General features: G+C 28.4%; 53 protein-coding genes, 4 tRNA genes and 3 rRNA genes (1 of these 60 running past the window's edge). 13 read left to right on the top strand and 47 right to left on the bottom strand.

All coding sequences use genetic code 11. The features are described from left to right. The 26 genes from uvrA to CLPUN_RS07275 all read right to left on the bottom strand — a co-directional run. Positions 1 to 1,835: the 5' portion of an excinuclease ABC subunit UvrA gene (gene uvrA, locus CLPUN_RS07400; RefSeq protein ID WP_077846667.1), read on the bottom strand. Its footprint begins 991 nt before the window's first position; 1,835 of the gene's 2,826 nt are visible here — the first part of the coding sequence; its start codon is at positions 1,833 to 1,835; its stop codon lies beyond the left edge, outside the window. A gap of 52 nt (positions 1,836 to 1,887) precedes the next feature. Next, positions 1,888 to 3,855, bottom strand: a complete 1,968-nt coding sequence (gene uvrB, locus CLPUN_RS07395) for an excinuclease ABC subunit UvrB (protein WP_077846666.1) — start codon at positions 3,853 to 3,855, stop codon at positions 1,888 to 1,890. A 184-nt stretch (positions 3,856 to 4,039) separates the two neighbouring features. Next, positions 4,040 to 5,386: a signal protein PDZ gene (locus CLPUN_RS07390; protein ID WP_077846665.1), complete on the bottom strand. Its 1,347-nt coding sequence runs from the start codon at positions 5,384 to 5,386 to the stop codon at positions 4,040 to 4,042. A gap of 11 nt (positions 5,387 to 5,397) precedes the next feature. After that, positions 5,398 to 6,681, bottom strand: coding sequence for a S41 family peptidase (locus CLPUN_RS07385; protein WP_077846664.1), 1,284 nt, complete (start codon positions 6,679 to 6,681; stop codon positions 5,398 to 5,400). A 230-nt stretch (positions 6,682 to 6,911) separates the two neighbouring features. Next, positions 6,912 to 7,793: a permease-like cell division protein FtsX gene (gene ftsX, locus CLPUN_RS07380; protein ID WP_077846663.1), complete on the bottom strand. Its 882-nt coding sequence runs from the start codon at positions 7,791 to 7,793 to the stop codon at positions 6,912 to 6,914. Then, positions 7,783 to 8,469 (bottom strand): cell division ATP-binding protein FtsE, encoded by a 687-nt coding sequence (gene ftsE, locus CLPUN_RS07375; RefSeq protein WP_077846662.1) that lies wholly within the window; start codon positions 8,467 to 8,469, stop codon positions 7,783 to 7,785. Before ftsE ends, ftsX begins: the two co-directional genes overlap by 11 nt. A gap of 386 nt (positions 8,470 to 8,855) precedes the next feature. Further along, positions 8,856 to 9,704 carry a YitT family protein gene (locus tag CLPUN_RS07370; RefSeq protein WP_077846661.1) on the bottom strand — a complete coding sequence of 283 codons (849 nt, stop codon included), beginning with the start codon at positions 9,702 to 9,704 and terminating at the stop codon, positions 8,856 to 8,858. A 564-nt stretch (positions 9,705 to 10,268) separates the two neighbouring features. Continuing rightward, positions 10,269 to 11,213: a transketolase family protein gene (locus tag CLPUN_RS07365; protein WP_077846660.1), complete on the bottom strand. Its 945-nt coding sequence runs from the start codon at positions 11,211 to 11,213 to the stop codon at positions 10,269 to 10,271. After that, entirely contained in the window at positions 11,213 to 12,034 is an 822-nt protein-coding gene (locus CLPUN_RS07360; RefSeq protein WP_077846659.1) for a transketolase, read from the bottom strand. The genes CLPUN_RS07365 and CLPUN_RS07360 overlap by 1 nt, the downstream gene beginning before the upstream one ends. A 200-nt stretch (positions 12,035 to 12,234) precedes the next feature. Then, a complete protein-coding gene (locus tag CLPUN_RS07355; protein ID WP_077846658.1) occupies positions 12,235 to 12,588 on the bottom strand; it encodes a type II toxin-antitoxin system PemK/MazF family toxin in 354 nt (117 codons plus the stop codon). A gap of 10 nt (positions 12,589 to 12,598) precedes the next feature. Continuing rightward, complete coding sequence (locus tag CLPUN_RS07350) at positions 12,599 to 12,865, bottom strand: hypothetical protein (RefSeq protein WP_077846657.1); 267 nt, start codon at positions 12,863 to 12,865, stop codon at positions 12,599 to 12,601. A gap of 239 nt (positions 12,866 to 13,104) precedes the next feature. Further along, positions 13,105 to 13,728, bottom strand: coding sequence for a germination lipoprotein GerS-related protein (locus CLPUN_RS07345; RefSeq protein ID WP_423237285.1), 624 nt, complete (start codon positions 13,726 to 13,728; stop codon positions 13,105 to 13,107). A gap of 68 nt (positions 13,729 to 13,796) precedes the next feature. Beyond that, positions 13,797 to 15,299 (bottom strand): NAD(P)H-hydrate dehydratase, encoded by a 1,503-nt coding sequence (locus CLPUN_RS07340; protein ID WP_077846655.1) that lies wholly within the window; start codon positions 15,297 to 15,299, stop codon positions 13,797 to 13,799. Further along, the gene (gene acpS, locus CLPUN_RS07335; RefSeq protein ID WP_077846654.1) at positions 15,299 to 15,670 is read right to left on the bottom strand and encodes a holo-ACP synthase; all 372 of its coding nucleotides are present in this window, start codon (positions 15,668 to 15,670) and stop codon (positions 15,299 to 15,301) included. The genes CLPUN_RS07340 and acpS overlap by 1 nt, the downstream gene beginning before the upstream one ends. 66 nt (positions 15,671 to 15,736) lie before the next feature. Beyond that, positions 15,737 to 16,066 (bottom strand): DUF6514 family protein, encoded by a 330-nt coding sequence (locus tag CLPUN_RS07330; protein WP_077846653.1) that lies wholly within the window; start codon positions 16,064 to 16,066, stop codon positions 15,737 to 15,739. Between the two features lie 769 nt (positions 16,067 to 16,835). Beyond that, positions 16,836 to 17,183, bottom strand: coding sequence for a single-stranded DNA-binding protein (locus tag CLPUN_RS07325; protein ID WP_077846652.1), 348 nt, complete (start codon positions 17,181 to 17,183; stop codon positions 16,836 to 16,838). Between the two features lie 182 nt (positions 17,184 to 17,365). Next, positions 17,366 to 18,211 (bottom strand): YihY/virulence factor BrkB family protein, encoded by an 846-nt coding sequence (locus CLPUN_RS07320; protein WP_077846651.1) that lies wholly within the window; start codon positions 18,209 to 18,211, stop codon positions 17,366 to 17,368. 329 nt (positions 18,212 to 18,540) lie between these two features. Further along, positions 18,541 to 18,774, bottom strand: coding sequence for a D-alanine--poly(phosphoribitol) ligase subunit DltC (dltC, locus tag CLPUN_RS07315; protein ID WP_077846650.1), 234 nt, complete (start codon positions 18,772 to 18,774; stop codon positions 18,541 to 18,543). Between the two features lie 12 nt (positions 18,775 to 18,786). Continuing rightward, on the bottom strand, positions 18,787 to 19,944 hold the full coding sequence (gene dltB, locus CLPUN_RS07310; RefSeq protein WP_077846649.1) for a D-alanyl-lipoteichoic acid biosynthesis protein DltB: 1,158 nt from the start codon (positions 19,942 to 19,944) through the stop codon (positions 18,787 to 18,789). Beyond that, complete coding sequence (gene dltA, locus CLPUN_RS07305) at positions 19,941 to 21,455, bottom strand: D-alanine--poly(phosphoribitol) ligase subunit DltA (protein WP_077846648.1); 1,515 nt, start codon at positions 21,453 to 21,455, stop codon at positions 19,941 to 19,943. Before dltA ends, dltB begins: the two co-directional genes overlap by 4 nt. A gap of 129 nt (positions 21,456 to 21,584) precedes the next feature. Next, positions 21,585 to 22,769: a D-alanyl-lipoteichoic acid biosynthesis protein DltD gene (gene dltD, locus CLPUN_RS07300; protein ID WP_077846647.1), complete on the bottom strand. Its 1,185-nt coding sequence runs from the start codon at positions 22,767 to 22,769 to the stop codon at positions 21,585 to 21,587. A 310-nt stretch (positions 22,770 to 23,079) separates the two neighbouring features. Beyond that, positions 23,080 to 24,396: a nucleotide sugar dehydrogenase gene (locus tag CLPUN_RS07295; protein ID WP_077846646.1), complete on the bottom strand. Its 1,317-nt coding sequence runs from the start codon at positions 24,394 to 24,396 to the stop codon at positions 23,080 to 23,082. Between the two features lie 29 nt (positions 24,397 to 24,425). Beyond that, on the bottom strand, positions 24,426 to 25,010 hold the full coding sequence (locus tag CLPUN_RS07290) for an acyltransferase (RefSeq protein WP_077846645.1): 585 nt from the start codon (positions 25,008 to 25,010) through the stop codon (positions 24,426 to 24,428). 167 nt (positions 25,011 to 25,177) lie between these two features. After that, complete coding sequence (locus CLPUN_RS07285; RefSeq protein ID WP_077846644.1) at positions 25,178 to 26,356, bottom strand: DegT/DnrJ/EryC1/StrS family aminotransferase; 1,179 nt, start codon at positions 26,354 to 26,356, stop codon at positions 25,178 to 25,180. Positions 26,357 to 26,483: 127 nt separating this feature from the next. After that, positions 26,484 to 28,769: an ATP-dependent DNA helicase gene (locus CLPUN_RS07280; protein ID WP_077846643.1), complete on the bottom strand. Its 2,286-nt coding sequence runs from the start codon at positions 28,767 to 28,769 to the stop codon at positions 26,484 to 26,486. A 177-nt stretch (positions 28,770 to 28,946) separates the two neighbouring features. After that, complete coding sequence (locus tag CLPUN_RS07275; RefSeq protein ID WP_077846642.1) at positions 28,947 to 29,537, bottom strand: DUF1836 domain-containing protein; 591 nt, start codon at positions 29,535 to 29,537, stop codon at positions 28,947 to 28,949. A gap of 551 nt (positions 29,538 to 30,088) precedes the next feature. Here CLPUN_RS07275 and CLPUN_RS07270 point away from each other — a divergent pair. Further along, positions 30,089 to 30,334 carry an AbrB/MazE/SpoVT family DNA-binding domain-containing protein gene (locus CLPUN_RS07270; protein WP_009172954.1) on the top strand — a complete coding sequence of 82 codons (246 nt, stop codon included), beginning with the start codon at positions 30,089 to 30,091 and terminating at the stop codon, positions 30,332 to 30,334. 105 nt (positions 30,335 to 30,439) lie between these two features. Here the strand turns inward: CLPUN_RS07270 and rsmI are convergent, their stop codons facing one another. From rsmI to CLPUN_RS07255, 3 genes are all read right to left on the bottom strand, one after another. Further along, positions 30,440 to 31,285 (bottom strand): 16S rRNA (cytidine(1402)-2'-O)-methyltransferase, encoded by an 846-nt coding sequence (gene rsmI, locus CLPUN_RS07265; protein WP_077846641.1) that lies wholly within the window; start codon positions 31,283 to 31,285, stop codon positions 30,440 to 30,442. A 1-nt stretch (position 31,286) separates the two neighbouring features. Beyond that, a complete protein-coding gene (locus CLPUN_RS07260) occupies positions 31,287 to 32,036 on the bottom strand; it encodes a tRNA1(Val) (adenine(37)-N6)-methyltransferase (RefSeq protein ID WP_077846640.1) in 750 nt (249 codons plus the stop codon). A gap of 193 nt (positions 32,037 to 32,229) precedes the next feature. Beyond that, positions 32,230 to 33,474 carry a C40 family peptidase gene (locus CLPUN_RS07255; RefSeq protein WP_077846639.1) on the bottom strand — a complete coding sequence of 415 codons (1,245 nt, stop codon included), beginning with the start codon at positions 33,472 to 33,474 and terminating at the stop codon, positions 32,230 to 32,232. 339 nt (positions 33,475 to 33,813) lie between these two features. On the opposite strand from CLPUN_RS07255, the gene CLPUN_RS07250 reads away from it, so the two are divergent. Both CLPUN_RS07250 and CLPUN_RS07245 read left to right on the top strand, forming a co-directional pair. Beyond that, positions 33,814 to 33,889: transfer RNA gene (locus CLPUN_RS07250), tRNA-Pro, on the top strand. 76 nt (positions 33,890 to 33,965) lie between these two features. Continuing rightward, positions 33,966 to 34,610, top strand: coding sequence for an HAD family hydrolase (locus tag CLPUN_RS07245; RefSeq protein ID WP_077846638.1), 645 nt, complete (start codon positions 33,966 to 33,968; stop codon positions 34,608 to 34,610). 381 nt (positions 34,611 to 34,991) lie between these two features. Here CLPUN_RS07245 and CLPUN_RS07240 read toward each other — a convergent pair whose 3' ends face one another. Then, positions 34,992 to 35,213 carry a hypothetical protein gene (locus tag CLPUN_RS07240; RefSeq protein ID WP_077846637.1) on the bottom strand — a complete coding sequence of 74 codons (222 nt, stop codon included), beginning with the start codon at positions 35,211 to 35,213 and terminating at the stop codon, positions 34,992 to 34,994. Positions 35,214 to 35,622: 409 nt separating this feature from the next. Between CLPUN_RS07240 and CLPUN_RS07235 the strand changes: the two genes are divergently transcribed. Then, on the top strand, positions 35,623 to 35,952 hold the full coding sequence (locus CLPUN_RS07235; protein ID WP_077846636.1) for an SH3 domain-containing protein: 330 nt from the start codon (positions 35,623 to 35,625) through the stop codon (positions 35,950 to 35,952). A gap of 163 nt (positions 35,953 to 36,115) precedes the next feature. Here the strand turns inward: CLPUN_RS07235 and CLPUN_RS07230 are convergent, their stop codons facing one another. Then, positions 36,116 to 36,862 (bottom strand): peptidylprolyl isomerase, encoded by a 747-nt coding sequence (locus tag CLPUN_RS07230; protein ID WP_077846635.1) that lies wholly within the window; start codon positions 36,860 to 36,862, stop codon positions 36,116 to 36,118. 295 nt (positions 36,863 to 37,157) lie between these two features. On the opposite strand from CLPUN_RS07230, the gene CLPUN_RS07225 reads away from it, so the two are divergent. Next, on the top strand, positions 37,158 to 37,835 hold the full coding sequence (locus tag CLPUN_RS07225) for a uracil-DNA glycosylase (protein WP_077846634.1): 678 nt from the start codon (positions 37,158 to 37,160) through the stop codon (positions 37,833 to 37,835). A gap of 19 nt (positions 37,836 to 37,854) precedes the next feature. Continuing rightward, positions 37,855 to 38,265 carry a DUF3785 family protein gene (locus CLPUN_RS07220; protein WP_077846633.1) on the top strand — a complete coding sequence of 137 codons (411 nt, stop codon included), beginning with the start codon at positions 37,855 to 37,857 and terminating at the stop codon, positions 38,263 to 38,265. 123 nt (positions 38,266 to 38,388) lie between these two features. On the opposite strand, the gene CLPUN_RS07215 is transcribed toward CLPUN_RS07220, so the two are convergent. Continuing rightward, a tRNA-Phe gene (locus tag CLPUN_RS07215) sits at positions 38,389 to 38,464 on the bottom strand. Between the two features lie 5 nt (positions 38,465 to 38,469). After that, positions 38,470 to 38,586, bottom strand: a 5S ribosomal RNA gene (gene rrf, locus CLPUN_RS07210). Between the two features lie 291 nt (positions 38,587 to 38,877). Here rrf (CLPUN_RS07210) and CLPUN_RS07205 point away from each other — a divergent pair. Then, positions 38,878 to 39,609, top strand: coding sequence for an NAD-dependent protein deacylase (locus CLPUN_RS07205; protein WP_077846632.1), 732 nt, complete (start codon positions 38,878 to 38,880; stop codon positions 39,607 to 39,609). 308 nt (positions 39,610 to 39,917) lie between these two features. On the opposite strand, the gene CLPUN_RS07200 is transcribed toward CLPUN_RS07205, so the two are convergent. The 3 genes from CLPUN_RS07200 to CLPUN_RS07190 all read right to left on the bottom strand — a co-directional run bounded on the left by CLPUN_RS07200 (position 39,918) and on the right by CLPUN_RS07190 (position 43,009). Then, complete coding sequence (locus CLPUN_RS07200; RefSeq protein WP_077846631.1) at positions 39,918 to 41,153, bottom strand: competence/damage-inducible protein A; 1,236 nt, start codon at positions 41,151 to 41,153, stop codon at positions 39,918 to 39,920. A 550-nt stretch (positions 41,154 to 41,703) separates the two neighbouring features. Continuing rightward, on the bottom strand, positions 41,704 to 42,657 hold the full coding sequence (locus CLPUN_RS07195) for an ROK family protein (protein WP_077846630.1): 954 nt from the start codon (positions 42,655 to 42,657) through the stop codon (positions 41,704 to 41,706). A 106-nt stretch (positions 42,658 to 42,763) separates the two neighbouring features. Further along, entirely contained in the window at positions 42,764 to 43,009 is a 246-nt protein-coding gene (locus CLPUN_RS07190; RefSeq protein WP_077846629.1) for a hypothetical protein, read from the bottom strand. 268 nt (positions 43,010 to 43,277) lie between these two features. Here CLPUN_RS07190 and CLPUN_RS07185 point away from each other — a divergent pair, with 268 nt between their 5' ends. Genes CLPUN_RS07185 through CLPUN_RS07170 form a run of 4 tightly spaced genes read left to right on the top strand, consistent with a single transcriptional unit; the run spans position 43,278 to position 46,000 of the window. Then, positions 43,278 to 43,961: a DUF969 domain-containing protein gene (locus tag CLPUN_RS07185; protein ID WP_423237286.1), complete on the top strand. Its 684-nt coding sequence runs from the start codon at positions 43,278 to 43,280 to the stop codon at positions 43,959 to 43,961. Positions 43,962 to 43,981: 20 nt separating this feature from the next. After that, on the top strand, positions 43,982 to 44,938 hold the full coding sequence (locus CLPUN_RS07180) for a DUF979 domain-containing protein (RefSeq protein ID WP_077846627.1): 957 nt from the start codon (positions 43,982 to 43,984) through the stop codon (positions 44,936 to 44,938). Positions 44,939 to 44,958: 20 nt separating this feature from the next. Further along, positions 44,959 to 45,573, top strand: coding sequence for a pyroglutamyl-peptidase I (gene pcp, locus CLPUN_RS07175; RefSeq protein ID WP_077846626.1), 615 nt, complete (start codon positions 44,959 to 44,961; stop codon positions 45,571 to 45,573). A 4-nt stretch (positions 45,574 to 45,577) separates the two neighbouring features. After that, positions 45,578 to 46,000, top strand: coding sequence for a gamma-glutamylcyclotransferase family protein (locus CLPUN_RS07170; RefSeq protein ID WP_077846625.1), 423 nt, complete (start codon positions 45,578 to 45,580; stop codon positions 45,998 to 46,000). 148 nt (positions 46,001 to 46,148) lie between these two features. Here the strand turns inward: CLPUN_RS07170 and CLPUN_RS07165 are convergent, their stop codons facing one another. After that, entirely contained in the window at positions 46,149 to 46,784 is a 636-nt protein-coding gene (locus CLPUN_RS07165) for a Crp/Fnr family transcriptional regulator (protein WP_207652744.1), read from the bottom strand. 256 nt (positions 46,785 to 47,040) lie between these two features. Next, positions 47,041 to 49,122, bottom strand: a complete 2,082-nt coding sequence (gene fusA / locus CLPUN_RS07160) for an elongation factor G (RefSeq protein ID WP_077846689.1) — start codon at positions 49,120 to 49,122, stop codon at positions 47,041 to 47,043. Positions 49,123 to 49,702: 580 nt separating this feature from the next. Here fusA and CLPUN_RS07155 point away from each other — a divergent pair. Together CLPUN_RS07155 and CLPUN_RS07150 are read left to right on the top strand one after the other, a co-directional pair. Further along, complete coding sequence (locus CLPUN_RS07155) at positions 49,703 to 51,184, top strand: glycosyltransferase family 39 protein (RefSeq protein ID WP_077846623.1); 1,482 nt, start codon at positions 49,703 to 49,705, stop codon at positions 51,182 to 51,184. 24 nt (positions 51,185 to 51,208) lie between these two features. After that, on the top strand, positions 51,209 to 53,074 hold the full coding sequence (locus CLPUN_RS07150) for an LTA synthase family protein (protein ID WP_077846622.1): 1,866 nt from the start codon (positions 51,209 to 51,211) through the stop codon (positions 53,072 to 53,074). 73 nt (positions 53,075 to 53,147) lie between these two features. On the opposite strand, the gene CLPUN_RS29370 is transcribed toward CLPUN_RS07150, so the two are convergent. From CLPUN_RS29370 to CLPUN_RS07105, 9 genes are all read right to left on the bottom strand, one after another. Beyond that, on the bottom strand, positions 53,148 to 54,128 hold the full coding sequence (locus tag CLPUN_RS29370; protein WP_077846621.1) for an HAD-IB family phosphatase: 981 nt from the start codon (positions 54,126 to 54,128) through the stop codon (positions 53,148 to 53,150). Between the two features lie 33 nt (positions 54,129 to 54,161). Beyond that, positions 54,162 to 55,031, bottom strand: coding sequence for a UbiA prenyltransferase family protein (locus CLPUN_RS07140; RefSeq protein WP_077846620.1), 870 nt, complete (start codon positions 55,029 to 55,031; stop codon positions 54,162 to 54,164). A 423-nt stretch (positions 55,032 to 55,454) separates the two neighbouring features. Next, positions 55,455 to 55,691, bottom strand: a complete 237-nt coding sequence (locus CLPUN_RS07135; RefSeq protein ID WP_242954070.1) for an ATP-binding protein — start codon at positions 55,689 to 55,691, stop codon at positions 55,455 to 55,457. A 30-nt stretch (positions 55,692 to 55,721) separates the two neighbouring features. Beyond that, positions 55,722 to 56,192 carry a VanZ family protein gene (locus CLPUN_RS07130; RefSeq protein ID WP_077846618.1) on the bottom strand — a complete coding sequence of 157 codons (471 nt, stop codon included), beginning with the start codon at positions 56,190 to 56,192 and terminating at the stop codon, positions 55,722 to 55,724. A 24-nt stretch (positions 56,193 to 56,216) separates the two neighbouring features. Continuing rightward, positions 56,217 to 56,654 carry a hypothetical protein gene (locus tag CLPUN_RS07125; protein WP_077846617.1) on the bottom strand — a complete coding sequence of 146 codons (438 nt, stop codon included), beginning with the start codon at positions 56,652 to 56,654 and terminating at the stop codon, positions 56,217 to 56,219. A 459-nt stretch (positions 56,655 to 57,113) separates the two neighbouring features. Next, positions 57,114 to 57,189 (bottom strand) — tRNA-Ala (locus CLPUN_RS07120). Between the two features lies 1 nt (position 57,190). Then, a tRNA-Ile gene (locus CLPUN_RS07115) sits at positions 57,191 to 57,267 on the bottom strand. A gap of 45 nt (positions 57,268 to 57,312) precedes the next feature. Next, positions 57,313 to 57,429, bottom strand: a 5S ribosomal RNA gene (gene rrf, locus CLPUN_RS07110). 133 nt (positions 57,430 to 57,562) lie between these two features. Then, positions 57,563 to 57,671, bottom strand: a 23S ribosomal RNA gene (locus CLPUN_RS07105); the annotation flags it as partial.

Here is a 57,671-nt window from a genome sequence, read left to right as displayed (position 1 = left end):
TGTCCGTTACCTTTTCTTCTTGTTTCAGGCACTTTTATTAATTTTTTCTCTGTCAAATACTGTCCTGTTAATGATTTTTCGCATGCTTTAATTTCATCAAGAGTACCAGCAACAACTACTTCTCCTCCATGTTCTCCTGCACCAGGTCCAATGTCAACAATATAATCTGCTTCTTTTATGGTATCATCATCATGTTCCACTACTATTACTGTATTTCCAACATCTCTTAAGTTTTTTAAAGTACGTATTAATCTATCATTATCTCTTTGATGCAAACCAATACTAGGTTCATCTAAAATATATAAAACACCCATAAGTGATGACCCTATTTGAGTTGCAAGTCTTATTCTTTGTGACTCTCCACCTGACAAAGTTCCTGAATTTCTGCTTAAACTTAAATAATCAAGTCCTACATCTAATAAAAATTGTAACCTATTTTTAATTTCTCTTATGATTTGTTCACTAATAATCTTATTCTTTTCCGAGAATTCTATTCCATTTATAAAATCTAATTCATCTCTTATTGACATAATTGTAAATTCATATATATTTTTTCCACCAACAGTAACTGCTAAAGCTTCATCATTTAATCTTGCTCCTTTGCACTTAGGACAGAAATCATCGCTCATATATTGTTCAATTCCACTTTTTATAACATCTGAATTAGTTTCTCTGTATCTTCTATTCAAAGAATTTATTTCTCCATCATAAGCATAATTATATATTGCCTTAACACCATCTTTTGTATACTCAATCTTAAGTTTCTTTCCGTTTGTTCCATATAAAAGTAAATCTATATGTTTTTTATCTAAATCTTTGACAGGAATATTTAAATCTAATCCATATTCTTTTTCTAACGCTTTAAGTATAGCATAAGTCCATGAATCTTCTTTAAGTCTTCCACTTCCCCAGCTAGCTACAGCACCATCCATAATGCTTAGTTCTCTATTCGGAATTACTAATTTCTGATCTATTTCAATTAAAGTTCCAAGTCCATCACAAGTATCGCATTTACCAAACGGAGCATTAAATGAAAATAATCTGGGTGCTAATTCACCAATACTTATTCCACATTCTGCACAAGCAAAATTTTCACTAAATAAAGTATCCTCTCCGCCAATAATACTTGCTATTACTAAGCCTTCTCCCATTTTCAGTGATGCTTCTATAGACTCTGTAAGTCTTCCTTCAATTCCTTCTTTTATAACAATTCTATCTATTACAGCTTCTATATTATGTTTTTTATTTTTATCTAATTTTACCTCTTCTTCAGTTAAATCATAAATTTCTCCATCGATTCTAGCTCTTACAAAACCATTTTTCTTTATATTTTCTAATATTTTTTCATGAGTTCCTTTTCTTCCTTTTATTATAGGTGATAATATTTGAAGTTTAGTTTTATCCCGATAACTCATAATCTTATCAACAATTTGATCAACAGATTGTTGGGTAATTTCCTTTCCACACTTTGGACAATGTGGAGTTCCAACTCTTGCATATAATAGTCTCAAATAATCGTAAATTTCTGTTATCGTTCCAACTGTAGATCTTGGATTTTTGCTTGTAGTCTTTTGGTCTATTGATATAGCTGGTGATAAACCTTCTATATGCTCAACATTTGGTTTATCCATTTGGCCTAAAAACTGTCTTGCATAAGACGATAAAGATTCCATATATCTTCTTTGTCCTTCTGCATACAATGTATCAAAAGCTAAAGAGGACTTACCAGAACCTGATAGTCCTGTAAATACAACTAATTTATCTCTTGGTATCTCTAAACTTATATTCTTTAAATTATTAACCTTTGCACCTTTAATTATTATTTTATCGTTCATTATAAACCCCCTGAATTTAGTTAAATTTTAATACACTTTAGGCAATCAACAGTTAACTCTTTAACTGATTTATGATGTCTCTAAGCTCAGCTGCTCGTTCAAATTGAAGATTTTTTGCTGCCAATAACATTTCATCTGTATAATCTTTGATTAACTTATCCTTTTCTTTCTTTGTAAGATTCTTGCTGCCTTCTGTCTTATACTCTTCAATTTCCTCCGAAACCTTTGTAGCTTCTATAATCTCTCTAACATCTTTAATTATAGTTGTTGGTACTATTCCATTCTTTAAATTATATTCTTTTTGTATTGTTCTCCTTCTTTCAGTTTCTTTTAAAGCTTTATCCATGGATTTTGTTATATTATCCGCATACATTATAACCTTACTTTCTGAATTTCTAGCTGCTCTTCCTATAGTTTGTATCAATGATGTCTCTGATCTTAAAAAACCTTCCTTATCAGCATCTAAAATTGCAACTAAAGCAACTTCTGGTATATCTAACCCTTCTCTTAAAAGATTTATTCCAACTAATACATCATATTCTCCAAGTCTTAAATCTCTTATAATCTTTATTCTTTCTAGGGTATCAATATCTGAATGCATGTATGTAACCTTAACTCCAAGCTCTTTGAAGTACTTAGTTAAATCCTCTGCCATCCGCTTGGTCAAAGTTGTTATTAAAGTTCTAAATCCTTTTTCTTTTACCTTATTAATTTCTCCATACAAATCATCTATTTGCCCTTTAATAGGCCTTATGATTATTTCAGGATCTAATAATCCTGTAGGTCTTATGATTTGTTCAGCAATCTCTCCTGAATGATCTATTTCATAAGCAGCTGGAGTTGCACTAACAAAAACTACTTGACTGATTTTTTTTTCAAATTCTTCAAACTTTAATGGTCTATTATCATAGGCACTTGGAAGTCTAAATCCATAGTCAACTAAGGTATTTTTTCTTGACCTATCTCCTGCATACATGGCCCTAACTTGAGGTAATGTTACATGACTCTCGTCAATAAACATTAAATAATCTTCTGGAAAATAATCTATTAAAGTCTTAGGTGGTGTTCCCGAAGCTCTTCCATCTAATATTCTTGAATAATTTTCAATGCCGCTGCAATATCCCATTTCTTTTATCATTTCAATATCAAAATTAGTTCTTTGTCTTAATCTTTGTGCTTCTAAAAGTTTATCTTGTGCGTTAAGTTCTGTAAGTCTTTCTTCCAATTCTCCTTCAATACGATTAATGGATCTTTCAATAGTTTCCCTAGAAGTTGCAAAGTGTGAAGCAGGAGTTATTGCAACATGCTTTCTTTCTCCAAGAATAGTACCTGTTAATACATCAAATTCCCTTATTCTATCAATTTCATCTCCAAAAAACTCAACTCTAATTCCCTTATTAGAGTATGATGCAGGAATTATATCTAAAGAATCTCCTCTAACTCTAAAAGTTCCTCTTGAAAAATCTATATCATTTCTTTCATATTGAATTTCTATAAGTTTTTTTATGACTTCATTTCTTTCCTTTTCCATTCCAGGTCTAAGACTTATCGTTAATTTTTTATATTCATCTGGATTACCCAATCCATATATACAGGAAACAGATGCAACTATTATTACATCTCTTCTCTCAAAAAGAGCTGAAGTAGCTGAATGTCTTAACTTATCTATTTCATCATTTATAGATGCATCTTTTTCTATAAATGTATCTGTTTGAGGTACATACGCTTCTGGTTGATAATAGTCATAATAAGATACAAAATATTCAACTATATTATCTGGAAAAAACTCTTTAAATTCTGAACATAATTGTGCTGCCAAAGTTTTATTATGAGCTAAAATTATAGTAGGTCTTTGGAGTTTTTCAATAATATTTGCCATGGTAAATGTTTTTCCAGAACCAGTTACTCCCAACAAAGTTTGCCCTCTATTATTTTTTGTTATTGAATCCACTAACTTTTCAATAGCTTGTGGCTGATCCCCTGTAGGTTTAAATTTAGAATGTATTTTGAATTCTCCCATTATACTACCTCCATCTTCGAACAGACATTCGTATTATATGTATATTTTACTTTGCTGTAACTATTAAGTCAATAAATTATATCATTTATTTTTAGTTCATATAAATTATGTTCTTTATTACCTAAAAAATAACATAATTTATTAAAGAAAAAGATGGCAAAGCCACCTTATAATTTTTATATATCTATTTTTTTCCCTCTTCATCTTGATCAATTTTATCATTCTTAGAATTATGACTCCTATTATTTTCAGAATTTTTTATTGTATCAAAAACACTTTTAAAACTATTATCTTCAATAGACACAATTTCTCCTTTATCAACACTTCTGGGTACTAATAGCATACCAAGCCTTGTATTTCTATTATGTCTAAATTGAATATCTTTTATTATTCCTCTTGAATCTTTAATTTTAAGAACTGCATTGTTTAAATTTTCTTTTATAATGGAGTACGCTTCTGCTTCCGAATTAATATTTTTATTGTTTATTGATAATAACTTACTTTCAACATTAACTCCAAATTCTTTAGCTTGAGAATTTGGTGAAATCTCTAAAATTATTAAACCCTCTTCATCACTTACAAACTTTGGCTCTCTTTTTTGTTCACTTTTTGTTTGGAGTTTTAACATAAGTTCATGAGCAAATGGCGCAAATCCTACAACCACTATTTCACCCCAAATTCCAAATCTAGCAATTTGAGCTACAAATGTTAATACAATTCCATAAATTAATATATGAATACCTGAAGATACCGCTTTTTGCCTTTTACTTCTTGTAAATGTAATTGAAGAATATCCCAAAAATGCATAAAAAGGAAATATTGAAATCACGCTACTAGCCATTAAACCAAGCCCTGAAGGTGATTTAATCAATGGCCACCAATTTGGATTCTCTATATATTCTGTCATGTAATTCATGGATGAATTATTAATAGCAACTGCAATCATTATTGCTATAGGCAATAACCAATATCTCTTCAATGCATATCCACCTAAAATCTTCCCCTCTTTATTAGTAAATATAGGCACTGCCCCTCTATCACCATCAATCATAACTAATATTCCTTCAATAATGTGAAAAACTCCAACAAAAATCATTAAGTATAAAACATCAATATCTAATATTTGATTACTTACAACTGTTGGTGCAAATTGACTTGCAAGCTTAATAAAAATACTAACAGCACCTAGAATAGCTCCCGAATAAGAAAAGCATATTAATCTTGGTTTTACAAACATTAAAAATATAGATATTATAAATAAATATGAAATTCCTGAATTCAAACTGAAAACAACACCTAGACTAGTCAGAATCAAACTTCCTATAGCTCCCCCTAAAATACCTAAAACAAGTTGAGATAGTGTAAGTTCAATAGATGAATTTACACTACCTCCTAAAATTAATTTTTGCATAGTCACTATTTTTTTATTTTTTAAATACAATATGACAGTTAAGGCAATTAATATAAATACTAATGGAGGTGCTATTATTGCACCTGCAACATTCCTTAATGTATATATTACTAAATCCATTTTATTTCCCCCTACTGCACCTTTTCTTGTATTTTTTCCATTGCTGCCTTTAACTGTTCATCTGTATTTTTATCATATGCATTTTCATCTATACCTACAGGTGTTTTAATTTCAACCTCTGGTGTTATTCCTTTTTTATGAATATTTTCACCATTTGGTGTATAATACTTAGAAATAGTTACTTTAAGTCCACCAATTTCATCACTAAATTTAAACGACTGCTGCACTATTCCTTTTCCAAAAGTAGTTTCACCTATAATTGTTGCTAATTTATAATCTCTTAATGATCCTGTAACAACTTCTGAAGCACTAGCACTGTTTCCATTAACTAATATAACCAAAGGAGTTCCTTCCGCCACTCCACCTATTGATACTGAATCATATCTATTACCATACTTATCAATAGTGTAAGTTATTATTTTATCCTTCGGTATAAACTGAGAAGCAACACCTACTGCTTCCGTTAATAATCCCCCTGGATTTTCTCTTAAATCCAAAATTATTCCCTTCATCCCCTGTGATCTCAAATCTGCAATTGTATTTTTAAAATCTTCTGTTGTATTTTCGTTCATAAAAGTTTTTATCCGAATATACCCTATATTAGAATTTATCATTGAACCTTCAACAGATTTAATTTTCACCTTTTCAGGAACTATATTAACATCAAATTCATCTACACCAACTCTTTTAATTGTTAGTTTTAATTCTGAATTTTTAGCTTCTGTAATTATAGATACAGCCTTTTGAGAATCATCTCCAGATAGCTCTATATCATTTATTTTTTTTATAACATCATTTGCTATTAATCCTGCCCTGTCAGCTGGTGAATCTTTAATTGTATCAATAATTGTTAACTCGTTATCTTTTGAAGTTATAGTAACACCTATTCCTGTAATATTACCACTGCTTTGCTTCATTAACGCAGCAAATTCATCTTTATTCATAAACATTGTATATTGATCATTCAATGAATTTGTCATTCCTTTAATAGCGCCTTCTAAAAGTTTATTGTCATCAACATCTCCATCAAATTTTTCAATCAATTTATCTCTGACTTGAAAAAGTGCTGCATATTTGCTCCTATCATTAAGTTGTTGCACTGTACTTTGAACTTGCTCTGATGGTGTTTTCACTAAAAATATACCTCTAGTTGCAGCATAATTTCCTGCACAAAACGATACAAAACTAATAATTCCCACCAAAGCAAAAATTGCTATACAAGAGATCATTGGTATTATTATTCTTTTCCTGTTTACTTTATTGTTTGCAAATATATAATTTTTTGAATCACGCACCTATAAAGACTTCCTTTCATATGGATTATACACATAACTCCAATATAATATCTTTATAGATTAAGGCACATTAAATAAAATAACAGACCAAAGATATATACTATACATTATCTTAACTATTATCTTTTTATGTGCCTTAAATGGATTATAATACTGACTTTTCTTAAATATTACATGGTGTTAGAGTTTATTTTTCTTATTACTTATTATATTGTACTTACTTTTAAAAATTATACTACTAAGAATTTTCTTAAGGCAATTATACTTGCAGTTCCACCAACTATTATTCCACCAAGCATAAATTCCCATGATAATGTTGATAAAATATAGCTTGTTGGCACAAGGCTTATAAATAAAAACTGACCAGTAGCCCATCTTACCAATGCATCATAAGCAAAATACAATACTACACATGATAATGTTGCTCCAAATAACCCTATCACCATACCTTCTATAACAAATGGCCATCTAATAAACCAATCAGTAGCACCTACAAATTTCATTATTCCAACTTCTCTTCTTCTTGAATATACAGTTAATTTTGTTGTATTCATTATTAAGAAAACTGAAACCCCTACTAATATAGCAAATAATCCAATTCCAATCACCTTAATACCATTTACTACTTTAATAATCTTGTCAACTAATTCTTGTTGTTGTCCAATTGTGTCAATCCCTTCAAAATCCTTTATCCCGTCTGTTACAGCAGCCGCGTATTCTGGCGCTTCTAGCTTAACAGTAAATGATGCCGGGAATGGATTTGTTTGAAAAGTATATCCCTGTACTAATCCCTCATTAGTTGCTTTTATATTATTATATTCTTCTTCCTTTGATTGATATATTACTTCTTTAACTCCATCAAATTCTCTTAATTTTATTTCAATTTCTCTTTGATCAATTAATTTTATATCATCTTTAAGATAAATTTTAAGTTCAACTTTATTTTGAACTGTACTAATTCCTTTGCTGATATTAGCAGCAACAAGCATAAATATTCCTAAAACAAAGAAAGTTATCAGAACAGTAATTATTGAAGCAATACTGATAGTTCTATTTCTCTTTAAACTTAAAAATGCATCTTTAATAAAATGTGTAATAGTATTAATTTTCATCTTCGTACTTACCTCTCTTTTCATCTCTGACAATTTCACCTTTTTCAATGGCTATAACTCTTTTTTTCATATAGTCAACAATTTCTTTAGCATGAGTAGCCATTAAAATAGTGGTTCCAGCTTTGTTTATATCCTCAAGTAATGACATTATTTCACGAGCTGTGTCTGGATCTAAATTACCAGTAGGTTCATCAGCTATTAATACAGATGGATTATTAACCAATGCTCTTGCTAATGAAACTCTTTGCTGCTCTCCTCCTGATAATTCATTAGGAAACATCTTATATTTATGAGATAAGCCAACCAGTGACAGAACCATTGGTACTCTTCTTCTAATATCTTTTGGTGATGCTTCTACAACCCTCATTGCAAATGCAACATTTTCATATACATTAAGATTTTGTATTAATCTAAAGTCTTGGAACACCATTCCTATCTTTCTTCTATAATAAGGAACCTGTTTTCTAGTAATCATAGATAACTCTTTCTCTCCAACTATTACCTTTCCATTAGTAGGTTCTACCTCTTTTAAAATCATCTTTATAAATGTAGATTTACCAGATCCACTTGGTCCTACTAAAAACACAAATTCTCCTGCTTCTATTTCTATGTTAATGTCTGACAATGCTTTTACATTATTATCATAAATTTTGGATATTCCTCTAAATTCGATCATACTTAAACACTCCTTCATATTCCTTATGCCTAGCCATTTTAAAACTTCCATTGTTTTAGCTCTCGTAAAAAACGCAATTCGCCTAGACTGGTACTTCATCTTATTATATTGTGACCTTAAGGCTGCCTTTATTATCTGCAAATACACATGCCCTTGTATAGTACATTGTACATATTAAAAGTAATTAGTCTTTTAAAAGTACAAATTAAACTTAATTCATCTAAAAATATAAATTTTTACTTAAAAAGTTTCACTTTAGTCGTATATCTTGCAAATAAATTGCAAAACTTACAAAGTTAATTATAACATAAGAATACTTTGTAATGTTATACAATTTTATTAAATTATGAAGCTATTGTTTACATATTAACCTTAATATTCCAAAATTAATCTATATCTTTAAATCCTTCACCTAATACTTCATGAACTTCTCCTACAGTTATAAAGGCTTGGGGATCTATCTCTTTTATAAATTTCTTTAACTTTATAAATTGATTTCTACTTATAACTGCATATAATACATCATTTTCTTGACTTGTATAAGCTCCCATTCCTTTTAAAAAAGTACATCCTCTATCTAGAGTGTATATTATGTATTTACTTATTTCATCATTCTTTCTACTTATTATAAATACACTTTTACAAACATTAAGTCCCTCTATAAGTCTATCTACTACTATACCAAGCAATATTACACTTAACATAGAATATAAACCTACATTTATTCCAAATGCTAATATACTTGCAAAAGTTATTATAAAATCTACTACTAATAGTGATTTTCCTATATCTAAATGAAAGAATTTATTTAAAATTTTAGCTAATATATCAGTTCCTCCAGTTGATGCATTTTCATTAAATACAAATGCCATACCAATTGCTGAAATTAATGTTCCAAATACAGTAGCCATCATTAAATCATTAGTTACAGCTATTGGATTAAAAAACTTTTCTATAATCCACAATATTACAGATAATCCCAAACTCGCATAAATTGTCTTAACTCCAAACCTTCCATCAATAAATGCAAATGCAACTATGAATAAAACTACATTTAGAACTAAAGTTAACATTCCAATTGACAAATTGGGCATAACTGCATTTATCACTATAGCTGCTCCTGTTACTCCACCTGCTGCAATATTATTAGGAGCATAAAAATATTCTACTGATAGTGCAACTAATATTATTCCTAATGTTATTATTACGTACTCTTTAAATTTTTCTAAATTCATATCTATCTTCCTTCCCCTTTTTTATAGTTTTTCTTTTTTTATTTTTGTTTATTCAATTAAGATAAACTGTTGGACTATGTTCTAATTTTCAATTTACACTTTACAATCGCTGCCCTTCAAGACACACTCTTACAATTTGTGTAAAAAACTCAGTTTTTTCTTAGAAATATATTTAAAAACTCCATAATTATTTTATCCCTAATTATCAATTATAACTTATACATTATCAATTATACTCTCTATTACTAAACTTTATCAATTTTTTCCTTTTTATATATGAATGAAGTTCTTAATTGTGCTTCGCACTCTTTTTATAGGTGAAATGTTCTTAATTGTGCTTCGCACTCTTTTTATAGGTGAAATGTTCTTAATTGTGCTTCGCACTCTTTTTATAGGTGAAATGTTCTTAATTGTGCTTCGCACTCTTTTTATAGGTGTATATTTTTTCACATTAAAAAATACAGGATATATAGCTATTTCATAACTCTATATCCTGTGTCCTTAATATATTCTATTATACTCACTCTTAAATTGTTTTATATCTATTTTATATTAATAATTTAATTACTTTTTTAATAAAATAGCTTTCTTACTATGCTCTACTATGGCTTCTGTTGTTAATCCATAAGCTTTTAAAAGCTCATTTGGTTTTCCACTTTCACCAAAAGTATCTTTTATTCCCACTTTCACTACAGGAATTGGATATTCTTCTGTCACAACTTCTGCAACTCCTGAACCTAAGCCACCAATTATACTATGTTCTTCTACCGTAACTATCGCACCAGTTTCCTTAGCTGCATTAATTAATAATTGTTTATCAATAGGCTTTATTGTATGTATATTTATAACTCTTGCATTAATTCCCTCTTTAGCTAATTCTTCTTTAGCTTCCAAAGCAAGCTCAACCATCATACCAGTTGATACTATAGTAACATCATTACCTTGTGCTAGTGTTACTCCTTTTCCAATTTCAAATTTATAGTTGTCATTATCATTTATAACACTAACGGCTAATCTTCCTAATCTCACATAACAAGGTCCATTATATTCTGCTACTGCAAGTATTGCAGCTTCTGTCTCTATGGCATCTGCTGGATTAATTACTATCATGTTTGGAATACTTCTCATTAATGATATATCTTCGATTGATTGATGCGTCGCTCCATCTTCTCCAACTGTTAATCCTGCATGTGTTGCACAAATCTTAACATTTAGCTTTGGATAGCATATTGAATTTCTAATTTGTTCAAAAGCTCTTCCTGCCGCAAACATTGCAAATGTGCTAGCAAATGGAATTTTTCCACAAGTTGAAAGTCCAGCTGCAACTCCCATCATGTTTGATTCTGCTATTCCCATATTTATAAATCTTTCTGGTGCTAAGGCTTTAAAATCTGCCGTTTTAGTTGATTTTGATAAATCCGCATCTAAGACTACAACATTTTCATTCAAATTCGAAAGTTTTGCTAAAGCTTTACCATAAGCTTCTCTAGTTGCTATTTTATTTCCCATTAGTTTTCTCCTCCAATTTCCTTTAATGCTTGCTCACATTGTTCTTTGCTTGGAGCTGTTCCATGCCATCCTGCTTGATTTTCCATAAATGAAACACCTTTACCTTTTATAGTATTACATATAACAGCAGTTGGCTTTCCTTTAAATTCTTTTGCTTTTGAAATTGAATTTATAATTTCATCGTAATCATGTCCATTAATTTTTAAAACATTCCATCCAAAAGCTTCAAATTTTTTATCTATTGGACCTGGATTCATTACATCTTCTATATTACCATCTATTTGTAATCCATTATTATCTATAAATGCAGTTAAATTATCTAATTTATAGTGAGCCGCTGACATAGCTGCTTCCCAGACTTGACCTTCTTCAAGTTCTCCATCTCCCATTATAGCATAAACTCTGTAATCTTTTTTATCAAGTTTTCCTGCTAAAGCCATTCCTACAGCAGCAGAAATCCCTTGACCAAGTGATCCTGTAGACATATCAATTCCTGGTAAATCATTCATATTAGGATGACCTTGTAATCTTGAATTGGTTTGCCTTAAAGTTTTTAATTCATCTATTTCTAAGTATCCCTTTCTAGCTAAAGCACTATATAATGCTGGTGCTGCATGACCCTTTGATAAAACAAATCTATCTCTATTAGGATCCTTTGGATTAGATGTGCTTATATTCATTTCTTTAAAGAATAACACAGTCATAATATCAGCTATTGATAAAGAGCCTCCTGGATGACCTGATGCTGATTCTGTCAACATAGATACTATATCTTTTCTTATTAACTTTGACATTTCTTCAAGTTCGTATTGTTTATTCATTAATAGACCCCCTATTATTAATTTGCACATTCATAGTATGTTTCATTTTTAACATACTTATTCTAACATAGAAATTTTTATTTGTATACTCTATTCATAAATGTGATATACTTTTTTCCTTTTTGCCAGCATATAGAATATTAAAACACATAAAAAGAGTAGCATAAATAAAAATTATTATTTACACTACCCTTAATTATTTAATTTAAATTTAAACTAACCAATAACGCCTTATCAACTTTTTTCATGTCAGCATCAGTCATATGTCCAATTTTTTCTTTTAATCTTCTCTTATCTAATGTTCTTATCTGTTCTAGTAAGACAACAGAATCTCTATTTAATCCATATTCTTCTGATGAAATTTCAACATGAATAGGAAGCTTAGCTTTATTTATTTGCGATGTTATTGCAGCTACAATAACTGTCGGACTATATCTATTCCCAATATCATTTTGTATTATAATAACAGGTCTTATACCTCCCTGTTCTGATCCTATGACTGGACTTAAATCCGCATAGAAAATTTCCCCTCTTTTTACCACAATGTTTGCCATTTTTAATTAATCACACTCCGCAAATCCATGCCTCATACTCATTAACATCGTCTAACATATACTCAAAACCTAATTTAGAATATTCTAAATTTATTTCAGCCATATCTTGATAACCATTTTTCATCAGCTCTTCAAAATCTGCTGAAAATCCTTCGTTAATATATTGTATTAACGAGTTCTCCATAATTCCACTACTTTTTTTAATTTTATCCTTTTTTTTAATTTGACTACTTTTTATATTTTTGTTTTTCATATTATTTAGACTAATTATTGACATAGTTTCGCCTCCATAGCAGTAAAAAGTTCTTCTTAACTATGATTATATTGCAAATTATGTCAACCTGTCAAAGGATTTAGATTACTTATTTGTCATCTTATAGATATTTATTTATTTTCGATTCCTTAATCATAAGTTTTCTTACAACTTATGTATGTACTTCATAAATTCTTTAAAACATAGTATATCATTTTTAATGTTAATGCGGGCCTTATTTCAATTTTAATAAACTTATTCTTTTAAAACAAATTATCACTTAGGCTTTTTTCTTTTTTAAAATCTTTATAAGTTATTATTATTCTTTCTTTATTATCATCATCTAAAATCTTTAATAAAACTGGAACCCCTTTATCTTTGTCTACAAAAAACTCAGCCTTATTTAAATGTTTATTATTACTATTATATGTGATATCAACTTGCAAATAAATTGAATCACTCCATTCAGTCTTAACCTCTTTAATTTCAGCATTTTCTAAACTTGATAAAATATTTTCTATAAATGCTAGTGGATAAATTGTATCTATATCCTTGTTAAGAATATATTCCCCATCACTATTTTCTTTTACCTTGATTTCGCCTCCCTTATATACTTTAACTCTCTCGTACCCATCTTTAAATTCTATCCTAGCTCCTTTATCAAAACTATAATACTGAATTGTATTTTCTTCAAATTGTGATTTTGAATTTTTAAATACATAATTTACTTTGCTGCTATATAATTTCGTATTCCTCAATTCATTAATAATACTTTCATTTGAGGGACTAATAAAATTCCTAAATAAAATAACTAATGAAATAATGAATATGGGAGCAAAAATTAGAACACCTATGATTAATTTTTTATTAAATGAAATTTTGTTCAAATTTATAATTCCTCCAAAGATTTATTACTTAATTACTACTATTTATGAAAATCCTTGAAGTTTTATGCCTAATTACAAATAATATTAATTTCTTTTGGCAATTCACCTATAATATCTCTTGCATTTACTATGTAAAATTTTTTTCCCAGCCTATCCCCTATTTTCCCATGTATATAGGCACCTAAAAGAGCTGCTTGTTCTAAGTTAACTCCTTGTGACAAAAATCCATTTATTATTCCCGTCAATGCATCTCCCATTCCTCCTGACGCCATTCTACTATTACCAGTTGGATTTATATAAACATCTTTTCCGTTTGAAATTACAGTATTGTACCCCTTTAGCAAGACAATTATTCCATATTTTCTAGCTACTTCTTTTGCTATATTAACTCTATTGTCTTCCACTTCTTCAATTGTTATGCCTAAAAATCGTGCCATTTCGGCTGGATGTGGAGTAATAATTATTCTATCCCTTAAATTATTTAATAAGAACTTATTTTTCCCTAGCAATGTTATCCCATCTGCATCAATTACAATTGGACAACTACTATTATTAACAACTTCTTCTAATAACTTTTCTTTCCTATCTCCTGTTCCAATTCCAGGTCCAAAAGCAATAGAATCAGCACTTTTTATAAGTTCTATAACATTATCCTTCCAAGTTAATGTCATAGCTTCTATTAATCTATTTCCTAGTGCTATTTGAACGTCCTCATCACATATTAATGTGGTTAACCCTGCTCCTGTTCTAACTGTACATTCTGTTGCAATAAAAGCCGCCCCTGTAAATCCCTTTCTTCCAGCTACAACTAGTGCTCTACCATAACTTCCTTTGTGACCATATACCTCTCTTTTAGGAAGTAATTGTTTATATTCATGTTCTTCTAAAATGCAAAAACCTCGTGCATTAGCCTTTTTTATACATTCTGGTATCCCTATTTTCAATATATTCATCTTTCCAATACAATTAATTGCTTTATAATTTAAAAATCCTTTTTTAACGACTTCAAATGTATAAGTAACATCAGCATGTACTGCAATTCCCCTCTCAATACCCAAATCACAGTCTAAGCCAGATGGAACATCAATTGAAACTATAAACTTTCCATAGGAATTTATATATTCTATAATTTTCTTAAACATTCCCGTCAAATCTTTGTTGAGTCCAACTCCAAAAATTCCATCTACAATAACATTATAACTTTCTAGCTCTTTAGCTAGAAACTCATTTATATCGTTTTCTGATGTTATAAACAAAAGCTCTCTTTCATTAATTAATTTTTTTAATATATTGAAATTAATTTGAAAATCCGAAGTATAATTTTTATCTGCACTTACAATATAAACTCTTACTTTTTTCCCTGCTAATATTAAATGTCTGGCTAATGCTAGAGCGTCCCCTCCATTATTCCCTTTACCACATAATATTAAAAATGACTCTCCTTTATTAACAACTTCTTTAAACATACCTATTGCAGCATTTTCCATGAGTATAACTCCTGGGATTCCTATATCTATAATGCTTTGTTTATCCATTTCCTTACACTGCTCAACTGAAAAAACTTGAAGCATTATATCACCTCCATTACTGCGTATGCTATTGCATTTTCTTGGCTATGTGAAATACTAATATGAATATTAAATTCTTTTACATCTAATAATTCATAAATTTTATCACTTAGCTTTACAATTGGTTTTCCAAGTTCATCTCTTAAAACTTCAATATCCTTTAATCCAAATCCTCTAAATCCAGTTCCAAGTGCCTTACTAATCGCCTCTTTCGCCGCAAAATTGCCAGCTACTACATTCCCTTTTAATCCTTTTGATTTAAAATATTCAATTTCATTATAAGTAAATGATTTTTCAATAAAACTACTCGTTCTATTTATTACTTTTTCTATTCTCTTAATTTCTATTATATCAGTTCCAATTCCAATAATCATAATTTATCGCCTCTCTTAATAATATGTTACCATACATTGGCGTAAATTCTTAACTATTCTTTTATATTAATTTACAACTTTTTCTTCCATTCCACTATCAAATTCATAAGCGTACTCATCTACATAACTACCTACAAGATCAATTAAATGATATGGAGATACTTTATTGGTATATAACTTAATAAGTAATTGTTTTACTTTATGTCTATGTGCTGAAATTACTTCTACGCTTTCTCTTTCCAAGTTTACATTTGCCAATCCAACATAATCTTTTCTTTCAATCTCAATTCCATATGCAGTTATTCCCCTAAAACATTTTTTTATAAGTCTGTATACATATCTATATTCAACGTCTTCACCCTTATGTATAGATGTATATTCATCAACTAAATTCATAACCCCTCAACTCCTTAAATATTTAATAATAGTAATAAACTTTCCTTTTAATACTATACTATCATATAGTGTGTCAATAAATTGTCAAAGCCTGTCCTTGATTTCATAATTCATTTTTTTTTTATTGACAATAAAACTTCTTCATTTTGCTTTTACAACATATACATACTTCAAAACCTCATAGACAAGGTATCATTTGTCGAAATTTGCGTTTTTATTATATATATTTTAGTTCAAAGTTTATTGTACTATGTAAACAAACGTTTATTTTCTCAAATAAAAAAAGAGCTAATAGCTCTTTTTTTACCTCATAATCTCTTTTTTTGTTTAACCATAATTGAAAAATATATCTCTTAGATATCGTTTACATCTTTATTATAACACATTCTTATATAAATACAACACTTTTTGTATAAATATTTTTTTATAGTATATATTTTGAATATATGCTATATTTACTTATTAAAACCTCTATTCTTAAGCTTTCTATTTTTGCTATACATTTAGTATTATTAAATGAAAATAAAATAATACAACATATTCTAGCTTTAACTTTCTTAATACTATTAGTTTAAATTATATAATCTTTATTTATCTAAAAATATATTATTAACATATTTTTAAATTACATATATTGTATATGTTGTAAAAGTTAATCTTTAATAAAATTAATTATGATAACTTAATTTTATTGAAAAATTAAAATTACAACATATATGAATATTTAAATTAAAGATTTTTATATGAAAATTTCTTTTTGCTCTTTATATTAATTTTCTAAAACTTGTTGTTGAGTTTTCTTATTTTCAATAAATTTAAAATCCTCAGCTATAACTTCTGCTATATATTTTCTATTTCCCTCTCCATCTTCATAACTTCCAGTTCTAAGTCTTCCACTTATTGTAATAAGGCTTCCTTTTCTCATATATTTAACTATAACTTCTGCCTTTTTACCAAAAACTCTAATTGGTATAAAATCTGCTTCCCTAACTCCATCTGGTAATTTAAAATTCCTTTGCACAGCAATTGTGAATTTAGTATAACTCTTATCCCCATTTTCACTATGTTTTAGTTCAGGGTCCTTAACTAATCTTCCTAATAATATTATCTTATTCATATCTTACCTCCTGAATATTTTTCCTCTAAAGTTATATCCAGTTTAGAAATTTCTATTCAATTAAAATAAAAACTAATTAAGCATATCGTTCCTGCTTCATTAATAAATTCTAATTTGTTATTCCGTTATGCCCCAAAAAACAGAATCACATACTTTAATAATTAACATATGCTTCTGTTTCGCTACTCAACTTTATTTTTAATTTCTTCTATCACAAAATTTATTTCTACTCCCAAAATAAATATTATTGATATAATAAACATCCATGTCATAAGTATGAATACAGCGCCTAAACTTCCATAAAATCTAGAATAATTATTAAAATTATCAATATAAAATGAAAAAACAAACGATATTAATATCCATCCTAAAGTACTAAATACAGATCCTGGAATTACTTCTTTCCACGTTAGTCTTTTGGCTGGTGCAAGTTTATAAATAGCTATAAATATAAATATCATAACAACAATCATGAATGCATATCTAAATATATTCCAGAGAATTATTATTAATTTGTATAATGAATAATAATTAATAATATACTCTCCAATCACATTTCCAAATACCAACATTCCTAACGCTAATATAATAATTATAGCTAATCCAAATATCCCTAGCATAGAAATAATAGATAGTTTGATAAACGATCTATCTTCTTCCAAATCATACGCCTTATTTACACTTTTTATTACAGCCTTAAATGCAGATGATGATGTCCATACCATTAAAAATATAGATACCCATAATAATCCTTTATATTGCTTATCAAATATCTCTCTAATCGTTGACTGTGTTAATTCTAATACGCTTTTAGGCAGCATAACATTTAGGTCTTTTAAGACATCACTAGAGCTTAACCTGCTAAATCCAACTAATGTCATTAAAAACACCATAAATGGAAAAAAAGATAATACTAAATAGTAAGCTAATTGAGACGATAATGCGAATACATCATCCTTCTTAATCTTAGCGATAAGACGTATAAATATATTTAATTCATGCATAAAATTGAAATTTATCTTTTTCATATAATCACCATTTCCATTATTCATATATAATTTTTAAATCAAATTTGATAAATTAAAAATATACTATATTTATAAATTCAAACTACTTATATTTAAATAATTTTACTTACTTATGCAAAATAGTATTTAATATATTTTACTCTATTTTAACATATTATATTCTCTACATAATGTATGTCTTGTATGCCTTTATCTTAAACAATTTTAAATTAAGAAAAACCATGCATAAGACGAATTTATTTATTCCTCTTATGCATGGTTTGTGATTTTATCTGAGGCTTTTGCTTTTGTACATTTTTAATCAGCCTCTTCAATATAATTTGTTAAACTTAAGATATTTTAGTTTTTAAGAATTCTACTAAATTATTTACTGTAGCCATATCGTTTCGTTCTAGGTCAGTTGGTTGTAATTTTAATCCAAAAACTTCTTCAATCTTTAGTAAGACTTCTATTATTCCTAGCGAATCAAGTAATCCTGCTTCAAATAAATCAGTGTCTTTTTCTTCTGCAATATCATCACTACCGGTTACTTCAATTAACATATCTAGTACTTTTTCTTCCATTTTTAATTCCTCCTACTTTTTAAATAAATACCCTGAAAATAACAATAAGCCAAAACATGCTATATGGAATGTTACTGCTATTTGGATATATTGAAACCATTTTTCTTTTTTATGTGCTTTATAAAATTTCGACTTACGTTGATATATATCTGTCCCAACTAGCGCTAAACCTTGGTATAATCCATACAATATATAAAACCATTCTAAACCGTGCCAAATTCCCATAACTCCCATGGTTATCATTTGACCTACATGAGATGCAATAATTCTATTTTTAAATCTTTTGTTTCTCATACTATTTAAAACAAATCTTGAGTATATATAGTCTCCAAACCACTTTGATAATGATATGTGCCATCTAGTCCAAAATTCTTTCATATCTTTACTCAAAAATGGCTTATTGAAGTTTTCTGGAGTTTTAACACCTAAGATATAACTCGTACCTACTGCAAAAGAGCTATACCCTGCAAAGTCAAAAAATAAATATAAACTGTATGAATACATATAGTTCAAAGAATTTATTAACGTTATATCTTTAGGTATTTTATCCATCCATAAGACGCTGATTAAAGCAGCTAATACAAATTTATACCCTATACCTCTTGCTATATGCTCAATTCCACGTATTAAATAATCATTTATATATTCTTTTCTTTCTATATTTTTTTCTAAGTCCTCATTAAATCTTCTTGATCTATCGATTGGTCCAGAAGTTAACACAGGGAAAAATATAAAGAAATACAATGTATCTATAAAGCTTATTTCTTTTATAGTGTTATCATATACTTCAATAATCATCTGTATGGCTTTAAAGTTAAGATATGATAATCCTATAAACCCTATTGTACTAAATCTTGTCAATGGACTTACCTTTAATATAATTATTGGTGTCACTGAAAGAAATAATATCAAGTAATATAAATATTTATTGTCTGTTTTTTTTCTAAGTATTGAATATACTTTAATTAATATTAATTCACCAGCTAAAAACATTAAAAGTAATAACATTTGTCTAGTTTTTAACCCAAATGTAAGTATTAATATTAATACTGATAAAAACATACCATAATATTTAATTTTCTTTTGTAATAAACCTAAGATAATAGAAGGTATTAGAGATATCATTAATATATATAAATAAAAATAATCTCCATATTGAGTTAATGTCATCTTAAATCCTCCATAAGTTTCTTTCTATCAATCTTCCCATTAGTATTTAGAGGAAATTGTTTTAAAATCTTAATGTTTCTAGGAATCATATATTCTGGTATAAACTCTTTTAATTCATTCTTTATTAATGTAGAATTCTTTAAATTTGATAATTCATTTTCCACATTAAGAACTACGAATGCTGTTAAATGAGAGATTTTATTTTCTTCATTAAATACTGGTAAAACTGCTACATTATTTATATTTTCAAGTTTTCTAAAGTTATTTTCTATATCTTCAATTTCAATTCTAAATCCATTTAATTTTATTTGGAAGTCTTTTCTCCCACAATAATATAATATTCCATTTTCGTAATAACCTAAATCCCCAGTCTTATATCCTTGCTTATTATCTTTAGTTTTGAAGAAGACCTTATTAGTCATTTCAGGATTATTAAGATACCCTATGCTTACACTATCTCCAATTATAACGAGTTCACCTTTTTCACCATCATTTAGTTTATTACCTTGTTCGTCTTCTATTCTTAACTCACAATTAGACATTGGATATCCTATTGGTAATTCCTTTTCATCTTCTATCATTTTTTCATCAATATCAATTACTGAAATAGCAACAGTTGCTTCTGTTGGTCCATAAGCATTTATTACTTTAGCATTGGGAAATCTTTCAATAAGTGTATTAGCAGTATTTTTAGTAAGTACTTCCCCTATAAATATAAACTTTGAAATTTTATTCATTACTTTTCCATTAAAATCATCAAACTTAGTGCATATATCAGCTAATGTAGGTGTTGAAACCCAACACTCTGTATTTGATTCAGCTAATTGATTGAACATTTCACCTAAATCCTTTAATGTGCTTTTTGCTAAACTAAATAAAGTTTTTCCATTACACAAGCCTAAATATAGTGGAACCACTGATAAATCAAATGAATATGCGGGCTGATTTAACATTACTGTTGAACTTTCATCCATATATGTATCTTTCTCAAACCAGCTAATAAAGGAATCTAAATTTCTTTTATTTATTTGAACTCCCTTAGGTTTTCCTGTACTACCAGATGTAAATAATATATAGCAATTATCTTCATCCTTAACCCAGTTTTCCTTTGTTACTGATACACCAAGATCACTGTTAAATATATCGTTTATTTCATCTAAATTTAATTTTAGTATATTATTTGAATCTATAGAATATTCAGTGCAGTTAAATATAACTTTAGGTTTAACTTCTCCTATTATTTGACTTATTCTATCTGCTGGAAAAGATATATCCAATGGTACATACGCTCTTCCTGATTTTAATGCACCCATCATTAAAGGTAAAATTTCATTTTCTTTATTACCATAAATAACAATTGGTGTTCTATCTTCTTTAAATTCTTCTAATAAGTATGTTGCTATTTTATCTGAAAAATCTTTAAGTTGTTTATAAGTTAATTCTTTATCTAAACATCTAACTGCTACTCTTTCAGTTTTTGCAAATTTATCAATACTCTCTAATATCTTCACGGCTTATTCCCCCACTACTATTAAAATTGATTATATACAAATGGCATATCACTTAATGAATAGAAAAAATACACTATCAGTGCTAATACTATGGTTACTGATAATATTATAGTTCTTTTTAAATCTCTACTATTTATTAAAGTGCTTATAAATCTCTTCACTTACTTTAAGCCACCCTTCTTTTCCTAAATGCATTACATCTACTAAGAAATCTTTTTCATAATCATAATTCCCCAAATCAAGAACATCGAAACCACTGTCATTAGCCAAACCTTTTACTGTGTTATAATATTCATCTCTTCTATCCTTTTCTAACCCTAAGTGATCATCATACCAGCCATTAACTGGAGGTAATATAATATATGGCTCCATATTAAGGTCTTTACATACACTTAGAAGGAATTTATAGTCATCCATTTCTTTTGAATTTACAAGATCCATATCCTTATATCTTCCTTTAATAGTATCCTCTACTCCTGCAATCCTATTGTTGTAGTATTCATCAGTAAGGTGAAATTTATTAGTAGATGGAATATCACTATTTTCCTTTTCAACACTATCATATTCTTCTTGCCAATTAACGATTTTAAGTTCTGCATTACTTTGTTTATCTGGCAATGCTTTTAATTTCTTATAAATTAATGCTTTATCTTTAATATTAGATAAATACTCATTAATGCCATAATAAGGCTTAAAGGCTAGCATAACCACATTTTTTAGAGGATTTTCGCTATAATATAATCTTGCATATAAAGCTTCTGGATAATATTTATTTGCACCAGTTAGAAGCTGATATACCCTCTTAGCATAATAAATCTTATTTTCTTTACTTATTTTAGGATTCTTTAAAAAATTATAAAATTGTATATCTGAAAAATTAACAACAAAGTCTCCTGCATCCATGCCATGAAAGTTCTCAAACCATTGAATTGAAACTATAAGGGCTATTCTTTGATTTTCTTTCAAATCACAGCTGCCAAGTAGAGTTGCTTGTTGTAAATCTTGCGTATACGCACGCCCAAAGCAGCTTACATTATAATCTACTCCATTAAACGGGAAAAAGTTTATAGAGTTTTGCGGGACTGATACTCCCATTTCAGATGAACCCATTAAAAATAAATCACCTTTATTGGATAATATATTTTTGATTATAACACTTCTATCCTTAGTTAAATCTCCATAATTACGGCCAATTAGTGACGGATTTTTTTGTTTAACTAAATTCACTATCTGATTATCTAAAATATTATTAATTGCTATTACACTTATAATTGCAATTAATATAGGTATTAAAAAACTAATTATCTTCTTCATTAATAGCAACCTCTTCATCTTAAATTAATACTTAAAACACATAAAAGAAAATAACTAATTAATATATTTCACTTTGTACCATAATCCTATTAATAAAACTTTCCTATAGCCCTGTTACGGCTGGATTGCATCTATTTTACCTAGCACAAAATATATCCGATATATTAACTGTTATTTTCTCAGATGCCTTAAATTATTTGAGACAACTTATTCTTAAATTAAAATGCTCTTATTTTTTTATAATGAAACTCGACTCACATACGTTCACTGAGTAAGTTCTAAAAACAAAATATAAAATTTTGATTCTTACTTATAATTTATAAATTTTTTCTCTGTTGTTAACAACATTTTTAGTTGCATTTCTTGTGTCATATACTACTTTAGCCCTAGCTACAATTTCTTCATAATCATAGCAGCTATGGTTTGTTGTTATGATTACAATATCCGAATCATCTATAACTTCAGTCCAATCTACTGAATTATAAGTCTTACCTTTATATTTAGATACCGAACAGTATGGATCATTTACCTTAAGGTCAGCACCATTCTTTTCTAATAATTCTATTACTTTAAATGCTGGTGATTCTCTATAATCATCGATATCATTTTTATATGCAACACCTAACAAAAGAACATTTGCACCATTTAAGGCTTTCTTGCTCTTATTTAAAATTTTCATTACATTATCTAATACAAAGTCAGGCATTGAGTCATTGATTTCCCCTGATGTTTCAATTAGTCTTGTATGATAATCATATTCCTTTGCCTTCCATTCTAAATAAAATGGGTCAAGTGGTATGCAGTGCCCCCCTAAACCTGGCCCTGGATAAAATGGCATAAATCCATAAGGCTTAGTTTTTGCTGCATCAATAACTTCCCATACATCTATTCCCATTCTGTTACATAAAATAGCCATTTCATTAGCCAATCCAATATTTATATTTCTAAAAGTGTTTTCTAATATTTTTTCCATTTCAGCTACAGCTGGTGATGATACTGTATGTATGTCTCCCTCTAATACATTTCTATATAATGCTGCTGCAACTTCAGTACAATCTTCTGTGCATCCTCCAACAACCTTTGGGGTATTCTTAGTGTTAAAATCTTTATTCCCTGGATCAACTCTCTCTGGTGAAAAAGCTAAGAAAAATTCTTCTCCACATTTAAGACCACTTTCTTCTAAAATCGGTCTAAGAACTTCTTCTGTTGTTCCTGGATACGTAGTACTTTCTAAAATGATAAGCATACCTTTATGCAAATATTGTGCAACACTTCTCGTTGAATCAACAACATATGATAAATCTGGCTGCTTATATAAATCTAGTGGTGTAGGAACGCAAATACAAATAGTATCTACATCTTTAACAAAACTAAAATCTGTAGTCGCTCTTAAAAGTTTAGATTCTACTATTTCTTTTAAATTTTCGTCTACTACATCGCCAATATAATTTTTTCCTTCATTAACCATGTTAACTTTCGCTTCTTGAACATCAAAACCAATAGTTTGATATCCAGCATTAGCTTTTTCTACAGCCAATGGTAATCCAACATAACCAAGTCCAACCACACCTACTTTGGCTGTTTTATTATTTATTTTATCTAATAATTGTTGTTTTAATGCTGACATGTTATACCTCCACTACTTTAGTTAATAATTTACAATTGATTGTTAACTGATTTAACATTTCCATTTTCTTTTTCATACTTTTCTCCGCAAACTTCACATGTTGCATAATCTTCTTTAAACCTTAATTTTTCTCCACACTTGCATACATATCCTAAGATACTTGCTGGATTACCTACAACTAAGGCATAATCTGGTATATGTTTAGTGACTACTGCTCCTGCACCTACTAATGCATATTTCCCTATATTGTGGCCGCATACTATAGTTGCATTTGCACCTATGGATGCACCTTTTCCAATTATAGTTTCTTTATATTCGCTTTTTCTTTCAATGAAGCTTCTTGGGTTAACCACATTTGTAAATACACATGATGGCCCTAAAAATACATCATCTTCACAAATAACACCTGTATAAACAGATACATTGTTTTGTATTTTTACACCCTTTCCAAGCTTTACACCTGGTGATACAACAACATTTTGCCCTATGTTACACTTTTCTCCAATCTCACAATTACTCATAACATGAGAAAAATGCCAAATCTTTGTTCCATCACCTATTTTAACATTATCATCTACATAACTAGACTCATGTACGAAATAATTATTATCCATAAAGTATCCTCGCCTACTATTTTATTCTTTTATACCCTCAAGGGGTACCCCGTCTGATGTTTAATCGTTCTAAGGTTCCCGTCCTTCTGATGATAACCTAAGAACGTCACGACCCTAGATAAGTTCAACTAAGTTCATCTGTAATATAAAATTCCACCTCAAAAGTTTCACTTTATACTTTCAATTATATAATTTATTTCTTCTTCTGTTAATTCTGGATAAACTGGTATTGCAAAGGTTCTGTGAGACAAATACTCTGAAACTGGCATATCTCCTTCTTTATACCCAAGATCCTTATAAACTTTTTGTAAATGTAATGGAACTGGGTAATATACACCTGTTGCCACACCTTTTTCTTTAAGCTTATTTAACATAACATCTCTATTGTCTGATTGTAATACATACTGATGATAAACTGTTTCATTATCCTTATCAACTGTAGGTATTACAACATTTGAGTCCTCAAAGTTTTCATCATATATTTTAGCTATTTCTCTTCTTCTAGCATTCCATTTATCTAAAAATGGCAATTTAACTCTTAAAATTGCGGCTTGAATAGCATCTAATCTTGAGTTAACACCAATTAAATAGTTATAATATTTTAATGGATTGTATACAGTATCGTCTCCGCCTTTAAAGGTTTCTATTTCTTCTGTTATATTATTTAATAGATTATACGCTTTTTGACCAGTTTCTCCGCTTCCATGCGTTCTTATAGCTCTTGCTATAGTTGCTATATTATCATCAGAAGTCACTATCATTCCCCCGTCACCAGCACATGAAAGATTTTTGGTTGGGAAAAATGAGAAACAAGCTGCATCACTTAATGTTCCTATCATTTTGCCTTTATATTTAGAACCTACTGCTTGGCAGGCATCTTCAATAACCTTTAAATTATGTTTTTTTGCTATTTCATTAATTTCATCCATCTTAGCGCTTTGACCAAATATATGAACTGGTATAATAGCTTTTGTATTTTTAGTTATTTTTTCTTCTATCTTAGATGGATCTATATTAAATGTTTCTTTTTCTACGTCAACAAAAACAGGTGTTGCACCAACAGCTGAAATTACCTCTGCAGATGCAAAATAAGTAAATGGTGAAGTTATTACCTCATCTCCACTTCCTATTCCTAAAGATTTTAATGCAATAACTAAAGCATCAGTTCCATTCCCTACTGATATCGCATGTTTAACCCCTATATATTCTGCAAATTCTTTTTCAAATTCTGTTACGTTCTTCCCCATAATATAACTTGCAGAAGAAAGTACTTCTTTAGTTACTCTATCTAAATCTTCAGAAATAGACTTATATTGAGCTTTTAAATCAATTAATGGAATATTCATTTTCCTCGCTCCTTAATCCTACTTTAAAATATCTTGTTTAAATTCCTTTGTTCCTTAAAACCAACATGAATATTTTAACATACTTAAATAGATAAATAAACTTTTTGTTTTACTAAGTTTAATCTTGTCAATATTTATTTATTGGGTGCCACTCATTTGGCAGTAAAACTTCATATTTATTCGTTATATATCTATCATCAATAAGCAAAATTCTTCCCGTATCAGTTTCTGTTCTTATTACTCTTCCAACCGCTTGCTGCACTTTATTTATTCCAGGAAATACATACGCATAATCATATCCATTTTGTCCATAAAAATCTTTTATTATTTCATTTTTCACTGATATCATAGGATATCCAACTCCAATTATTATACTTCCTATTAATTGTTCTCCTGGCAGATCTATACCTTCTGAAAACATTCCTCCAAGAACACAAAACATCAATAAATTGTTATTTATCTTAAAACTCCTTAAAAATTCACTTTTTTCCTCTTCCTTCATATTTGGCTTTTGTTTTATAAGTTGAAATTCATTAATATTAACTTGATTCATTTCTTCCCATAACAATTCCATATATGCATATGATGGTGAAAAAATTATATAATTTCCTATATTTTTTGAAATAAATTTTATAATTTTATTTTTCACTGATTTTAAGGTTCTTTGCCTATGTGTATATCTTATATTAATACAACTAACATACACCTTTAAATTTTCTTTTTTAAATGGTGATGGAAGCTTCAATCTATAAGTTTCATCATGTCCTCCAAGCATATATATATAGTATTTTATTGGAGATATAGTTGCTGAAAAGAAAATTACGGAATAACATTTTGACAAATATTCCTTCAAATTTTTAGCAGGATTTACACAATATAAGGTTAATCTCATATCTTGATTTTCTTTTTCCATACAAGTTATATAATTTTCGTCATACAACTGCATTGTAGATACAAATGAATTCACATCAAAATATAATTGTAGTATATCTTCATAACACTCAAATCTATTTCCTCTAACTAAAATTTCTTCACTTTCCTTTAAATAAAGTTGTAAATGCTTATTTAACTCCTTAGGCTCCTCTTTTTCACACAACCATTGAACATCTTTATGATCACATTCATTTCTAATATCAATAAAATAATTATTAATTTTTCCTAATAAATTATGTATTTTATTTAATTTACCTTTAGTTAGTTTTTTGCATTGCAATATTTGACTTTTACATAAGGATGCTGAATACATACTTCTTGCTCTATCTATCAAATTATGTGCTTCATCAATTAAAACTATGTTGCCAGCGCTTTCTAATAATCTCCCTAGGGATGCCCTCGGATCAAAAACATAATTATAATCACCTATAATTCCATCGCAATAAAGACTTATATCTAAAGAAAGTTCAAAGGGACATACTTTATAACTTTCAGCATATTTCTGCAATATTTCCGAGGAAATTCTTTCTTCATGCTCAATAATATATGTTATAGCATCTTTCACCTTACCATAATAGTCCTGTGCATATATACATTTTTCTGGATTACAATCAAAGGATTCATTAATACATATTTTTTCTTTTGCTGTAATTGTAATATTCTTAAAACTAAGGCCTTCATGCCTTAATTTCTCAAACGTATCTTCTGCCACTTCTCTATTTATAGTCTTTGCTGTTAAGTACACTATTCTCTCCCCAATGCCTTCCCCAATTGCTTTAACTGCTGGAAAAATAGTCGATATAGTTTTTCCTATTCCTGTGGGTGCTTGAGTAAATAAAATTTCTTTTTCTTTTATAGTTTGATATGATATGTTAATCAGTTTACGCTGTCCAGCTCTATATTCTTCAAAAGGAAATTTAAGGTTTTTTATTGATTCATTTCTCTCATTTTTTTGTTTAAATATCAAAATGCTGAATTTCTCATATTCATATAATATCTTTAAAATAAACTCTTCTAGTTCTTCCATTTGAAACTTCTTTTCAAAGCTTTTAACTTCATAGGTTTCAAGCTGCATATAAGACAATCTTATATAAATTTCTTTCAAATCATTTTGTTTTCCATAAATAAAGGCATAAACTTTTGCCTGAGCCCAATGTACTTCATTTGAATCATCTATATTAGTAAAACTTTTATATGTAGATTTAATTTCTTCAACTATACTATTATTTTGTTCTATTATAACTCCATCTGCTCGTCCTTCAATGTTTATTACACTGTTTTTTAATTCAAATTCATAGGATAAATATACTTCTTTTTTATAATTTTCATATATCTTTTTATTATCCTCCTGAATTTTTTGGTGTGCTTTTATGCCTTCAGTAGCTCTAGCACTTCCTGAAAATCTATTATCTATATCTCCCTTTTTCAAGCAAAATTCTACTAAATTTCTTACGGATTCCTTTATTATAATTTTATCCATAAATTTTTCCTCTCTTTGAAATAGCAAACTATCTATTCCCCTAACAGTAATAAAGATTCAATTCTTAAACATATTTATAAAACACTCACCTAATTTGCCTATAATCTTTAATCCCAATTAAGTAAGTGTTTCTATATATTTGTATTCACGCTTCCCTGCATATATATGTTATGTAATTTAATCTGTTTCATATTCTTTAACTATTTTTTGAACTAATTTTTTAATAACACTTGCTTCCGCTATTAAAGATAGGACTAACAAGAAAATTCTTATTCTTTCTTCATCCTTCTCTCTTAAATCAAAGTTCTTTATCATTTCTTGCAATTTATCTCCATGGGTTAATGATGTAATTAAATAATCGTCTAAGCTTTCTTGTTGTATTTGTATAAAAGTCTTATACGTTTCCTCCCAGGATAATATATCATCATTTCTATCATTTATTTCGTTAAAAGCTAGTCTAAAAACTTTTTTAATTTCTTCGGTTGTCAAAAGAGGTCTCATGTGGCTAATTAATACTAATTGTATTAAATGCATCTTAGTATATCCTCTTTTTTTACCATCTTCCGGCTTAGTTATAACTTCACTTTTAATGTAGTTTTGAACTATATTATTCGTAAAATTCTCATCAATAAATTTATCATTTAAATAATCTATTACTTGCGATAAAAATAAATCATACTTTGGAAAGTCTTCATATGAAACGGAATTTCCCTTAGACATTTCTTCTGCTAATTCTTTTATATAATCTGAATCAAATTTTCTTTCCATTTTATACACCCATACTTTCTTTGCTTAAATAATAAATATATTATATAGTAATTATTAACTTATTACAAATTACTTTCAAAGATTAATTTTTGTATTTTTTATTTTGTCTTATTATTATTGATATTATACGATATATCAGCTTTTTATTTGAATATAAATATACAAAAAAATATCTATTTTATGTAAACTATCGACAATATTACGTATAGTAATCGCCTTTTTGTCAAAGTATTCGCCACCTAATACATGTAAATATTTAATTAACTTTTACTAATATGTAAATATAATGAAATTAATACATTTACTGATTTTAAAGAAATGTTGGTATAAGCCGTGTCACTTAATTTATTAACATAAAATTAATATTATATTTTTATAGACAAAACCTATTGACTTTTCTAAAATATGGTAGTATATTTTAAGTAAGATGTTAATTAAAGTTGAAATTTGTAATTTCTTATAAATTAATTGAAATATCCATTGACTTTATATTACATGTTTGGTAATATAGTATAGTAGAATGTCGAATCGTGTAATTAGGAGGAATTTTTATGAAATCAACAGGTGTAGTTAGAAGAGTAGACGAATTAGGAAGAATTGTTATTCCTATAGAACTTAGAAGAACTTTAGATATTGCAGAAAAAGATGCATTAGAAATTTATGTAGACGGTGAGCAAATAATCTTAAAGAAATATGAGCCAGCTTGTATCTTCTGTGGAGATGCAAGAGATGTTATTAACTACAAAGGCAAGAATATTTGCACTAAGTGTTTAGACGAAATTAAAAACAACAGATAATATTTGATAGTATATAATAATATTATCAAGTAGGTATCAAAATCTAGTAGTGAACTATTTTCAAGGCTATTTTAATTAAAATAGCCTTGAAATAGTTTGTTTTTATTATATATTAGTCGAAAATTTGTAAACTTCATTTTTGGGAAGTTCTCTTTCTTTTGCTACAAGTTTTATTGCATCTTTTTTATTCATCCCATCATTTACATATTTTAATATATGTTCTTCAATAGATAAATTAATCCAAACCTCTCTTTGCTCTTCTCTTATATCTTCAAGTTTTTTCCCTTCTAATACAAGTACAAATTCACCTCTAGGTTTCTTTTCTTCAAAATGCTGCACAGCTTCACTTATACTTCCTCTATATATTTCTTCATATATCTTAGTCAATTCTCTGCATACTGCAATTTTTCTATCTCCAAATGTTTCTAATAAAAATTTTAATGTATCTATTAATCTATGTGGAGCTTCGTAAAATATAAGTGTTTCTTGACTTTGTATAAGTTCATCTGTTACGACTTTTCGATCCTTATTTTCTCTAGGTAAAAAACCTCTAAAAAGAAATTTTGTTGTATCTAATCCTGAATAAACTAATGCTGTGGTTATTGCCGTTGCTCCTGGCAACACTTCAAAATTAATCATTTGCTCAATACATCTTTGTACTATAACACTACCTGGATCTGATATTCCTGGTGTTCCTGCATCCGATACTAAAGCAACCTTTTTACCTTCCATGAGCAACTCAATAATTTTATCACTTTTAATTTGTTCATTAAATTTATGATAACTTATTAAAGATTTTTTTATTTCAAAGTGATTCAATAATTTTAAAGTCTGTCTAGTATCTTCCGCCGCTATAAAGTCAGCCTCTTGTAAAGTTTCAAGAGCTCTTAATGTAATATCTTTTAAATTTCCAATAGGTGTTGGCACTAAATATAACTTTCCGCTTTCCATATTATGACCTCCCATATATTAAGTTTATTTCTTTAGTATACTTACCATTCTCATCATAAACATATAATGGTGCGTCCCATTTTAAATAAGCTCCTCCATCTCTCTGTCCTTCAACTAAAACAATATTGGGCGCTTTTCCCATTTTAGGATGTATCATTTTCACTCTTTTAGGTTCTATTTTATATTTTCTCATTAGGGTAAAAATATCTGCTAACCGTTCTGGTCTATGTACAATAAACATCCTTCCATTATCTTTTAACAATACTCTTGCAGCTGAAATCACATCCTCTAAATTACATAACATTTCATGTCTCGCTATAGCCAATTTGTCATTTGGATTAAGAATACCTGCATTATTTAATTTATATGGAGGATTTACTGTAACCACATCAAACTTCTCAAGCTTCTTTAGAAATTCTATATTTTTCAAATCCTCATTTAGGAAAAAAACCTTCTCCTCTAACGAATTTAATTTTACACTTCTTTTAGCCATATCAATCATATCTTCTTGAATTTCTAATCCACATACACTTTGTGGACTATATTTGCCATATATTAAAAATGGAACTATTCCTGTTCCTGTACATAAATCTATTACTCTATGTTTTGTTTTTACACAAGCAAAATCTGATAATAGAACAGCATCTATTCCAAATTTAAAACCATCTTTTTTTTGAATCAAATTTAAACCTTTAAGCTGCAAATCGTCTATTGTTTCATCTTCCATTGTATATTTAAAATTACTATCCATATTTTCTTCCTCTACTTTTAATGCAATTAACTACATTAATCTTAATTTCATAAATCAGCTTATCTTCTATAAAGAGAAACTTAATTATACTCATCACATTATAACATCACAAATTAAATAAAAAAACCCTCCTGCATCTAAACAGAAGGGCTATAACTAAAATCAGATATTAACAACTAATTTCTTTTGTTTACTAATTAACTATTCTTCTTCCTGCATAAAAGCTATATACAGGACCAACCTTGACTACATCACCGGTTTGAGGCGCATGAATCATTTGACCACCACCAACATATATACCAACATGACCTGCATGTGTAAATACTAAGTCACCTGGTTGAAGTTGATCTTGGCTAACTGCTTGTCCTTCATTGATTTGTGAATATGTAGTTCTTGATATATCTTTTCCTGCTGCATTTTCAAAAACATACTGAGTAAAACCTGAACAGTCAAAGTTAGCTGAACCTGTTGCTCCATATACATATGGCTTTCCTAATTGTGCATATGCTTCATTTAGAATCGCTTGTGCATTTCCTGCTGATGGTACTATGGCAGATGAACGACTTTTTCCTCTGCTTGCTGTTGTCGCCGCTTTCACTTCTGCTGCTTTTCTTGAATCCACAACTGCTAATGCTTTTATTATTTTTTCATTAATTTCTTTCTTAACAATTTCACTCTTAATTTGATTATCTCTAATATTTCTCAATTGTGCTATTGCTGATTGAAGATCTGGTGTTGAACTATTAGAATTACCTATAACATCAAATTGAGATTTTACTGTCTCTCTTTCTATTTGAGATAAGTACTCCGAATCAAATTTACTTCTTTCTGCTTGTGCTTCGTCTGCTAAAGTTTTTTGCTCTTTCTTTTTACCGTCCAATTCACTTATACTAGCTTGCACTTCTTTGTTAAGTTTATCTATTTCGCTTTTCTTATCTTCTAATGATTGAATTTTACTGTTTAATTCTTCTTTTTTATTAGTTACTTCTTCTATTGCTTCTTTATCTTTTCCTACAATTTTACTTACAGCTTCCGCCCTAGAAAAGAAATCACTTGTTGACTCTGATTCAAGTAAAAAACTCAAATAACTAAACTCTGCATCCCCTGATACATACATTGCTTTAACTCTTTTTCCTAAAGCTAAATCCATTGTATTAATTTCTTCCTTACATTGTTCAATATCCTTTGTAGTATTAGCAATAACTTTGTTAATATTTTTTACTTCTTTAGTATTTTTGTCCACAGTTAATTGTAGAGGTTCTATCTTCATATCTAAGTCATAAATCTTATTTTGAATGTCTTGTATTTTATTTTCAATTTCTGCATATTTCTGCCTTGAATCATTCAATTGTTGATTATTTGGCGTAGCAAATGCTGGTACCGAACTACCTATAACGATTACGCTTGCTAACATAATAGCTAGAATTTTGTTTTTCATTCAACGTCGGTCTAAAAACCTTCCCTCCTTCATTAATCTACATCTTTTACAATTATAACACTTTCACTAAAAATGGACAATTCATATATAGGGCGAATTTTTAAGTTATTCTACTAATATCTATATATAGTCCATATTCCCCACTTATTCTAACTTATTCTTTATATTTCTTATAACAAACTTGTTAGTAAATATATACATATCGAAACTTATTTTTCCTTAAGTTTACTAAATCCTTATTTCAAACCATATAATACTAATAAAATCTATTTTTCATTATATACACTTTCTAAAATCCTTGACAGAAAAACCACTTAAATATATAATTAAATATGTCTTCGGGGTGTGGCGCAGCTGGGAGCGCGCGTGGTTTGGGACCATGAGGTCGCAGGTTCGATCCCTGTCACCCCGACCAAAACATTATCAATATGTTATCATGTTAGCTTAAGGAAATCACCCTTAAGTTTTTTATTATTTTTAGGAGGTTTTTTATGTTAGCTGATATAAAAGGTACAATCTTTGATTTGGATGGAACACTAGTTGATTCTATGTGGGTTTGGTCTCAAATTGATGTTGATTATCTTAAAACAAAAGGACATTCTATGCCTGAAGATTTAAGAAATGAAATTTCTCATTTAAGTTTTTCTCAAACAGCTGTTTATTTTAAAGAAAGATTTAACCTTGCTGATTCAACAGAAGAAATCTTAGACGATTGGCACAAGATGGCCTTTAATCACTACTCTAATAACGTAAAACTAAAATTAGGAGTAAAAGATTTTTTAAATCATCTAAAATCTTCTGATATAAAAATTGGATTGGCTACAAGCAATTCCGTTCCATTATTAGAAGCATGTTTAAAAAACAATCATATTTATGACTATTTTGATTCAATTACAACAACTGATGAAGTTTCTAATGGTAAGAACTGTCCTGATGTGTACTTGCTAGCAGCTGATAAGCTAGGTATTAGACCAAAGGATTGTTTAGTATTTGAAGATATATTACCAGCTATTAAAGGTGCAAAAGCTGCCAATATGAAAGTTATTGCTGTAAAAGATGATGAATGTTTGAATTCTAAGGAAGAACTTCTTAAATATGCTGATAAGTATATTTATTCTTTTTCTGAGTTATTATAAACATTTAAACCAAAAATAACTCAAACTCAAAGTTGTCTAACCACATTTTCAATTGACAATATATAATTGATAGTTAAAGACATTTATGTTTACCCTTTCGTAATTGATATTGTAAACTATAAATTCTATAAGAGTTTCATGATTATAAAATTCGTAAGCGTCAAAAAAATCGACGCATTGCTTTCTGCTGTGGTTAAAACTTAATATTTAAAAACCGTAAATCTTTATTTACATTTTTATGCTTTTAATTCTTTATTTTTTCCAAGTCTTAACTTTTGACATCCTTTCCTTATCCTTATCTTTAAAATCTATATCTGATAACATATCTAAATAAATTGTCTAGATATTTCCCAGCTATGTAATTCGTCAGTTTGGGAATCATTACTTTTTTACATTCATAAAAATAGACATTTGCTTACTATCTACTTGCTCACTAGATTTACCAAATATCTTGTAAAATAATATGATTTTTTTAATTATATACTGCAAGGAGTCTCCATATATCTCACATTCGAGAACTTGTTGTATTTGCATTTCATAATGATTGCCGTTTAGTCCAAGAGTCATTCCTTCGTCAACTCCTTGCCACCAAGATTTTACCATAATTTAATTCTTTAAATTTTAGTTTTCTTTAACGCATAGGATGATATAGATTTACTATTTATTATTAAATTGACTTTTTAATGACTTTACATGTTTAGCTAGAAGTTTAGATAATTCTATTTTTGCTTTTTGAATCTCATCTATAACCTGTAATATTACGTGATTATAGATCTCAATTATTTTGTCTTCACTTATAAACATCACCACTATATCATTAGTTTTCAAGAGTCATTTTTATTATCGTAAAACCTATATTTTTAGTCGTAAAAATACTATTTGGGAATATATTATCTTTTTACGGATGATTTTGTACGTTTTAAGGAATATATATTTACTTAATTTACATTTTATGAGAATATGTACCTGAACATAGCTGAAATAGCTACAATTTTTTAACGAGGTGATTACTATGAAAAAATTAGCCCTAGCACTAGCATTAATTACTGCATTTGCTATTCCTTCAACAGGTATAGTTGCACAAGCAAAAACTAAAACTACTGAAAATAACACTTCACTATTATCAAATAGCCAAACATGGTACAGCCATGTAACTAAGGAAGATGCTTGCCTTAGAAAAGGAGGAGGTCTTGATTATGGTATAAAACGTCTTCTTCAACCAGGAGATCCAATAACAGTTTATAGTACTAATCCAGTTATAGTTGCTGATGGATACCGTTGGTATTATGTTAGTTATAAAGGTATATATGGATATATAACTGAGGATAACATATACGGGTAATTAATAGTAATATATCTATATAGTAAATGCCATATAAACTAAGGCATGACAACCAATAAATTATATTATGAATTTTCATACATATAATTCAAAAGAGGGTCTGTTTCATTTTGAGACAGACCCTCTTTTGCTTGAAATTATACAATTTTGTTTTTACACAAAACTATTTTCTTTCTACGCCATATTTAGCTTCTAATTCTTTTAATATTTGATCATATTTAGTGTGTTGATTTTGTTGTAATAATTGATTTAAAACACTATCTTTAACTTCATCAAAACTTTTTATTGAAGCTTCATTTTTTGTATCTACTACTATTAAATGATATCCAAATTGAGTTTTAACAGGTTCAGTAACAACTCCAATTTCTGCTGTGAATGCAGCTTCTTCAAATTCTGCAACCATCATACCTTTTGAAAATTCTCCTAAGTTTCCACCTTGTTGATTAGATGGACATGTTGAATACTTCATTGCAGCATCACCAAATGATAAAGCTCCACTTATAATTTCATCTTTTGCTTTTTTAGCTTCTTCTTCTGTTCCAACTAATATATGCCTAGCAGAAACTGTTGCTGGTTGACCAAAAGCTTCTTTATTACCTTCATAATATGCTTTAACTTCGTCATCTGTAACAGTTACATCCGCTAATATCTTATTTATAGCCATTGAAGTTATAACTTCTTTTGATATATTTTCTATAGCATCTTTATATTCTTGAGTTTTGTCTAATTCTATTTCTTTTCCAAATTTATTCATTAACTCAAATGAAATTAATTGTTCTACTAATTGTTTTTTCTTATCTTCGTTTTGTAGTGCACCTCTTTGTTCTTGAGGATATCTTGAAATTATTGTGTTTAAATCCTTTTCTGTTATTTCATTTCCTGCAGCAACTGCTAATACCTTATTTTCCATTTAAATTCTCCTTCTATATAACTATTTTTATATTTGCGTATTCAAATTTTATGTACCTTCTTTATTTTAACAGTATCTACCGATTCTAACAATAATATAAATTAATTAATTTTAATTTTCTATGTGATTTAAATTTAGTTGAGGTTCCTTATCTTTTTAGCTAACCTGTTTACAACTATTATAAAGTAAACCTCCAACTTAAATAAATAAACTATTTAGAACATATTACTAATTTTTTTAAAATGTCTTATACATAAATTAGTTTTAAAATGTTATACTAATCTTGGGTGATGTTATGTCTGAAATATTAAAGAATGATTGGAAAATTTATTTAGAATCTGAATTCCAAAAAGACTATTATATTAAACTAAGAAAATTTCTAATAGCTGAATATAATTCTAAAATTATATATCCAAATATGTATGATCTTTTTAATGCCTTACATTTTACACCTTATTCAAAAGTTAAGGTTGTAATATTAGGTCAAGATCCTTACCATGGTCCAAATCAAGCGCATGGACTAAGTTTTTCTGTTAATCCTGGTGTAAAAACACCCCCATCTTTAATTAATATGTATAAAGAGTTAAGTTCTGACTTAGGCTGCTATATTCCTAATAACGGATATTTAAAGAAGTGGGCAGATCAAGGGGTACTACTATTAAATACAGTGCTTACAGTCAGAGCTACAGAAGCTAATTCCCATAAAAATAAAGGTTGGGAAGAATTCACCACTAAAATTATTCAAGTGTTAAATGAAAAAGAAATCCCTATAGTATTTATCCTTTGGGGGAATAACGCTATTTCAAAATCCAGCTTAATTACTAATCAAAAACATTTCATTATAAAATCAGTTCATCCAAGTCCATTGTCTGCATCAAGAGGTTTTTTTGGTAGTAAGCCATTTTCAAAAGCTAATAACTTTTTAATTTCTACCAATCAAACACCTATTGATTGGCAAATTGAAAATATATAAACAGGGAGAAGAGGCACTTATGGATTACAAATTTATTTCTGATGGTAAAGAATACATATTAACAGAAGAAAATTGCGAAGGAATATTCTTTGATGATGAAAATGAAGTTATAGGTTTATCTGTAAATACAGTATTAACTGCTTTAAATGAAGGCGAAGAAGTAAATTTTTCAAATGAATATTATTCTGGTAAATGTTCTTGTGACACTCAAGAACAAATAAATAAATCTTATCGTTACTTAGAATATCATTTTTACATTTATACAAAGAATAATGAATATGTAATAAACACAATCAGTGAAGAATATAAGATCACATCTTTTAATAGACTTTTCAGTCTAGGCAAAATTGATGATAGTTATATTGTTAATGTAACTGTCTGTCCTAATTGTGGGACTTATTCTATAGATGTCGAGCAGTGTACAGTTTAATATTGGAGTTAATACTAATAATTAAGACTATCTCAAAATTTGTGATTATGAGATAGTCTTAATTATTATTTTATAAATTTTATACAAAAGTAAAAAAGCACTAACTTTAAGTTAATGCTTTTATGGTGGCTCGAACTGGAATCGAACCAGTGACACGAGGATTTTCAGTCCTCTGCTCTACCGACTGAGCTATCGAGCCATATTACCTGGCAACGTCTTACTCTTCCACACAGTCACCCGTGCAGTACCATCAGCGCTGTAGACCTTAACTGTCCTGTTCGGAATGGGGAGGAGTGTTACCTCTACGCCGTCATCACCAGATACAAGTAGTATTATATCGAGATATAACTATTATGTCAACAACTTTTTTAAAGTTTTTTTATTTTTTTCTAATTAACTTATTTTTTTCTCTTATAAATCCTAAAATACTCTTACTCTTATACACCACATATATTTTCGACAAATAAATAGTATACACTCACTTACCTTACATAGAACTAATTACGTAAATTAATTATAACTTACATATAAATACATATTTTTATATTGCAATTTATTTAATAGGTTAATTGTGAGATAATAAAATTACTAAGTATTAAGAAGGTGTTTTTTATGAGTATTGAAAAATTATCAAAAATTCTAAAAGAAAGCAATAATATAGTTTTCTTTGGAGGAGCCGGTATCAGTACCGAATCTAACATTCCGGATTTTAGGAGTTCAAATGGATTATTTAATGAAAAACTAAACATTACATTTACTCCTGAACAATTAGTATCACATTCATTTTACATTAAATATCCAGAAGAATTTTTTAACTTTTATAAGTCAAAACTTATATATCCAGAAGCCACACCAAATAGTGGTCATTTAGCATTAGCTAAACTTGAAGAAATGGGAAAATTAAAAGCTATAGTAACTCAAAACATAGATGGGCTTCATCAAATGGCAGGAAGTAAAAATGTTTTTGAGCTTCATGGATCTGTTCATAGAAATTATTGTGTTAAATGTAATGAATTTTATGATGCAGACTTTATTTTAGAAGCTAACGAAGTTCCCACTTGTACTAAATGTGGTGGAGCTGTTAAACCAGATGTAGTCCTTTATGAAGAAGGTTTAGATGATAGCATAATTAGAGGTGCAATAGATGCAATTTCTAAAGCTGATACTCTTATTATTGGCGGGACTTCACTTGTAGTTTATCCTGCTTCTGGATTAATAAATTATTTTAATGGTAAAAATCTTGTTCTTATAAATAAAAGCTCTACTTCTGCTGATTCCAAAGCTGATTTGGTAATTAATGATTCTTTCGGAAAAGTTCTGAGTGAAGCTTTAAGTAATTTATAACTGGCATATTTTATATTGAATTAAAATTTTATTAAAAACATAAAAATTTAGTTTAATTTATGTATAAATAAATTTAATTTGGTAATAACTAATAACGAAGTATTAAACTTCAATATTTAATCGCCTCTCCCCCATTTTTATTTATATACAATTTATAAGTGCCATAACTACAGTCAATCATTTGACATAGTTATGGCACTTCGTTGTATATTTTTTTGAACTATATACTTTCTTTAGAAAACATTTTAGTGTTTTGTTGAAAATTTTCATCATATGGTCAATATTTTAATAGCCCTTTATGGAGAGACCTATTTTTTAATCAAAATTCTTCTAAGCATATCTAATCCAGTTATTGTTGCTTGAAGCCTTATTCTGCTTCTGTTTCCATTAAAGATGCATTTTTGAACTGTTACTTGCCCTTGTACATATACACCTACATAAACCAATCCAACTGGCTTTTCATCAGTACCACCTTCTGGACCTGCAATTCCTGTAGTAACTATACTCACGTCTGTTCCTGCTGTATTAGCAATTCCAATTGCCATTTCTCTTGCTGTTTCTTCACTTACAGCTCCATATTTATCTAAGATTTCATTTTTAACACCAAGCCTTTTATGTTTAGCTTCATTTGAATATGTAACAGCACCTTCTAAAAATACCTCCGATATTCCTGGATAATTTATAAGGGTACTTGCTATCATTCCTCCTGTACAAGACTCAGCTGTAGATATTGTAAGTTTCTTTTCAATCAAAAGTTTGGCTACAACATCTTCTATTCCTATATCCTCTGTTGCATAGACATTGTCTCCTAATCTTTCTTTAATTTCATCTTCTATAGGTTCTATTAATTTTAAAGCTTCTTCTTGAGTTTCAGCCTTTGCTGTTACACGAAGCATTACTCCTACTTCTTTTGCATAAGGTGCAATAGTAGGATTAGTTTGAGCATCCATCAAATCCTTAACATCCTCTGCCACAGCACTTTCCCCACTGCCTAATATCTTTATCATCTTCGATACTAGCACTGAATCAGCCTTTTTTTGAAAATAAGGTCTAACCGTTTCTTCAAACATTGGTTTCATTTCTTTTGGTGGCCCTGGTAAAACAATCATTATTTTGTTATTTTCTTCTATTATTACTCCAGGAGCTGTCCCATTATTATTATTTATAATAATAGCTCCTTTGGGAATCAGTCCTTGCTTTAAATTATTTTCAGTCATTTTTCTTTGTCTGAATTTAAAATAGCTCTTTATTTTTTCAATTGACTCTTCATCTGGAATGAGCTCCTTATTAAAATACTTTGCTGCAACTTCCTTTGTAAGATCATCATCTGTAGGTCCCAAACCTCCTGTTGTTATTATAATATCGCTGCGGCTATACGCTTCACTAAAAGCATGCAGAATCCTATTTTCATTATCTCCTACTACTTGTTGATAATACATGTCTATGCCTAGAGTAGCTAATTCCTGTGCTAAATACTGCGCATTAGAATTAACTATGTCTCCTAGCAAAATTTCTGTTCCTATAGCTATAATTTCTGCCTTCATACTTATCCCCCTCTTATCTCTAAATATTTGCTTATAGAAAATTTGTTTAAAGCTTTTTAACAATATTAGTTTATTAACATTTCATTGTCAATTATTTCATAAAATAAATATATATCTTTGATTCGAGTTATAAACTTGTAAAAATATAACTAAAATATGTAAAACCTATCCAATATATTATTCGGATAGGTTTATGTTGCAAATATGTTCTTTTATAATATGCTATCTCTAAATTAATATTTAGAGATAGCTTATATAAAAAACTTTTTCATCTCAATATATTTTAGGTAAATATTACAATTATAAAATACTAATATTTACATTAAGCATTTACCTAAAATAAAATTAGTAATATGTATGAGAAGAAAAAATTCATTGCAAGGAAGTTCTATGTTTATAGTATATGTGCAAACTCCCTTGCTTATTCATACTAAATACTTACTAAAACAGAATATTTTTCTAATATCTGTAATATTTAATCTATTCTAAAATTATATTTTACGATTTTTATTATACAAACTTAATTATTCAAGCGATTGCAAGATAAACATTATTTATCTTCTGTTTCAAGTAATGCTAAAGCTACTGCTCCTACTACTCCTGCATTTGTACCTAAACCTGCTGGAACAATTCTAACTGATTCGGCCATAGATTTAAAACATCTCTTATCAACAACTTTTCTTACTGTATCAAAAACAATATTTCCTGCAGCTGCTACTCCACCACCAATTATTATCACTTCTGGATCAAAGATAGACACTGCATTAGCAACAGCTATTCCTAAATAATTTAATGCATTATCAATTATATCCTTGCAAACTTGATCTCCTGCTGCTGCCTCTGTAAATACTTCATATGAAGTAACAGTTTCATATTTTCTTAATGAAGTTTCAATCTTACTGTTTAATGCTTCTTGTCCTCTTTTTGCAATCGCAGTTCCTGATGATGTTGCTTCTACACATCCAATGTTTCCACAGTTACATCTTGGTCCATTTGGAGCTACTGTCATATGTCCAATTTCTAAAGCATTTGAAGTGTGTCCCCTATAAACCTTTCCGTTTAAAACAGCTCCTCCACCTACTCCAGTACTTACAGTGAAGAATACTACATGTTTAGCACCTTTTCCTGCTCCAAACATGTATTCACCAATAGCTGCAACGTTTGCATCGTTATCTAAAAATACAGGTATTTCAAATTTCTTATTTATTGGTTCAACTAAATTAAAATTTTTAAATGGAAGGTTTGGTGTATAAATTATAGTTCCTTTTTCTGCATCCAAAGGCCCTGGTGAACCAATTCCAATTCCTTTTATCTCCTCATAATTTGCTGATCCATCTTTTATTACTTTTTCTATAGATTCAATAATTCTATTTAATACAGGAATTTCTCCTTCATTAGCATTTGTTGGCACTGTCGTTTGGCTTATTATTTCACCATTTAAATTAGATAATGCAGTGCTTATTTTTGTGCCCCCTAAATCTACTCCTACAACATACTTTTGCATAATATAACTCTCCTTCATTTCATTTAATTTCCCAATTAAAAACAATTTGTTCTAATAGATATTATACTATATTATGTCTTATTAATAAAACCTGTATTTTAAAATATTATTTTTTTAGAGATGCTTTATTTGCACTTATGTAATAGTTACCAAAATCATCATATTGAGTATAGTTAATAATAAATTTATTGTCCTGTAACATAGAGTTTATCATATCTATATCACCTCTATTATTCTTGTCAATTTTTATTATAAAATTATCGTCTTTTTCTATTATATTTAAATAATCAAATATATTACTATAATCACTTAAACCTATACGCCCACTAATGTCCATGCTATAATCTGACATTAATATTCCTCCTTAGTTATACTATTAAAATTCAATACTAATACAAAAATAGTATTTCATCTTATTCATACTTTTATGCCTTTTAATACAAAATTCTTTCATTAAATTATTTATCGTATTTTCACTAATATCTATCATACATTACTTATTTATCAACAAAAACCATGTATTTTTATATTTTTTATATTCTTTTGTAGTCTGGGATACATTTTTTTAATTCTATCTATGGTAAATTTAATTAAATTGATAAAGGGGGATTTATATTGTGATTAAATTAATTGGAATTTTGATAATTATTGTCGGCTTTATTATTAAACTAGATACTATTGCTGTAGTTGTTGTTGCTGGTATAGCAACAGGTCTTGTTTCCGAAATGTCCTTTAATGACATTGTTACAACTTTAGGCAAAGCTTTTGTAGAAAATAGATATATGTCTCTTTTCATTATTTCTCTACCTGCTATAGGTATATTAGAAAGATATGGTTTGAGAGAAAAAGCTGCAGATCTAATCAGTAAAATAAAATCTGCTACTTTTGGAAGATTAACTTCTATATACTTAATTATAAGAACCTTAGCCTCAATGTTTTCAGTCCGAATAGGTGGACATGTCCAGTTTATAAGACCATTAATATTACCAATGTCTGAAGGTGCTGCAAAAAGCAGATATGGCAAACTAAGCGAAGAAGACATTCAAGCCATAAGAGGATTAAATGGTGCGGTCGAAAACTATGGAAATTTCTTTGGACAAAATTTCTTTATGGCTTCAGGTGGTGTTTTACTTATAGTTGGAGTTATGAAGGAATTAAACTATCCAGTCGAAGCTCTAGATATTGCAAAAGCATCTTTACCTGTAGCGATTATTATTATGGTTGTTGGTACGATTCAATTCTTATATTATGATAAAAAGTTTGATAAAAAATATAAAATAAAAAGCAAAAAAAATGATAAATAGTTAGAAAAGGGGGTACAATTATGCTAAAAACATCATTAACAGAATTATTGTATGTTCTTTGTGGGTTAGTCTGTTTCTATTCTACATATGGAACCTTAAAAGATAAAAATCATCCTTCAAAAATACCTACTGCACTTTTTTGGGGCATACTTGGCTTTATTTTTACCTTTAGCAGAATCGGATTATTGTGGGGTGATAAAAATATATTTATTCCAGATATTTATATAGGTTATTTAGTTCTTGTATTAGCTCTTCTCTCTGCTTTTAGACTTGTAAAATTTGATAAATTTAATGAATCTACTAAGGAATTTAAAGCGAAAGCTGCCAAGAAAATTGGAAGTTATATATTCATCCCTGCATTAGCTCTTGCTGTTGTAACTTTTTTAGTTGCTCAAATATGGAATCAACAATTAGGTTCATTAGTTGCTTTAGGTGTTGGTAGTATAACCTCTATCATCCTTGCCTTATTAATAACAAAAGGATCTCCAAAAGAAATGTTAGATGATGGTAGACGATTATTTGAGGTAGTTGGGCCTGCAAATATACTTCCACAATTATTAGCCGCTTTAGGTTCTGTTTTTACTGCTGCAGGTGTTGGAAATGTGATTTCTGGTTCAATCAGTAGTTTTATACCTAGCGGAAATATTCTCGCTGGCATAATAGCATACTGCTTAGGAATGGCAATATTTACAATGATAATGGGTAACGGATTTGCTGCCTTTGCTGTAATTACTGCAGGTATAGGTGTTCCTTTTGTAATCGCTCAAGGAGGAGATCCGGTTATAGTAGCAGCATTAGGCTTAACATCTGGATTCTGTGGTACGTTGTTAACTCCAATGGCTGCAAATTTTAATATTGTACCTACATCAATATTAGAAATTGAAGACAAAAAATATGGCGTAATAAAATATCAATTACCAATTTCAATAATAATGCTTATAATTCATATTACATTAATGTATATATGGGCATTTTAAAAAATTTTAGGAGGACACAAATGAAAATTTTAGTTACAGGGTTTGATCCCTTTGGAGGAGAAAGTATTAATCCTGCGTATGAAGTAGTAAAAAGACTTAAGGATAATATAGCTGGTGCTGAGATTATAAAACTTCAAATTCCAACTGCCTTTAATAAATCTACAGAAATAATAGTAAAAAATATTGAAGAAATTAATCCAGATTATGTATTGAGTATAGGTCAAGCTGGTGGCAGGTTTGATATAACTGTTGAAAGAATAGCTATAAATATTGATGATGCTAGAATACCTGATAATTTAAATCAACAGCCAATCGATAAAAAAATAGATGAAAATGGCGAAAGTGCTTATTTTGCAACTATACCTGTGAAAGAAATAGTCAATTCAATCAACTCAAAGAATATACCTGCATCTATATCGAATTCTGCTGGCACATATGTATGTAATCATGTTATGTATAGCATATTAAATTATGCTCACAAGAATGACTTAAATATTCAATCTGGATTTATTCATATACCATTTTTATTTGAACAAGTTATGAATAAGAAAAATACTCCAGCAATGGACTTAGATTCCATGATAACTGCAATAGAAACTGCTATTGAAGTTATCATATTTCAAAAAAAGGCTTAAAGATATGAATAAAACCAAAATATTTGTATACGGAACTCTTATGAAGGACTTCCATAACTATAATAAATACTTAAAAGATAAAGTGACTTCTATCGAAACAGGCTATATATATGGAAAATTGTATCACTTATATGAACATGATTGTCCTGCAGTAATTGATGGAAATGATAAAGTATACGGAGAAATAATTGAATTTTTTGATGATATTTTTCAAAATACTTTAAACAAGTTAGATAATTTTGAAAAATATTTTTTTGGCATGGATTATGTAATCTATGAAAGAGAATATGTTGATGTATATTATTCAAACAGTACTTCAGAAAAGCTTTCATTCTATAAGCTAATAAACTTAGATATATTAGAAAGAGAACATACAAAATATATTGATTCTGGAAATTGGAAAGCATTTTTTAATAATAATTATTAAACTATTATAATACAAAGATTAAAAAAGCCACAATATATTATACCAGATTTTTTAATTCTAATATAACAATATTGTGGTTTAATTTCTTAATGGAACATCTTCTTTTTATATATTAAAAAATGAATATTAATAAACTATTAGACTAACCTTAAATTATATCCACATATTTCTTTAGAATTTCTGGCTGATTAATAATTATTTTCTTATTTTCATAACTTATAGTATTTTCATTTAAAAACTTATTCAAACAATTTGTGACAGTTATTCTTGAACATCCTATGTTATTTGCAAGCTCTTGATGTGTAAATATCATATTAATTTTAGTCCTTCCCAAAGGGTCAATTTCGGAACAAGCTGAAAGCCTTAATAATGCATTTGCTATTTTTCCTACAGAATCATTAAATGTGCTATTAGTCAACTGCAACATAATTATCCTAAATTTTCTAGTAATACTATGTATAAAATATTTATATATTTCTTGATTATTTCTTAGTTCTTGATCAATTTTATCCTTTAATATATATGCTACTTCCGTATATTCCTTTGCAATTGTATAAATATTATTTTTACCACCACAAAAATAATATGTTTCTCCAAGTATTTCTCCATATCTTAGTAAATACAATGAATGTATATTCCCTCCCATACTTATAATACTTTGAGATAACACTCCTTTAGTAACTATTCCAATAAAATCATTATTTTCAAATTCAATAACTTCATTTTTTTTATAACTTTTTTTTATTCCTTTTGTATGAGCTATTTCTAAAAAATATTTCCTCATTTCTGATTGTTTTTTTCTGTCGAATAACTCCTCATACATATATCTTCACCCCACTATGCTACAATACTATATATTATATCAAAATAAGCTATGATTGAAAACAAACTAAATTTTCATTGATGAAAATAAGATATATATGTTGCAATTAGATTTCTAAATACTTAATAAAGGCCATGTGCCTAACTGTTATCTTAATAACTAGGATCCACACAACCTTTATTCTTTTAACTGCATATTTTCTTGTAATTACATAAATTTATTTTCGTGATTCTTTTATACTTTCTATAACTTTCGCAACTTCTACTTCTGGAACTTCTTCATATCTTGAAAGCTCTTTAATAAATATTCCTCTACCTTGAGTTAATGAACGTAATTCAGTAGCATATTTTCTGATTTCTGCAAGCGGAACTTCTGCTGTGATTTTTTGCTTTTCACCCTCTGCTTCCATTCCAATTACCCTGCCTCTCTTTTTATTTATATCAGCCATTACATCTCCCATATATTCATTAGGTAATATAATTTCTATCTTCATTATAGGTTCTAATAAAATAGGTTTAGCTTGTTCAAGTCCTTTTTTATATGCTATAGACGCTGCAATCTTAAATGCCATTTCAGAGGAATCTACAGCATGATATGAACCATCATGAAGTATTGCTCTAAGTCCTATAACTGGACATCCTGCTAAAACTCCATGTATTATACATTCTCTTAAGCCTTTTTCTACTGCTGGAATAAAGTTTCTTGGAACAGCTCCGCCAACAACATTGTCAACAAATTCCAAATCTTCCTCCCCATCATTTCTAGGTTCAAACTTAATAACAACATCTCCATATTGTCCATGTCCACCTGATTGTTTTTTATGTTTACCTTGTACATCTGCAAAGCCCTTTATAGTCTCTTTATAAGGAACCTTTGGAATACTTAATATTACATCTACGCCAAATTTACTCTTTATCTTGCTTGAGATTACATTTATATGAGTTTCTCCAAGTCCTGAAATAATAATTTCAGAATTTTCTAAGTCTCTATATACTTCAAAAACAGGATCTTCTTCCTTAAGCTTATTTAAAGCTTGAGATATTTTTTCCTCATCACCCTTAGCCTGTGGAATTACGGCCATAGAACACACTGCTTTTGGAAAATTCATCTTGTCATACATAACCTTAAATTCTGGATTTACTAATGTATCTCCTGTATTTGTATATTGCAATTTAGAAATTGCTCCTATATCACCAGCAATAATCCTTTTAGTTGGTATTTGTGTCTTACCTCTAATAAAGCAAATATGAGATAATTTTTCAGTTTTATCCTTATTAACATTTAACACTGTCATATCATCCTTTGCCTCTCCAGTCATAACTCTAAAAAAGGATATTTTACCTACAAATGGATCGGCAATAGTTTTAAATACTAATGCTGAAAAAGGTTTATCTTGATTGAGATTTATAAATACCTCTTCATTTTTTGAAACATCCAATGCTTTTTGAGGAATTGCATATTCTGGTGAAGGGAAACATTCAACTATATCATCAATCAAAGAATCCATTCCTATAACTTTAGTTGCGCTTCCACACATAACAGGCGCTATGTCACCACTAGCACATCCTTTTATTAACCCATGATATATATCCTCATCACTTAAAGTTCCTTCACTGAAATATTTATCAAGTAATACTTCGTCAGTTTCAGCTACTGACTCCATAATCATTCTCTTACAATCTTCAATTTTTTCCTTTAATTCTTCTGGAATCTCTAGAATTTTTATTTCTTTAGTTTTAACATCATATATTCTTGCTTGCTTTGAAATCACATTTACTACGCCTTTAAATCCATCTTCTATTCCTATTGGATATTGAATAGGAACAACGCTTATTCCAAATTTTCTATTAAGAGAATCTAAAACTTTATCAAAGCTAGCATTTTCTCTATCTAGTTTATTTATAAAAATCGTTCTAGGTAATTTAATTTTATTACAATATTCCCATGCCGTTTCTGTTCCAGCTTTTATTCCTGATACTGCACTAACAACTATCATTCCAACATCTACTGCTCTCATACCTTCAATACATTCACCTTGAAAATCAGCATACCCTGGAATGTCCACAAGGTTTATTTTTACATGGTCTAATTCAATTGGAGCCACTGAAAGAGAAATAGAAAATTGTCTTTTCTTTTCTTCTGTATCAAAATCTAAAGCAGTAGTTCCATCTTCAATCTTCCCTAATCTATCTGTAATTTTTGAATAATATAAAATACTTTCAGCTAAAGAAGTCTTTCCTGTTCCATTATGTCCCATTAACCCTACATTTCTCAAATTTTTAATACTATAATCTTTCATAAACCCTGCCAAACCCTTAAGTCACCTTAGAAGCTGGCTTCCACCTGCCTTTCATCTTGTATGATATGCTAGATATAAGTCCGCATCGAAAATTTTACAAATAATTTTCGGATTTCTATCTACACTAACTAATATATTATATTTATATGTACTGCTTAGCAGTATAATTAATAATTCTATGTATATTTTTGAAATCCTTCTCATTTTTCTTAATTTTCTGAAAATTTATTTTTATGTATATGATTTCAAATTATTTACTACTGAAATACTTTATATCAATTTAATATATATGTTTTCAATAAGGATTTTGCAATAAAACCATATTAACATTCCCATATTAAATTAACTTTACTGTATAAACTTAATTAAACATAAGTTTATTTAATATATATATTTAGTCACACAAAAGTAATAATCCTGCTCTTTGTATTCGCCTATTTTTGTATTATAATAATCTTTGTATATGTATTGTAGAAATAAGCTGTATAAAAATTTAAACGGTCAATTGATTTTTTATTTCAACATATATACTAGGTTAATCTTATTGTATGATTATTTTATTAAGGAGAATTAATTAATTATGGCTAAAAACATCTTCAATTCAAATGTTAAAACAAATTTTAAAGACTTGAATTTATTGGGAATAAGGTTTACTAAATTTGTTGTGTATTCTCTTATAATTCTTTTTTTAATTCTATTTGGAACAACAGCTCACTCTGTATATGAAAACTATACAGATTTAAATATAGTAAATGTTGTTTTATTAGTACTTTATTTTGCATTAACAGTTGGTTTGTTTTATGGAATTTCAAAAAAAGTTTATAAGAAAAATTTATTTTTTTTAATTGTATTAGTTGGTTTTGTTCTTAGGTTAACTTGGGCTCTCAACACAAATAGTTTTCCTATTTCTGATTTTAGAACTATGTATGATGCCGCAAATAATTTATTAAATGGAGATACAAGTGCATTTAAAGGACTTGGATACTTTGCTAGATTTCCTCATATGACACCTTATGCATTGTTCCTTTCTTTAATAATTAAAGTTTTTGGAGATAATGCATTATTTGTAGTAAAAATGCTTAACGTACTATTATCTACCTCATCAATTATTTTAGTTTATCTTATATGTAATTCAATCTTTAAAGATTATAGAAGAACTTTATTAGGTGCATTTTTTATGGCTATTTTGCCTTCATCTATTCTTTATGTTCCTGTATATTGTTCTGAAAATATAGCTATTCCTTTTTATTTAGCTAGTATATACTGCTTCATTTTAGCAATTAATAATAAGAGGAATTCTTTATATTTGATATTGTCAGGATTGCTGTTATCTGTAGGACATTTATTTAGAATGGCAGCCTATATAATAGTCGCAGCATATTTGATGTACATAGTAATTTATGACAATCAAAATTTAAAGGTAAAATTTAAGAATATAATGTTTATAATAATACCCTTTACTATGATATTTGTTATTTTTTCAAATGTTCTTATAGTTAATAATATTACTGACCGAAAACTTTGGGATGGAAGTGAGCCTAGCATTACTTCTGCAGTAAGAGGAAGTAACATAAATAGCGGAGGTAGCTGGAATCCTGAAGATGCTGAATTTACTTCTAATCTCTTAGAAGATAGAGACGCTTTAGAAAAAGCTTCTAAGGAACGAATACTAAATAGATATGCAAATACTCCACCTTTAGAATTAGCAAATTTTTTCATACACAAGTTTGGTTCACAATGGTCTAATGGTGACAATGCAGGTGCCTACTGGTCTCAAGCTGGTATTCCTGAAAATAAAATTAAAATAAATATTGAACATAAAGGAGTACTTTGGTATCAATTAGTTTATTCAATAATATTATTTCTTATTATAAAAGGATTATTTAATAAGGACGAATATCTATGTAATAAGATTGTTAATTTATTTTATATAATCTTATGTGGTTATGGAATTGCATTCTTAATTCTTGAAACCCAAACTAGATATTCATTTATAATAAACTTTATCTTTGCAATTTTGCCAGTTACAGCAATAGCATCAAATGACAAAACTAAATTTTAATTATTATTTGAAAGGAAGTAATTTATGAAATTTTTAACACTGTTTTTTACTAAATTTATGAATTGTATTATGAAATTTAGTAATAAGTTTTTAGATAGCTCCATTGCTAAACTTCGTTTTTTTACTATATTTGATATGCTGATTAAAAATATATTGTTTATGACAATTATACATATGTATTCATCAAACTTCGGTACAAGCTTCACAAAGGCACTTTCATTTTCAATAGTTTACTTAGGCTTTGTACTTTTACTTTACTCCTTTGGATATATGTTCTCTAACAAAAAACAAGTTTTATTCTATATAATTCTAAATATCTTATTTACTATTTTAATAATTTCTGATTTATGGTATTTTAGAGCGAATAGAGATTTTTTAGGTCTTCAAAATATTTTTATTAGAAGAACATTTAATCCTAGTGGTCTTTCGCTAATTAATCCTGAAATCATTGATTTAGTATTTTTTATGGATATAGTTCCAACCACTATATTATTTATTTCAAAAAAAATCTCAAACACTCAAAAAAGGAATTTACCTAAATTTACAATCAGCTTAACAACTTCTCTTGTAATAATAATAAGTTCAATTTTATTTATTGATATTTTTAAGTTATCAAACTATTCAACAGCTAGTATATCTAAGCCTCAATGGAATCCTGCTGAAACTGTTGCCGCTTCTGGTCCTATTAGCTATCATCTTCAAGAAGCTTCAAAAACAATTACTAGATTAGTAAGTAATCCTTCTTCTGATGATATAAATGAAATTGAAACTTGGATAAATAACAATAAAGAAAATCTCCCCGATAATGAGTTTAAAGGTTTGTTTAAGGGTAAAAATGTTATTTTTCTTCAAATTGAATCATTAGAAAACTTTGTTATTGGAAAAAGTACTAATGGCAAAGAAATAGCACCATTTTTGACTAAGCTTAGTAAGGAAGGCTTATATTTTACAAACATCTATGAACAAAATAATGGTGGGGATAGTATTGATTGTGATTTTCTAATTAATTCTTCTACCTTTACTTTAGGAGATCAAATTACAGCTTTAAATTATAGTGAAAATACATATCCTAATTCATTGCCTAAACTTTTTGAAAACATAGGATATAACACAATAACTTCACATGCAGAAAATTATTCAGCTTTCAATTGGTCTAAATTACATAAAAACGCATTTGGAGTTGAGACCTTATGGAGCCTTAATGAATACAATTATGACGAAGCTGTAGGCTATGGTATATCTGATAGAACATTTTTAAATCAGCTTTCTGAGAAATTGAAAACTGTAAAACAACCATTTTTATTTCAATCACCTACATTATCAAGTCATGGTCCATTTAACATAGGTAAACAGTACAGGCAATTAGACTTACCTAAAGAAATTGATGAAAGTAAACTTGGTGGTTATTTTGAAAGTATACATTATACAGATGAACAAATAAAAATGTTCTTTGATAAACTTAGTGAATCTGGAATATTGAATAACACGGTTGTTGTTATGTATGGTGATCATACAGGTGTTCACAAATACTACAACAATGAAATTAAGGATTTAGATTATGAAGGTAATTGGTGGAAGGATTATGATCATAAAATTCCATTAATAATATATACACCAAATATGAATCCATCTATAATAACAGCTTCTGGAGGGCAATCAGACTTCTTACCAACAATTTCTTATCTTATGGGAATGGATAAATCCCTATATGAAAATACTTCTATGGGAAGAGTTCTAGTTAATACGAATCGAAATTCAACTATTATAAGAACTAAGGAAATTGAAGGTAAAGTTAAAAGTCCTGAAGAAGAACAACATGTTTTAAATTCATATATTATAGGCGAAAAAATAATTAAAACTAATTTCTTTGCTAAATATAAGCCTAACTAAATGAAGAATTAAAATATCCCTCATAAAGACAGAATAATTCGTATCTACTCTATGGGGGATATTTAAAATGTATCTAATTTATATCGTCTTTATTCTTCTTATCAAAAGCAAAAAACTTCATAATAATAAATGTTACTGGAACACCAATAATTGCTGCTAAAACAAATACCAAAAGCTTATTCCAGCCCAAAGTATTATAAAAAATTAAAACAAATATGTTTTGAATAATAAAATTAGGAATATATGATATACAGAATTTTATGTATTTTTGAAACATCATACTTTCTTTAAATACAATAGCACTATTTAAAAAATATGAAATAGTCATTGCTGTAACATATCCTAATACAAATCCAATATTAACAGGTAAAAACAATGAATAAATATACGCAAATAATATGCCATTTATAGTATTGATTCCACCTACAATTAAAAAGTTGAAAAATTGTTTAGTTAAAAATATATTTTTTATTCTCTTAATTATACTTGGTTTATATTCATCCCATTGAATTATGTTTGTTCCACTGACAATAAATCTTTTATCTGCCAATAAAGACAAAGGGGCATCTGATAATGAATCAGAATAGAATTCATTTATAATAGCATCTTTAAATTCTCTTTTAAGTCTAACTACTTTTTCTTCTCCGTAACAATTTTCACCTTCGCATATACCAGTTTTCTTATTTACCTCTGATGCAATCAAATGTTTAATTCCTATCCTTTTGCATATAGGCTCCAATAAAAATACAGGAGACGCTGAAATTATTAAATCTGAATCTTTTTTACTATTTAAATACCACTCTTTAATCCTTGATTGTTTTTCATTCCAAAACTCTTCAATTAAATTATCCGTATTACCTATTCCATTTAAGAAATAATAAAATTTTTCTTTAAATTCTAATTTACTGGATAATCCAAATAAATATTTTAGAAATCCTAAAATTTGAATAGGCAAATACTTAATTAATCTAGGTTTTCTTTTTAATGCGAATAAATAAAAGTCTAATGTACTATCTCCATCATAAATGGTTTTATCAAAATCATAAACATTCATATTATATATTCCTTTATTCTCTATTTTCTTATCTTACACATATATTATAAATAATAGAATCATTGCATATAAAAGCACCATTCCTATTAATACCTTGTCCTTTAAAAGCACGCCGACAGGATCACCATCCGAATCTCCTTCAACATTTAAGCTATATTTCATACAAATCAGCATAACAAGTGGCACTGTCCATACTATGTTAATAATGCTATTGGAATATCTTTGTATAGTTGTAGCATCTACACACCATAATGAATAGAAAACAATAGTTAATCCTAAACACATATACATATTCTTATCTAAAAAATCATGATTGTAATATTTTAATACTTTCCTAGTTTTACTTCCTTCTGTATCTAATTCATTTCTCCTTTTACCTAATCCTAGATAAAACGACATAGCTATTACTGTTAAGTATAACCACTTAGAAACTTCTATAGCTGTTACGGCAGATCCATATAAGACTCTAAGTAAAAATCCTGATACTAAAATAGTAATGTCTATAATAGGTAAATTCTTAAAACCCATACTATAAGCAAAGTTAAAACCTATATACATTATCACCAACGCCCATGATTTAAAATTAAATCCACAAGCTAAATAATTTAAGGCAATTCCAAACACAGCTATAACTACAACTAAAGTATAAGCTGACTTTATTGATACTGCTCCAGAGGCTATAGGTCTTTTGCACTTTGTAGAATGTTTTCTATCTTTTTCAACATCTTGTATATCATTTATTACATAAACTATAGAAGAAAGTATGCTAAATGATAAAAAACCTAAAATCGTCTTTTCTAGTAAATTAACATTAAATAAACTTTGATTAAAAATCAGTGGTAAAAAAATTAATACATTTTTTAAATAATGATGAACCCTCATTAACTTTAAATATTTTTTCATAATGTATACCTCAATTCATATATATCTTATCCAAAACAACAAAAATTATTAAAACAGTATGCATAAAACTGAATAATAATCTTTGTTATTAATTTTATTTAATTATTGCTTTATTTTAAACTTTAAAATAAAAATTAAGTATTATATTTGTGTTTGAACCACTAAAATGTAACTACTCAAACATACTGTTTAGCTACAATACTACAATTATAATACTAATTTGCACTTTTTATATTATACTATATTCATTACATTTTAACAATTCTTATATATACTCTAAAAAATATAAGTTCTATTTATACTCTAAAACATCTATAAAATCTAGAAAACAGTATTTCTCAGTTAATTATTTTATATTTTAAAAATTTTTATTAAATTCTGCTACAACCTTATTATTCATATTTCTTTATGTCTAGAAAAAAATTAAGAATAAACATTTGAAGATTCAATTACAATGCCATTATCCCTTACTGATATTTCAATAAATTCGTCATTATCCTTAACTTCAACAGATATCTCATCACCTTCATTGGAAAACTTTATTGCATTTGATAAAAGATTCAATACTATTCTTTCAATCTTTTCTAGATTGCAAGCAATAACTTTTTCTTCTATATTTTTATCAAGAATATAATTCTCTAATACAAAAAAGCTAATCAAACTTACATCACTAGCTTTAAAAATAGTTTTTTATTCTAATTTTGTCCGAATTTTATTTTTAATAACAAGATTTTTCATATACATTATACATAATCTTATTAACACTAAAAGAATGCCACCACAAGTATCAATTATTACATCTCTAATTGCACCTTCTCTTCCTAAAACAAATAACTGATGTATTTCATCAGAACAAGCATATAAAAATACAAAAACTATAGTTATAATAGAAACATGCTCTAAATTAAAATATAATTTCAATGCATTAAACGCAAATAATGCTAAAATCATATATTCAATAAAATGTGCAAATTTTCTTACAACAAAATTTGCAAGATCTCCGAAAATTCCATTTATATCTACACCTAGCTTTAAAAATAATTCTAATACTATTATACTTTGAGAATCAGATACTTTAGCCGGTTGATTTGACATTACAAATATTAAAATCATCCAGGCAATCAACAAACTCCAATAAATAATTTTCCTTTTGTTATTCATATTATTCCTCACTTAAGTTAAATTTTACTCTGACATGTATCTATTGATATATGCAAGTGACTCCTCTAATAATTCTTGACCCTTTTCTAATCCATCAACTTTCATCTCTAAATTGCAAATCCTTTGATCAATCTGATTCATAAGCTGCTTTATATCTTGTAACAGTTTTGCCTGATATGTTACTTGTATTCCTTCGGCATCAATAAATATTTTCTCCGGCGGCTCTCCACATTTAGTGCATTTTGCATATATTCCTTGATCTTCTAAATTATTAAACACTTTAAATGTATCGTTATTACACCTCTCACAATTTGAAAGCATTACAAATTCATAATTACTTACATCATAATAATAAGCACTATTACAATCCTTACAAGTCAATTTCAATTTATTATCTTCTGTCACTATATAAAATTCATTGCCACTACAGCCATCCTTTTTACATACAATAGTCCGCACCATAATCATACCCTCTCATAATACAATATTTGATCTTTTATCTTAGAATAAATTTTAACAATAATTCTTGTCAAAACCAATACTTTTATTAATCGCTTACAACTGGAATTTCTAAAATTTTAATTATAAAGAGAAATTTTATCTAAAGATAATAAACTTCCATTTAAAATTAACAATAACCTAATAACTAATCAATAAATATACTTCCTATATTTTACATTTTAATTATATCTTATAATTTCTTTGTTGTACACTTTAATAGTTAGTATTTTTTATTTATTTTACGAGAGATTTCTACTGTTTTTTCTATAATAAAAAAATGGCTATGCTACGTCACTTCGTAGTAACACTTTTGTCATTTTATACCGCTAAATTATTTATATAAGTGACCTTTAAATCAAAAAAATTTTATACTTTCCTTATATAAAAAAAGAACTATGAATTTTAATTCATAGTTCTTAATGGTGGAGATTAAGGGATTCGAACCCTTGACCCCCTGCGTGCAAGGCAGGTGCTCTCCCAACTGAGCTAAACCCCCATGGTGGACCTTCAGGGACTCGAACCCTAGACCTACCGGTTATGAGCCGGTTGCTCTAACCAACTGAGCTAAAGATCCATTAATGAATAGTCTTTAACTAAAACTCTTGTATTCTACAAGAATACCTCGCAACGTCCTACTCTGCCACACAGTCACCCGTGCAGTACCATCGGCGCTATAGACCTTAACTGTCCTGTTCGGAATGGGAAGAAGTGTTACCTCTATGCCATCATCACGAGATGTTAGTTTTTCTCAAATCTATGATTAATCGAAAAACTTATATAAATCACGCTAGTGATTTATATTTCTTTGAAAGATTATTCTTTCAAAATTGCACATAACTTTTAATGTATACTTACAACTTGATTATATATTGGTCAAGCCCTCGACCTATTAGTATCAGTCAGCTAAATATGTTACCATACTTACACCTCTGACCTATCAACCTTGTAGTCTTCAAGGGGTCTTACTAGCTTACGCTA

It is taken from the genome of Clostridium puniceum, from assembly GCF_002006345.1.
Taxonomy (GTDB): domain Bacteria; phylum Bacillota; class Clostridia; order Clostridiales; family Clostridiaceae; genus Clostridium; species Clostridium puniceum.
Note: the sequence above shows the minus strand (reverse complement) of the source record. Positions and strands in the feature narration are given on the sequence as shown.

Coding starts and splice junctions, on each gene's coding strand:
- uvrB (WP_077846666.1), bottom strand. CDS start 3,855: ATGGGAGAATTCAAAATACATTCTAAATTTAAACCTACAGGGGATCAG.
- CLPUN_RS07390 (WP_077846665.1), bottom strand. CDS start 5,386: ATGGATTTAGTAATATATACATTAAGGAATGTTGCAGGTGCAATAATA.
- ftsX (WP_077846663.1), bottom strand. CDS start 7,793: ATGAAAATTAATACTATTACACATTTTATTAAAGATGCATTTTTAAGT.
- ftsE (WP_077846662.1), bottom strand. CDS start 8,469: ATGATCGAATTTAGAGGAATATCCAAAATTTATGATAATAATGTAAAA.
- CLPUN_RS07370 (WP_077846661.1), bottom strand. CDS start 9,704: ATGAATTTAGAAAAATTTAAAGAGTACGTAATAATAACATTAGGAATA.
- CLPUN_RS07365 (WP_077846660.1), bottom strand. CDS start 11,213: ATGGGAAATAAAATAGCAACTAGAGAAGCTTATGGTAAAGCTTTAGCA.
- CLPUN_RS07360 (WP_077846659.1), bottom strand. CDS start 12,034: ATGAATAAACAATACGAACTTGAAGAAATGTCAAAGTTAATAAGAAAA.
- CLPUN_RS07355 (WP_077846658.1), bottom strand. CDS start 12,588: ATGGCAAACATTGTGGTAAAAAGAGGGGAAATTTTCTATGCGGATTTA.
- CLPUN_RS07350 (WP_077846657.1), bottom strand. CDS start 12,865: ATGTCAATAATTAGTCTAAATAATATGAAAAACAAAAATATAAAAAGT.
- CLPUN_RS07340 (WP_077846655.1), bottom strand. CDS start 15,299: ATGCTTCAAGTTTTTTCAGTTGAGCAGTGTAAGGAAATGGATAAACAA.
- acpS (WP_077846654.1), bottom strand. CDS start 15,670: ATGATTATTGGAATTGGAACTGATATAATAGAAATTAAGAGAATAGAA.
- CLPUN_RS07330 (WP_077846653.1), bottom strand. CDS start 16,066: ATGAATTTAGTTGATGAATATACATCTATACATAAGGGTGAAGACGTT.
- CLPUN_RS07325 (WP_077846652.1), bottom strand. CDS start 17,183: ATGAATAAGATAATATTATTAGGAAGATTAGTTAAGGACCCTGAACTA.
- CLPUN_RS07320 (WP_077846651.1), bottom strand. CDS start 18,211: ATGAAAAAGATAAATTTCAATTTTATGCATGAATTAAATATATTTATA.
- dltC (WP_077846650.1), bottom strand. CDS start 18,774: ATGGAAGAAAAAGTACTAGATATGTTAATTGAAGTAACCGGTAGTGAT.
- dltB (WP_077846649.1), bottom strand. CDS start 19,944: ATGACATTAACTCAATATGGAGATTATTTTTATTTATATATATTAATG.
- dltD (WP_077846647.1), bottom strand. CDS start 22,769: ATGAAGAAGATAATTAGTTTTTTAATACCTATATTAATTGCAATTATA.
- CLPUN_RS07295 (WP_077846646.1), bottom strand. CDS start 24,396: ATGTCAGCATTAAAACAACAATTATTAGATAAAATAAATAATAAAACA.
- CLPUN_RS07290 (WP_077846645.1), bottom strand. CDS start 25,010: ATGGATAATAATTATTTCGTACATGAGTCTAGTTATGTAGATGATAAT.
- CLPUN_RS07285 (WP_077846644.1), bottom strand. CDS start 26,356: ATGAATATTCCATTAATTGATTTAAAAGCTCAATATAAGTCTATTTCT.
- CLPUN_RS07280 (WP_077846643.1), bottom strand. CDS start 28,769: ATGGATAAAATTATAATAAAGGAATCCGTAAGAAATTTAGTAGAATTT.
- CLPUN_RS07275 (WP_077846642.1), bottom strand. CDS start 29,537: ATGGAAAGAAAATTTGATTCAGATTATATAAAAGAATTAGCAGAAGAA.
- CLPUN_RS07270 (WP_009172954.1), top strand. CDS start 30,089: ATGAAATCAACAGGTGTAGTTAGAAGAGTAGACGAATTAGGAAGAATT.
- rsmI (WP_077846641.1), bottom strand. CDS start 31,285: ATGGAAAGCGGAAAGTTATATTTAGTGCCAACACCTATTGGAAATTTA.
- CLPUN_RS07260 (WP_077846640.1), bottom strand. CDS start 32,036: ATGGATAGTAATTTTAAATATACAATGGAAGATGAAACAATAGACGAT.
- CLPUN_RS07255 (WP_077846639.1), bottom strand. CDS start 33,474: ATGAAAAACAAAATTCTAGCTATTATGTTAGCAAGCGTAATCGTTATA.
- CLPUN_RS07245 (WP_077846638.1), top strand. CDS start 33,966: ATGTTAGCTGATATAAAAGGTACAATCTTTGATTTGGATGGAACACTA.
- CLPUN_RS07240 (WP_077846637.1), bottom strand. CDS start 35,213: ATGGTAAAATCTTGGTGGCAAGGAGTTGACGAAGGAATGACTCTTGGA.
- CLPUN_RS07235 (WP_077846636.1), top strand. CDS start 35,623: ATGAAAAAATTAGCCCTAGCACTAGCATTAATTACTGCATTTGCTATT.
- CLPUN_RS07230 (WP_077846635.1), bottom strand. CDS start 36,862: ATGGAAAATAAGGTATTAGCAGTTGCTGCAGGAAATGAAATAACAGAA.
- CLPUN_RS07225 (WP_077846634.1), top strand. CDS start 37,158: ATGTCTGAAATATTAAAGAATGATTGGAAAATTTATTTAGAATCTGAA.
- CLPUN_RS07220 (WP_077846633.1), top strand. CDS start 37,855: ATGGATTACAAATTTATTTCTGATGGTAAAGAATACATATTAACAGAA.
- CLPUN_RS07205 (WP_077846632.1), top strand. CDS start 38,878: ATGAGTATTGAAAAATTATCAAAAATTCTAAAAGAAAGCAATAATATA.
- CLPUN_RS07200 (WP_077846631.1), bottom strand. CDS start 41,153: ATGAAGGCAGAAATTATAGCTATAGGAACAGAAATTTTGCTAGGAGAC.
- CLPUN_RS07195 (WP_077846630.1), bottom strand. CDS start 42,657: ATGCAAAAGTATGTTGTAGGAGTAGATTTAGGGGGCACAAAAATAAGC.
- CLPUN_RS07190 (WP_077846629.1), bottom strand. CDS start 43,009: ATGTCAGATTATAGCATGGACATTAGTGGGCGTATAGGTTTAAGTGAT.
- CLPUN_RS07180 (WP_077846627.1), top strand. CDS start 43,982: ATGCTAAAAACATCATTAACAGAATTATTGTATGTTCTTTGTGGGTTA.
- pcp (WP_077846626.1), top strand. CDS start 44,959: ATGAAAATTTTAGTTACAGGGTTTGATCCCTTTGGAGGAGAAAGTATT.
- CLPUN_RS07170 (WP_077846625.1), top strand. CDS start 45,578: ATGAATAAAACCAAAATATTTGTATACGGAACTCTTATGAAGGACTTC.
- CLPUN_RS07165 (WP_207652744.1), bottom strand. CDS start 46,784: ATGAGGAAATATTTTTTAGAAATAGCTCATACAAAAGGAATAAAAAAA.
- fusA (WP_077846689.1), bottom strand. CDS start 49,122: ATGAAAGATTATAGTATTAAAAATTTGAGAAATGTAGGGTTAATGGGA.
- CLPUN_RS07155 (WP_077846623.1), top strand. CDS start 49,703: ATGGCTAAAAACATCTTCAATTCAAATGTTAAAACAAATTTTAAAGAC.
- CLPUN_RS07150 (WP_077846622.1), top strand. CDS start 51,209: ATGAAATTTTTAACACTGTTTTTTACTAAATTTATGAATTGTATTATG.
- CLPUN_RS29370 (WP_077846621.1), bottom strand. CDS start 54,128: ATGAATGTTTATGATTTTGATAAAACCATTTATGATGGAGATAGTACA.
- CLPUN_RS07140 (WP_077846620.1), bottom strand. CDS start 55,031: ATGAAAAAATATTTAAAGTTAATGAGGGTTCATCATTATTTAAAAAAT.
- CLPUN_RS07130 (WP_077846618.1), bottom strand. CDS start 56,192: ATGAATAACAAAAGGAAAATTATTTATTGGAGTTTGTTGATTGCCTGG.
- CLPUN_RS07125 (WP_077846617.1), bottom strand. CDS start 56,654: ATGGTGCGGACTATTGTATGTAAAAAGGATGGCTGTAGTGGCAATGAA.